The sequence below is a fragment of the Bacillus sonorensis NBRC 101234 = KCTC 13918 genome, assembly GCF_001592005.1.
Classification (GTDB): domain Bacteria; phylum Bacillota; class Bacilli; order Bacillales; family Bacillaceae; genus Bacillus; species Bacillus sonorensis.
This window is the reverse complement of sequence record NZ_BCVZ01000001.1, coordinates 230,686-288,356: the sequence shown is the minus strand read 5'-3', so window position 1 is coordinate 288,356 and position 57,671 is coordinate 230,686. Positions and strand designations below refer to the sequence as shown.

The 57,671-nt window shown below is 45.9% G+C and carries 59 protein-coding genes (2 of these 59 only partly in view); 40 read left to right on the top strand and 19 right to left on the bottom strand.

From position 1 onward, the window contains the following. Positions 1-388, bottom strand: the 5' portion of a protein-coding gene (locus BTR1S_RS01405) for a CidB/LrgB family autolysis modulator (RefSeq protein ID WP_006639531.1). It extends 296 nt beyond the left edge of the window; only the first 388 of its 684 coding nucleotides appear in the window; its start codon is at positions 386-388; its stop codon lies beyond the left edge, outside the window. Then, positions 370-756, bottom strand: a complete 387-nt coding sequence (locus tag BTR1S_RS01400) for a CidA/LrgA family holin-like protein (RefSeq protein WP_006639530.1) — start codon at positions 754-756, stop codon at positions 370-372. The genes BTR1S_RS01405 and BTR1S_RS01400 overlap by 19 nt, the downstream gene beginning before the upstream one ends. 479 nt (positions 757-1,235) lie before the next feature. Here BTR1S_RS01400 and BTR1S_RS01390 point away from each other — a divergent pair, with 479 nt between their 5' ends. From BTR1S_RS01390 to thiE, 5 genes are all read left to right on the top strand, one after another. Further along, positions 1,236-1,664 carry a DUF5082 family protein gene (locus tag BTR1S_RS01390; RefSeq protein WP_006639529.1) on the top strand — a complete coding sequence of 143 codons (429 nt, stop codon included), beginning with the start codon at positions 1,236-1,238 and terminating at the stop codon, positions 1,662-1,664. After that, complete coding sequence (locus tag BTR1S_RS01385; protein WP_006639528.1) at positions 1,661-1,930, top strand: YwqI/YxiC family protein; 270 nt, start codon at positions 1,661-1,663, stop codon at positions 1,928-1,930. Before BTR1S_RS01390 ends, BTR1S_RS01385 begins: the two co-directional genes overlap by 4 nt. 137 nt (positions 1,931-2,067) lie before the next feature. Further along, a complete protein-coding gene (gene cidR, locus BTR1S_RS01380) occupies positions 2,068-2,985 on the top strand; it encodes a cidABC operon transcriptional activator CidR (protein ID WP_029419679.1) in 918 nt (305 codons plus the stop codon). Beyond that, positions 2,985-3,797, top strand: coding sequence for a hydroxyethylthiazole kinase (thiM, locus tag BTR1S_RS01375; RefSeq protein WP_029419678.1), 813 nt, complete (start codon positions 2,985-2,987; stop codon positions 3,795-3,797). Before cidR ends, thiM begins: the two co-directional genes overlap by 1 nt. A 1-nt stretch (position 3,798) precedes the next feature. Beyond that, on the top strand, positions 3,799-4,473 hold the full coding sequence (gene thiE, locus BTR1S_RS01370) for a thiamine phosphate synthase (RefSeq protein ID WP_029419677.1): 675 nt from the start codon (positions 3,799-3,801) through the stop codon (positions 4,471-4,473). Positions 4,474-4,515: 42 nt separating this feature from the next. On the opposite strand, the gene BTR1S_RS01365 is transcribed toward thiE, so the two are convergent. Beyond that, on the bottom strand, positions 4,516-5,679 hold the full coding sequence (locus BTR1S_RS01365; RefSeq protein ID WP_029419676.1) for an ROK family transcriptional regulator: 1,164 nt from the start codon (positions 5,677-5,679) through the stop codon (positions 4,516-4,518). Between the two features lie 180 nt (positions 5,680-5,859). On the opposite strand from BTR1S_RS01365, the gene xylA reads away from it, so the two are divergent. Continuing rightward, positions 5,860-7,206: a xylose isomerase gene (xylA, locus tag BTR1S_RS01360; protein WP_029419675.1), complete on the top strand. Its 1,347-nt coding sequence runs from the start codon at positions 5,860-5,862 to the stop codon at positions 7,204-7,206. Beyond that, complete coding sequence (xylB, locus tag BTR1S_RS01355) at positions 7,206-8,705, top strand: xylulokinase (protein ID WP_029419674.1); 1,500 nt, start codon at positions 7,206-7,208, stop codon at positions 8,703-8,705. The genes xylA and xylB overlap by 1 nt, the downstream gene beginning before the upstream one ends. Before the next feature lie 55 nt (positions 8,706-8,760). Here the strand turns inward: xylB and BTR1S_RS01350 are convergent, their stop codons facing one another. The 4 genes from BTR1S_RS01350 to BTR1S_RS01335 all read right to left on the bottom strand — a co-directional run bounded on the left by BTR1S_RS01350 (position 8,761) and on the right by BTR1S_RS01335 (position 12,045). Further along, positions 8,761-10,299 carry a solute symporter family protein gene (locus tag BTR1S_RS01350; protein WP_006639521.1) on the bottom strand — a complete coding sequence of 513 codons (1,539 nt, stop codon included), beginning with the start codon at positions 10,297-10,299 and terminating at the stop codon, positions 8,761-8,763. After that, positions 10,296-10,610: a DUF485 domain-containing protein gene (locus tag BTR1S_RS01345; RefSeq protein ID WP_006639520.1), complete on the bottom strand. Its 315-nt coding sequence runs from the start codon at positions 10,608-10,610 to the stop codon at positions 10,296-10,298. Before BTR1S_RS01345 ends, BTR1S_RS01350 begins: the two co-directional genes overlap by 4 nt. An 81-nt stretch (positions 10,611-10,691) precedes the next feature. Then, positions 10,692-11,318 carry a flavodoxin family protein gene (locus tag BTR1S_RS01340; RefSeq protein WP_029419673.1) on the bottom strand — a complete coding sequence of 209 codons (627 nt, stop codon included), beginning with the start codon at positions 11,316-11,318 and terminating at the stop codon, positions 10,692-10,694. Positions 11,319-11,895: 577 nt separating this feature from the next. Continuing rightward, positions 11,896-12,045 carry an anti-repressor SinI family protein gene (locus BTR1S_RS01335; protein ID WP_006639518.1) on the bottom strand — a complete coding sequence of 50 codons (150 nt, stop codon included), beginning with the start codon at positions 12,043-12,045 and terminating at the stop codon, positions 11,896-11,898. Positions 12,046-12,871: 826 nt separating this feature from the next. Between BTR1S_RS01335 and galE the strand changes: the two genes are divergently transcribed. The 6 genes from galE (at position 12,872) to BTR1S_RS01305 (ending at position 19,122) form a co-directional block, all read left to right on the top strand. Then, positions 12,872-13,870 (top strand): UDP-glucose 4-epimerase GalE, encoded by a 999-nt coding sequence (galE, locus tag BTR1S_RS01330; protein WP_006639517.1) that lies wholly within the window; start codon positions 12,872-12,874, stop codon positions 13,868-13,870. Positions 13,871-14,326: 456 nt separating this feature from the next. Continuing rightward, complete coding sequence (qoxA, locus tag BTR1S_RS01325) at positions 14,327-15,304, top strand: cytochrome aa3 quinol oxidase subunit II (RefSeq protein ID WP_087962542.1); 978 nt, start codon at positions 14,327-14,329, stop codon at positions 15,302-15,304. Positions 15,305-15,321: 17 nt separating this feature from the next. Beyond that, on the top strand, positions 15,322-17,271 hold the full coding sequence (gene qoxB / locus BTR1S_RS01320) for a cytochrome aa3 quinol oxidase subunit I (RefSeq protein WP_029419672.1): 1,950 nt from the start codon (positions 15,322-15,324) through the stop codon (positions 17,269-17,271). Positions 17,272-17,285: 14 nt separating this feature from the next. Then, complete coding sequence (gene qoxC, locus BTR1S_RS01315) at positions 17,286-17,900, top strand: cytochrome aa3 quinol oxidase subunit III (RefSeq protein WP_006639514.1); 615 nt, start codon at positions 17,286-17,288, stop codon at positions 17,898-17,900. Then, positions 17,900-18,265, top strand: coding sequence for a cytochrome aa3 quinol oxidase subunit IV (gene qoxD, locus BTR1S_RS01310; RefSeq protein WP_006639513.1), 366 nt, complete (start codon positions 17,900-17,902; stop codon positions 18,263-18,265). Before qoxC ends, qoxD begins: the two co-directional genes overlap by 1 nt. A 407-nt stretch (positions 18,266-18,672) precedes the next feature. Beyond that, complete coding sequence (locus BTR1S_RS01305; protein ID WP_006639512.1) at positions 18,673-19,122, top strand: GNAT family N-acetyltransferase; 450 nt, start codon at positions 18,673-18,675, stop codon at positions 19,120-19,122. Positions 19,123-19,222: 100 nt separating this feature from the next. Here BTR1S_RS01305 and BTR1S_RS01300 read toward each other — a convergent pair whose 3' ends face one another. Both BTR1S_RS01300 and BTR1S_RS01295 read right to left on the bottom strand, forming a co-directional pair. Further along, a complete protein-coding gene (locus BTR1S_RS01300) occupies positions 19,223-19,483 on the bottom strand; it encodes a spore morphogenesis/germination protein YwcE (protein WP_029419671.1) in 261 nt (86 codons plus the stop codon). A 298-nt stretch (positions 19,484-19,781) separates the two neighbouring features. Then, on the bottom strand, positions 19,782-21,137 hold the full coding sequence (locus BTR1S_RS01295) for a YjiH family protein (RefSeq protein WP_081723768.1): 1,356 nt from the start codon (positions 21,135-21,137) through the stop codon (positions 19,782-19,784). Between the two features lie 299 nt (positions 21,138-21,436). On the opposite strand from BTR1S_RS01295, the gene rodA (BTR1S_RS01290) reads away from it, so the two are divergent. Continuing rightward, positions 21,437-22,621, top strand: coding sequence for a cell shape-determining peptidoglycan glycosyltransferase RodA (rodA, locus tag BTR1S_RS01290; RefSeq protein ID WP_006639509.1), 1,185 nt, complete (start codon positions 21,437-21,439; stop codon positions 22,619-22,621). A gap of 142 nt (positions 22,622-22,763) precedes the next feature. Continuing rightward, entirely contained in the window at positions 22,764-23,933 is a 1,170-nt protein-coding gene (gene rodA / locus BTR1S_RS01280; protein WP_006639508.1) for a cell shape-determining peptidoglycan glycosyltransferase RodA, read from the top strand. 31 nt (positions 23,934-23,964) lie between these two features. Here the strand turns inward: rodA (BTR1S_RS01280) and BTR1S_RS01275 are convergent, their stop codons facing one another. Beyond that, positions 23,965-25,146, bottom strand: a complete 1,182-nt coding sequence (locus tag BTR1S_RS01275; RefSeq protein WP_169802083.1) for a M20 family metallopeptidase — start codon at positions 25,144-25,146, stop codon at positions 23,965-23,967. 140 nt (positions 25,147-25,286) lie between these two features. Between BTR1S_RS01275 and nfsA the strand changes: the two genes are divergently transcribed. Continuing rightward, positions 25,287-26,036 carry an oxygen-insensitive NADPH nitroreductase gene (gene nfsA / locus BTR1S_RS01270; protein ID WP_029419667.1) on the top strand — a complete coding sequence of 250 codons (750 nt, stop codon included), beginning with the start codon at positions 25,287-25,289 and terminating at the stop codon, positions 26,034-26,036. A 75-nt stretch (positions 26,037-26,111) separates the two neighbouring features. Here the strand turns inward: nfsA and BTR1S_RS22680 are convergent, their stop codons facing one another. Continuing rightward, positions 26,112-26,255 carry a hypothetical protein gene (locus tag BTR1S_RS22680; RefSeq protein ID WP_006639505.1) on the bottom strand — a complete coding sequence of 48 codons (144 nt, stop codon included), beginning with the start codon at positions 26,253-26,255 and terminating at the stop codon, positions 26,112-26,114. Positions 26,256-26,334: 79 nt separating this feature from the next. On the opposite strand from BTR1S_RS22680, the gene BTR1S_RS01265 reads away from it, so the two are divergent. Further along, positions 26,335-27,336: an LLM class flavin-dependent oxidoreductase gene (locus tag BTR1S_RS01265; protein ID WP_029419666.1), complete on the top strand. Its 1,002-nt coding sequence runs from the start codon at positions 26,335-26,337 to the stop codon at positions 27,334-27,336. A 2-nt stretch (positions 27,337-27,338) separates the two neighbouring features. Here BTR1S_RS01265 and BTR1S_RS01260 read toward each other — a convergent pair whose 3' ends face one another. Next, positions 27,339-27,587 carry a hypothetical protein gene (locus BTR1S_RS01260; RefSeq protein WP_029419665.1) on the bottom strand — a complete coding sequence of 83 codons (249 nt, stop codon included), beginning with the start codon at positions 27,585-27,587 and terminating at the stop codon, positions 27,339-27,341. Between the two features lie 133 nt (positions 27,588-27,720). Continuing rightward, positions 27,721-30,141, bottom strand: a complete 2,421-nt coding sequence (locus BTR1S_RS01255; protein ID WP_029419664.1) for a S8 family peptidase — start codon at positions 30,139-30,141, stop codon at positions 27,721-27,723. Between the two features lie 466 nt (positions 30,142-30,607). Here BTR1S_RS01255 and BTR1S_RS01250 point away from each other — a divergent pair, with 466 nt between their 5' ends. From BTR1S_RS01250 to BTR1S_RS01230, 5 genes are all read left to right on the top strand, one after another. Then, entirely contained in the window at positions 30,608-30,892 is a 285-nt protein-coding gene (locus BTR1S_RS01250; RefSeq protein WP_006639501.1) for a hypothetical protein, read from the top strand. A gap of 42 nt (positions 30,893-30,934) precedes the next feature. Further along, the gene (locus tag BTR1S_RS01245; RefSeq protein WP_006639500.1) at positions 30,935-31,765 is read left to right on the top strand and encodes a PRD domain-containing protein; all 831 of its coding nucleotides are present in this window, start codon (positions 30,935-30,937) and stop codon (positions 31,763-31,765) included. Between the two features lie 252 nt (positions 31,766-32,017). Then, positions 32,018-33,400: a sucrose-specific PTS transporter subunit IIBC gene (locus BTR1S_RS01240; protein ID WP_029419663.1), complete on the top strand. Its 1,383-nt coding sequence runs from the start codon at positions 32,018-32,020 to the stop codon at positions 33,398-33,400. A 15-nt stretch (positions 33,401-33,415) separates the two neighbouring features. Continuing rightward, a complete protein-coding gene (locus BTR1S_RS01235; protein WP_006639498.1) occupies positions 33,416-34,855 on the top strand; it encodes a sucrose-6-phosphate hydrolase in 1,440 nt (479 codons plus the stop codon). 82 nt (positions 34,856-34,937) lie between these two features. After that, positions 34,938-35,207, top strand: coding sequence for a hypothetical protein (locus tag BTR1S_RS01230; protein WP_006639497.1), 270 nt, complete (start codon positions 34,938-34,940; stop codon positions 35,205-35,207). Between the two features lie 31 nt (positions 35,208-35,238). Here BTR1S_RS01230 and BTR1S_RS01225 read toward each other — a convergent pair whose 3' ends face one another. Continuing rightward, positions 35,239-36,051: a bifunctional hydroxymethylpyrimidine kinase/phosphomethylpyrimidine kinase gene (locus BTR1S_RS01225; RefSeq protein ID WP_006639496.1), complete on the bottom strand. Its 813-nt coding sequence runs from the start codon at positions 36,049-36,051 to the stop codon at positions 35,239-35,241. Between the two features lie 238 nt (positions 36,052-36,289). Between BTR1S_RS01225 and BTR1S_RS01220 the strand changes: the two genes are divergently transcribed. The 10 genes from BTR1S_RS01220 to BTR1S_RS01175 all read left to right on the top strand — a co-directional run bounded on the left by BTR1S_RS01220 (position 36,290) and on the right by BTR1S_RS01175 (position 45,457). Further along, the gene (locus BTR1S_RS01220; RefSeq protein WP_029419662.1) at positions 36,290-37,105 is read left to right on the top strand and encodes a glycosyltransferase family 2 protein; all 816 of its coding nucleotides are present in this window, start codon (positions 36,290-36,292) and stop codon (positions 37,103-37,105) included. Between the two features lie 19 nt (positions 37,106-37,124). Then, a complete protein-coding gene (locus tag BTR1S_RS01215; RefSeq protein ID WP_006639494.1) occupies positions 37,125-37,820 on the top strand; it encodes a uracil-DNA glycosylase in 696 nt (231 codons plus the stop codon). A gap of 311 nt (positions 37,821-38,131) precedes the next feature. Continuing rightward, positions 38,132-38,434, top strand: coding sequence for a YwdI family protein (locus tag BTR1S_RS01210; RefSeq protein ID WP_006639493.1), 303 nt, complete (start codon positions 38,132-38,134; stop codon positions 38,432-38,434). A 34-nt stretch (positions 38,435-38,468) separates the two neighbouring features. Continuing rightward, positions 38,469-39,770 carry a purine/pyrimidine permease gene (locus tag BTR1S_RS01205; protein ID WP_029419661.1) on the top strand — a complete coding sequence of 434 codons (1,302 nt, stop codon included), beginning with the start codon at positions 38,469-38,471 and terminating at the stop codon, positions 39,768-39,770. A gap of 65 nt (positions 39,771-39,835) precedes the next feature. After that, entirely contained in the window at positions 39,836-40,207 is a 372-nt protein-coding gene (locus BTR1S_RS01200; protein WP_029419660.1) for a DUF423 domain-containing protein, read from the top strand. Between the two features lie 163 nt (positions 40,208-40,370). Further along, a complete protein-coding gene (locus BTR1S_RS01195) occupies positions 40,371-41,024 on the top strand; it encodes a response regulator (protein WP_029419659.1) in 654 nt (217 codons plus the stop codon). Next, on the top strand, positions 41,024-42,130 hold the full coding sequence (locus BTR1S_RS01190; protein ID WP_029419658.1) for a sensor histidine kinase: 1,107 nt from the start codon (positions 41,024-41,026) through the stop codon (positions 42,128-42,130). Before BTR1S_RS01195 ends, BTR1S_RS01190 begins: the two co-directional genes overlap by 1 nt. Positions 42,131-42,242: 112 nt before the next feature. Next, a complete protein-coding gene (locus BTR1S_RS01185; protein WP_006639488.1) occupies positions 42,243-43,178 on the top strand; it encodes an ABC transporter ATP-binding protein in 936 nt (311 codons plus the stop codon). A 16-nt stretch (positions 43,179-43,194) separates the two neighbouring features. Next, a complete protein-coding gene (locus BTR1S_RS01180; RefSeq protein WP_006639487.1) occupies positions 43,195-44,310 on the top strand; it encodes an ABC transporter permease in 1,116 nt (371 codons plus the stop codon). Position 44,311: 1 nt separating this feature from the next. Then, a complete protein-coding gene (locus BTR1S_RS01175) occupies positions 44,312-45,457 on the top strand; it encodes an ABC transporter permease (protein ID WP_029419657.1) in 1,146 nt (381 codons plus the stop codon). A 47-nt stretch (positions 45,458-45,504) separates the two neighbouring features. Here BTR1S_RS01175 and gerQ read toward each other — a convergent pair whose 3' ends face one another. Together gerQ and BTR1S_RS01165 are read right to left on the bottom strand one after the other, a co-directional pair. Next, the gene (gerQ, locus tag BTR1S_RS01170) at positions 45,505-46,047 is read right to left on the bottom strand and encodes a spore coat protein GerQ (RefSeq protein ID WP_006639485.1); all 543 of its coding nucleotides are present in this window, start codon (positions 46,045-46,047) and stop codon (positions 45,505-45,507) included. A 265-nt stretch (positions 46,048-46,312) separates the two neighbouring features. After that, a complete protein-coding gene (locus BTR1S_RS01165) occupies positions 46,313-47,659 on the bottom strand; it encodes a TrkH family potassium uptake protein (RefSeq protein WP_029419656.1) in 1,347 nt (448 codons plus the stop codon). A 411-nt stretch (positions 47,660-48,070) separates the two neighbouring features. Between BTR1S_RS01165 and bslA the strand changes: the two genes are divergently transcribed. Then, the gene (gene bslA / locus BTR1S_RS01160) at positions 48,071-48,610 is read left to right on the top strand and encodes a biofilm surface layer hydrophobin BslA (RefSeq protein WP_006639483.1); all 540 of its coding nucleotides are present in this window, start codon (positions 48,071-48,073) and stop codon (positions 48,608-48,610) included. Positions 48,611-48,659: 49 nt separating this feature from the next. Here the strand turns inward: bslA and hemQ are convergent, their stop codons facing one another. Then, positions 48,660-49,424 (bottom strand): hydrogen peroxide-dependent heme synthase, encoded by a 765-nt coding sequence (gene hemQ / locus BTR1S_RS01155; protein ID WP_006639482.1) that lies wholly within the window; start codon positions 49,422-49,424, stop codon positions 48,660-48,662. Between the two features lie 308 nt (positions 49,425-49,732). On the opposite strand from hemQ, the gene pta reads away from it, so the two are divergent. Next, on the top strand, positions 49,733-50,704 hold the full coding sequence (gene pta, locus BTR1S_RS01150; RefSeq protein WP_006639481.1) for a phosphate acetyltransferase: 972 nt from the start codon (positions 49,733-49,735) through the stop codon (positions 50,702-50,704). 37 nt (positions 50,705-50,741) lie between these two features. On the opposite strand, the gene BTR1S_RS01145 is transcribed toward pta, so the two are convergent. Then, positions 50,742-51,692, bottom strand: a complete 951-nt coding sequence (locus tag BTR1S_RS01145; protein ID WP_029419655.1) for an amidohydrolase family protein — start codon at positions 51,690-51,692, stop codon at positions 50,742-50,744. A 19-nt stretch (positions 51,693-51,711) separates the two neighbouring features. Further along, a complete protein-coding gene (locus tag BTR1S_RS01140; RefSeq protein WP_029419654.1) occupies positions 51,712-52,491 on the bottom strand; it encodes an IclR family transcriptional regulator in 780 nt (259 codons plus the stop codon). A 210-nt stretch (positions 52,492-52,701) separates the two neighbouring features. Between BTR1S_RS01140 and BTR1S_RS01135 the strand changes: the two genes are divergently transcribed. The 6 genes in view from BTR1S_RS01135 to pobA are tightly spaced (at most 33 nt apart) and all read left to right on the top strand, a layout consistent with a single transcriptional unit that may run on beyond the window. After that, on the top strand, positions 52,702-54,177 hold the full coding sequence (locus tag BTR1S_RS01135) for an aldehyde dehydrogenase (protein ID WP_029419653.1): 1,476 nt from the start codon (positions 52,702-52,704) through the stop codon (positions 54,175-54,177). A gap of 16 nt (positions 54,178-54,193) precedes the next feature. Next, positions 54,194-54,979 (top strand): 2-keto-4-pentenoate hydratase, encoded by a 786-nt coding sequence (locus BTR1S_RS01130; RefSeq protein ID WP_006639477.1) that lies wholly within the window; start codon positions 54,194-54,196, stop codon positions 54,977-54,979. A gap of 13 nt (positions 54,980-54,992) precedes the next feature. Beyond that, positions 54,993-55,184 carry a 4-oxalocrotonate tautomerase gene (locus tag BTR1S_RS01125; RefSeq protein WP_006639476.1) on the top strand — a complete coding sequence of 64 codons (192 nt, stop codon included), beginning with the start codon at positions 54,993-54,995 and terminating at the stop codon, positions 55,182-55,184. A 23-nt stretch (positions 55,185-55,207) separates the two neighbouring features. Continuing rightward, positions 55,208-56,059 (top strand): DODA-type extradiol aromatic ring-opening family dioxygenase, encoded by an 852-nt coding sequence (locus BTR1S_RS01120; RefSeq protein ID WP_006639475.1) that lies wholly within the window; start codon positions 55,208-55,210, stop codon positions 56,057-56,059. A 33-nt stretch (positions 56,060-56,092) separates the two neighbouring features. Beyond that, on the top strand, positions 56,093-57,457 hold the full coding sequence (locus BTR1S_RS01115) for an MFS transporter (protein WP_006639474.1): 1,365 nt from the start codon (positions 56,093-56,095) through the stop codon (positions 57,455-57,457). Positions 57,458-57,484: 27 nt separating this feature from the next. After that, a protein-coding gene (gene pobA / locus BTR1S_RS01110) for a 4-hydroxybenzoate 3-monooxygenase (RefSeq protein ID WP_029419652.1) crosses the window boundary here: on the top strand, positions 57,485-57,671 show its beginning. It continues 1,019 nt past the right edge of the window; the window shows 187 of its 1,206 coding nt (coding positions 1-187); it begins with the start codon at positions 57,485-57,487; its stop codon lies beyond the right edge, outside the window.

Genomic DNA, 57,671 nt, shown 5'->3' with positions numbered 1-57,671 from the left:
GCGTTGTGACTGAACGTGGAATGAGGCTCTCAATCAGATCTGCATTAAGCTTAAACAGCTTTGCGATAAACGCCGTTGACAGAATGGCGATGCAGCTGCCGACCGCCACATTGATGATAATTTCAACGGCGTATTTTTTTAAAATCGGGAAGTATTTATAGAGCGGAATCGCAAACGCCACGGTCGCCGGCTGAAGCATGTCAGTTAACAGGCGCCCTCCGGCATTGTAGGCTTCAAAAGGCACGTTGATCAAGAGCAGCAGCCCGACCAAGATCAGCGGTGTGATCAACAGAGGCGAAACATACACCTTTGGATGGCGGGTGTATACCGCTTTGGCCCCCATATAAATCAAGACGGTTGCGATCAGACTTATGCATCCGATGAACATGTGTTTTTCCTTTCCTTTCTTTTGGCGATGATTTGCGTCAGCATGCCTGTCGATACCATGACGACAAACGTGCTGATCAGAACGACGAGTAAAATGCTTGGTCCAAAATTTTTGAGAATCTCTCCATAGTTCATAATCCCGACCGCAGAAGGGACAAAGAACAACAGGAGCTCTGCAAGAAGCCATAATGCGCCGAGCTCAATCCATTCGAGTTTAATGACCTTGAAATACAGTAAAGCAAAAATCACGATTATCCCAAGAATGCTTCCCGGTATTTTTATATGAAGAACCTCAACAATCAGATTCATCAAACGCGCAAATAAAAATAAAAGAGCGACCTGACTGATTCCTTTAATGAATGTTTTCATGTCATTATCCCCCTTTCTAAACAAAAGTGTACATGAGTTTTAGATATAGGTAAAATACATATACAGAATAATGTCTATTCATTTTGTCTATACAAAAATCGCTGAAATCAGGGCGAAAGAAACAGTTAATTGACTAAAAATGTAAAATGGAGGACGGAATAGATTGCCTGTTTTCTGTGACAATTACACCTTTCCACCCCCATGTCTTTGGCCTTGCCCTGATGGGAAGCGGAATTGGATTGATTCAAAAAGAAAGGTCAGATGTCCTTGAAAAACCGATTCCTTTGGCTCCTTTCCTGTGTACAATTCCCCAAAAACAGTATTTAAAGCCTATTCAACATCCATGCTTTTCGACTTAAACTATAAATATTGGAAATGTGCGCAAGTCTAGTAAAAGATGTGAATCTATGAAAAACAAAACTGAAGTATGATTGCATGAAGAAAAATCCGAACCATAATGCAGTTCAGAGGTGACATAAATGGACTACTCAGGCACGCTGGAGAAAATACACGGGGTTCTCTCCCACAAGGCGGCGGAGCTGGAAGAACAAATTGCGAGACTGGAGCGGGCGAAACGCGATGTTGAAAGAGAACAAAGCTTGGGCATCGAAGAAATCAGACAGATTTTGCGTCCTGGTCTTGGAGAAGCGTGGACCGGAAGCCGGGCAGCCGACTTTGATGAAGCACGTGATGAAGCGCACACCGCAATGTATAGAATATTTAACGATGATTATGAGAGGTATATTCATAAAATCGATTTGAAAATATTTGCTTTAGACGCTGAAAAAGGAGCAGTCGAAGCTGCAAGCTGGTCTGCGGACCGGGCGGACTTTCTCCTGGAAAAGGGGGAAGAGGCAATCGACGCTCTGCATAGTACAATCAACGGGTTAAAAGGGTGGTTGAAATGAGCAAAACGATCAAATTGAACCATAAAGTCGTCATGAAACAGCTGGATCAAGTGAAAAGCGCGCTTGACTCGCTTTCCCTAAATGGCCCGTCAGCTGGATCGCTTGGACAAAACAAGCTTGATTTTACAAAAAAGTGGCTTGAACGGGAGGAAACCATCCGCGATATGGTCAATCAGTACAAAGAGGCTGTGTATAAAAACATCGAGGACACGCGTTCAAATGTGAATTCCTTGAAGGAGCAAGACGAGGCGATCGCCCGAAAATAAGCGCTGTCGGCAGCAAGCCGCCAGCGCTTTTTATATTGGCCGGCAAAGCGATTGGGGTGTGAGAAAATATGAAAATTGGTTTAAAATATGATGTAAAGCGAAAATCTTGCACCAAGCTCTGAAAGGATGTCAAACAAATGGACATACGTCATTTAACCTACTTTTTAGAGGTAGCCCGTTTGAAAAGCTTTACAAAGGCCGCCCAATCCCTATATATATCACAGCCGACGATTTCAAAAATGATCAAGAACCTTGAAGAAGAGCTGGGAATCGAGCTGTTTTACCGGCGCGGAAGGCAGATTGAACTGACTGATGCCGGCCAAAGCATGTATGTGCAGGCCCAGGAAATCACCAAATCGTTTCAAAATTTGACTTCAGAGCTGAATGACTTGATGGACGTGAAAAAAGGGCATGTCCGGATCGGCCTGCCGCCGATGATCGGTTCAGGCTTTTTTCCGAAGGTCATCGGTGACTTTAGGGACAAATATCCGAATGTCACGTTTCAGCTTGTTGAACACGGATCTGTAAAGGTGCAGGAGGGTGTAGAGGACGGATCGCTTGATATCGGAGTCGTCGTTCTGCCTGCAAAAGAAGAGATTTTTCATTCCTTTACGATTGTAAAAGAGAATTTAATGCTGCTTGTTCATCCGTCACACCGTTTTGCCGATGAAGAGGAGATTGAGCTTCAGCAGCTGAGTGAAGAGCCGTTTATTTTTTTTCGTGAAGACTTTGTCCTTCATGAGCGGATCATTACGGCATGCTTAAAGGCCGGATTTCGGCCGAACGTGATTTATGAAACATCCCAGTGGGATTTTATCAGTGAAATGGTATCGGCGAATCTCGGCATCGGTCTTCTCCCCGAAAGAATCTGCCGGGACCTTGATCCCGAACGAGTCAAGATCATCCCCGTCGTCAGGCCGGCCATCCCTTGGCATGTCGCCGTCATTTGGAGAAAGGACCGTTATCTTTCATTTGCGGCAAGGGCTTGGATCGACCACACGAAATCGTATATATGGAGTCCTCATTCAGAAGAAGGAAGGAATGAAGAAGCATGATGAACCGCCAAGATGCTGCGGCATTAATCGAAAACGTCAGAAAAGAAAACCCGCTCGTTCACAACATGACGAATAATGTTGTCACGAACTTCACTGCAAACGGCTTATTGTCACTCGGCGCTTCCCCGGTCATGGCCTATGCGAGGGAAGAGGCGGCCGACATGGCAAAAATCGCCGGCGCCCTCGTATTGAACATTGGGACGCTGAGCCTTGAGGATGTTGAGTCGATGATCATTGCCGGCAAATCCGCGAATGAACACGGCGTCCCCGTCATTCTTGACCCTGTCGGCGCAGGGGCGACGCCGTTCCGGACGGCATCCGCTCAGCGCATCATGAGAAAAGTGAAAATTTCCGCTGTCAGAGGCAATGCAGCCGAAATCGCCAACACGCTTGGAGACGAAAGCTGGGTGATCAAAGGGGTTGATGCCGGGGAAGAAAAGGGAGACCGGATGGCTCTGGCAAAAAAAGCGGCCGGCGTCTGGGATACAACCGTCATCATCACCGGTGCTGAAGACGTCATTACTGACGGAAGGAAGCTTTATACCGTTGAAAACGGCCATAAGCTGTTGACCAAGGTGACGGGGACAGGCTGTCTTTTAACCTCTGTGATCGGCGCGTTTTGCGCCGTTGAGAAACACTATTGTAAAGCCGCTGTATCAGCAGCCGTTTTTTACGGATGCGCGGCGGAAATAGCCGCTGAAAAAACAGCGCATCAAGGCCCCGGAAGCTTCCAGATAGAATTTTTAAATCAGTTGGCCGCTGTAAAAGCCGAGGACATCCAAGCACGCGGTCGCATAAGAGAGGTGGAGTAGCATGGCTAGGATTTCGAGACAAACACTAAAAGACCTGCTGTCCGTATACTTTATCATGGGTTCAAACAATACGGCCGGCGACCCTTTGGCTGTCATTGAAGCGGCTTTAAAGGGCGGTGCGTCTCTTTTTCAATTCCGCGAAAAAGGAGATGATGCACTAAAGGCGGAGGATAAAATCATCTTCGCGAAAAAAGTACAGGCCCTGTGCCGGGAAGCCCAAGTGCCTTTTATCGTCAATGATGATGTTGAGCTGGCCCTTGAGCTTGATGCCGACGGTGTTCATATCGGCCAGGATGACGAAAAAGCGGAGAACGTCCGCGCCAGTATCGGAGACAGGATTCTTGGCGTGTCCGCTCATACGCTTGAAGAAGTGATGAAAGCGGAAAAGGATGGTGCCGATTATATTGGAGCAGGGCCGATTTATCCGACGGAAACGAAGCTGGATGCAAAAGCCGTCCAAGGTGTTGCTCTGTTGAAAGAGATACGGAGGAGAGGCATCAAGATTCCAGCTGTCGGAATCGGCGGAATCACGCTGGAAAACTGCGCTCCTGTCATAGAAGCTGGAGCGGACGGCGTCAGCATTATCAGCGCCATCAGTACGTCTCCAGACCCAGAACAGGCTGCCGGAGCTTTTCTTGCAAAGGTTCACGCCGTCAAAAAAAGCGCAAATTCCTAACGTGGGATTTGTGCTTTTTGTTTAATAAGATGATCGGGACCGTCAAAATTGCTCGTTCATAAATCTCTCCAAAAAACGCTCAATGACAATATAGGAAGCTCCCAATGATGAGGCGGTTCGTCCGAGAGAGGAAACGGTTAAACGGCAATCGGTCAGCGCTTCTTTTTTGCTTCTTGAGGAAATGGTTTTTTTAATAACATCGACGATCAGCGGATAGGATTCAATCATCGTATTTCGCAAAATAATCGTTTCCGGATTCAATGTTTTGATAATGTTGACAAGGCCCACGCCGATGTAAAAGCCAAATGTTTCGAACGTTTCCAGCATCTTTTGATCTCGGCTGTCGGCCAGCGCCTTGACGGTCTGATGCAAAGGCGCACTTCCATGCGAGAGGTATGAAGAAAAGACGGCTCTTTCTGACGCATACAGCTCCCAGCAGCCTTTGTTTCCGCATCTGCATAGAGGGCCGTTGATATCAATTGACATGTGCCCGGCTTCTCCTGAAAAACCATGCACTCCTCTGAAAAGTTTGCCGTTCATCAAAATACCTAAACCGATACCTGTATTGATGCTGACAAAAATGGCGTGTTTCAGATCTCCGGCATCACCGTACTCCCTTTCTCCGATAGCCCCGGCATTTGCTTCATTTTCAATGAAAATCGGGACATTGTATCTTTCCTCAAGAAGACGTTTCAATTGGAGCGTGTGAATCGGTTTATTCGGGGTGAAAACCACATTCTGGTCATTATCGACCAGGCCGGGCACACATACCCCAATTCCAGTCAAGCCATAATGGGAATCAGGCATCTTTTTGACGGCATGATCGATCAGTTCAAACAGGGTACGCTCTGTCGCCTCAATATCCTTCTCATCAAGCTCCCGCTCGTAATGTTCAATGATCTCGCCTTCCAGATCGGTTAAAACGATGATGATGTAGTTCGTTCCAATGTCGGCGCCGATCGCATAGCCGGCTTTTCGGTTGAATTTCAGCATGACAGGCCGTCTGCCGCCGCTCGATTCACCGCGGCCCGTTTCATAAATCATTTCCTTTTGAAGCAGGGAAGACACTTGGGAAGAAACGGTTGATTTATTGAGCCCCGTAATTTCTGAAAGCTTCGCCCTTGAGATGGGTGCATTGTCAATGATCTGCTCAAGAATCAGGATTTTATTCATTTTTTTTACAAGGGCTTGATCCGCGGTATTCAATACGATCACTCGCTTTAGCAAAGGTTAGAATATGTGAGTCTATTATAATATAGCAAATTTTAAAAACTCAAATTTTTCTACATTTGCAATTGAAAGCGTTTCACACATCCTGTAAAATAAATGAAAAGGAGTTAGTTTAATGGATAAACAAACTTATTATTTTTCTAAGGAGGACTGAAAATGTTTTTTAAAAATGTGGGAACAGTCAAGTATGAAGGCGCAGACTCGGATCATCCATTTGCTTTTAAATACTATAACCCTGATGAGCGGATCGGCGGCAAAACGATGAAGGAGCATCTCCGTTTTGCCGTTTCGTATTGGCATACTTTTGATGGAGACGGAAGCGATCCGTTCGGCGCGGGAACAATGAACCGCTCATGGAACAGGATGACGCATCCTTTGGATCAAGCAAAAGCCCGCGCTGAAGCGGCATTTGAATTTTTTGAGAAACTCGGCGTTCCATACTTCTGTTTTCATGATGTCGATGTGGTTCAGGAAGGGGACACCTTGAGGGAAACGTTTCTTTATTTGGATAAAATGGTGTCTTTCCTAAAAGAAATGATGGAGTCAAGCGGAGTTAAATTGCTGTGGAATACAGCGAACATGTTTACGCATTCCCGTTTTGTCCACGGCGCTGCTACATCGTGCAATGCGGATGTATATGCCTATGCGGCGGCAAAGGTGAAAAAGGGTTTGGAAATCGCCAAAGAGCTCGGTGCCGAAAATTACGTGTTCTGGGGCGGCCGGGAAGGTTATGATACATTGCTGAATACAAACATGAAACTGGAGCTCGGCAATTTGGCGGCTTTCTACGGAATGGCCGTTGATTATGCTGATGAGATCGGGTTTGACGGCCAATTCCTGATTGAACCGAAGCCAAAAGAGCCGACAAAGCACCAGTACGATTTTGATGCGGCGACATCGATTGCTTTTTTGGATACGTACGGTTTAAAAGAACACTTTAAATTAAATCTGGAAGCAAACCACGCCACGCTTGCCGGACATACGTTTGAGCATGAGCTGAGGGTGGCCGCTCTTCATGATATGCTCGGATCGATTGATGCGAATCAGGGGGATCTGCTTTTGGGCTGGGATACGGATGAGTTTCCGACAGATCTGTATGGCGCCGTTCTCGCTATGTATGAGATTGTCAAAGCAGGAGGCTTCAAAACAGGCGGCATCAACTTTGATGCGAAAGTAAGGCGCGCCTCATTTGCGGACGAAGATTTATTTCACGGCCATATTGCGGGAATGGATACATATGCGGCCGGATTTAAAGTCGCCTATCGGCTTTTGGAGGATCAAGCGATTGAACGCGTCATAGAAGAGCGCTACAAAAGCTTTACGACCGGAATCGGCCTGGACATTGCCGAAGGAAAAACCGATTTGAAAAAACTTGCCGCCTATGCCCTCGAAAACGACAGCATCGAAAATCTGTCCGGCCGGCAGGAAACCCTTAAAGCGACCGTGAATCGGTATTTATTGAATGTGTTGCGGGAGTCGCCGGCAAGAAAGGGGATACAGTAGTGGAATATGTCATCGGTGCCGACCTCGGCACTAGCGCAGTCAAAGCAATTCTCGTCAATCAGTTTGGCGAGATATGCGGGGAAGCCTCAAGGCCGTTCTCAATCATCGAGCCCCATTCCGGTTATTCTGAACAGGATCCCCGCGAATGGGCGGAAAAAACGAAGGAAGCCGTAAAAGAACTGGTCGAAAACCATCGCGGAGAAGCGGGAGAAATCAAAGGCATCAGCTTTTCCGGACAAATGCATGGATTGGTGCTTTTAGACGGCCAAGGGGCTGTACTGCGGAATGCGATATTGTGGAATGACACAAGGACGACAGATCAATGCAGGCTGATTAACGAAACAATCGGAGAAGCGCGTCTCCTGGAGCTTGTCAAAAATCCCGCGCTTGAGGGGTTTACCCTTCCAAAGCTCCTGTGGGTGAAGGAGCATGAAAAAGAGCTGTTCGACAAGGCCGCCGTATTTTTGCTGCCAAAGGATTATGTCAGATACTGCATGACAGGACGCCTTCACAGCGAGTACTCAGATGCAGCGGGCACTCTGCTGCTTGATGTAAAACATAAAACATGGAGCAGCGACATGTGCCGCCGGTTTGGCATCCCCGAGTCAATGTGTCCTGAATTAGTGGAATCGGGCAGTTTTGTCGGCCGCATCACTCCCGAATTTGCCGGGGAGACCGGGCTCTTACCCGAAGTTAAAGTGTTTGCCGGAGGAGCGGACAATGCTTGCGGAGCGGTCGGCGCCGGCATTTTGCATGATGACACCGCCCTGTGCAGCATCGGCACATCAGGTGTTGTATTGACGTACGAAAAGGATCCGGATCAAGAATTCCGGGGAAATATCCATTTTTTTAACCATGCTGCAGCTGATGCTTATTATTCGATGGGTGTGACGCTTTCAGCGGGCCGCAGTTTTAGCTGGTTTAAGGATGTATTTGCCAAGCATGAAGCATTTGATGCATTAATCTGCGAAGCGGAAAATTCCCGGCCCGGCGCAAGAGGCTTGCTGTTTACGCCCTATCTTTCCGGAGAAAGAACCCCTCATGCTGACCCGGATATTCGCGCCAGCTTCATCGGGATGGACAGCGGACACAGGAGGGCTGATTTTATCAGGGCGGTGATTGAAGGGATCACATTTTCCCTCTATGAAAGCATTGAACAATTCCGGGCCGGGGGAAAAAAGATCAGCCGCGTCATTTCAATCGGCGGAGGAGCAAAAAGTGAACAATGGCTGCAAATCCAGGCCGACATGTTTAACGCGGAGATCATCAGGCTCAAGAGCGGGCAGGGCCCGGCTTTCGGAGCCGCGATGCTGGCTGCGGTCGGATGCGGGTGGTTTCCGGCACTGGAGGCGTGCGCAGAGCAGTTCGTGCACGTAAAAGAGTCATTTCTCCCCCGCCCGGAATTCAGCGAACGGTATCAGGACATTTTTCCGATTTACAAAGATATCTACCGCTATACAAAGCCGTTGATTGAACGGTTGGCATTTTTGCGTGAATAGCCGGATGCCTTTTCTGTAGAAATCCGGCCTTGCTGTAATGACCCGGAGTTTTGGACTATGATTTGTCCATATGGATCCCCGTATGCGCCTTTACCTGAATTTCCGCAAAAGCTTCGTGGTCAGGAGCTTTTGGGAATAAGACCGTTCCGAGATAAGCTCCTAAAAAGCCGAGCGGAATGGAGATGATTCCCGGATTAGATAACGGAATCAGCGGTTCTCCGATAAAAATGGCGTTTCCTGCGGGATCCCAGACACTCGGGCTCATCGAAACGAGAATCAGGGCGCTCAAAAGGCCGGTCAAGCTGCCTGCCAGCGCTCCGGCTGCATTAAAACGCTTCCAAAAAACAGTGAAAATAATCAGCGGCAGATTGGCGCTTGCCGCAACGGCGAAGGCCAGTGACACAAGAAACGCGACATTCAGCGATTGGGCAAAGACGGCGAGCAGAATCGAAAGAACGGAAACACCGATCGAAGCCCATCTTGCTGCGAGCATTTGCTCCTTCTCTGTTGCGTTTCCCTTTCTGATGATTTGACTGTAAATATCGTGTGCAAAAGCGGAAGCCGCCGAAAGGACAAGGCCCGTGACAACTGCTAAAATCGTAGCAAACGCGATGGCCGAAATAAAAGCGAACAAGAAGTCCCCGCCGAGTGCCTGTGCCAAGAGCGGCGCAGCCATGTTCCCCGCCTTATCCGCAGCCAAAATGTCTTCAAAACCGACAAACGCGGCGGCGCCAAAACCGAGAAAGACCGTCATGATATAAAAAACACCGATAATCCATGTGGCCGAAACAACCGATTTTCTTGCCGTCTTTGCATCCTTCACAGTATAAAACCGGATCAGAATGTGGGGAAGCCCGGCAGTTCCGAGGACAAGCGCAAGGTTCAGAGAAAGAGTTTCAAGAGGAACTTTATATTTATTGCCAGGGTTCAAAAAGTCCGCACCAAGGGGAGTAGCCGCTTTCATTTGTTCGAACATGTTCGTGAGGCTGAATCCGAACTTGGAAAACACCATGATTGAAATGACAAGCGTTCCCGCCATTAAAAGGACCGCTTTAATGATCTGCACCCAGCTCGTTGCGATCATTCCCCCGAAAACGACGTAGATGGTCATCAAAACGCCGACAATGCAAACCGCAAGCGTATAGTCAATGCCGAGCAGTAGCTTGATCAGGGCTCCGGCGCCGACGAGCTGTGCGATCATGTAAAATGTTGAAATGGCAATTGTGTTTAAGGCCGCGACTCCGCGGATTTTCTTTTGTTTAAAGCGTGAGGCGATCATATCCGCCATTGTAAACTTCCCGAGATTCCTGAGCGGCTCGGCGACAATATAGAGCACCACCAAATATGCCACCAGAAAACCGATGCTGTAAAAAAAGCCGTCAAAACCGTTTAAAGCGATCATGCCTGCAATGCCGAGAAATGATGCGGCTGACATATAATCTCCCGCAATGGCCAGTCCGTTTTGAATGCCGGTGAGCCCCCCTCCGGCCGTATAAAACTCATTGGCCGTTTTAGTCTGCCTTGCTGCAAAATACGTGATGACAAGCGTGAGGGCCACAATGACAAGAAACAGAATAAAGGCAGTCGCGCTCATGATTCAGCCCCTCCTATTTCATGTTTGAAATCATTTGCCATTCTATCGAACTGTTCGGCTTTTCTTGTATAAAGAATGCATAGCGTCCACGTCATGATGAATTGTGCAATCGCGAATACCCACGCCCATGTAACAGAGCCGGCGGCGGGCTGATTTAAAAAGGTAAAATACGATGTCAAAATCGGCAGAAGAAAGTAAAAGAGCAGAAAGAAAACCGTCATCGGCACGATGAAAGCGCGCTTTCTCTTTAAAAGCTCTTGAAATGCCGGAGATGCTGCAGCCTTGCTGTAATCTATTTTTTCTTCTTTCATTTGGTTTGTCCCTCCTTGTATTTGTCTCAAAAGATACAACAAGGTATGTAACAGGCTCCGGTTTTATTCTTGAAATTTCATTTATATAAGATGAAAGCCCTGACGATCTCTAAAAAATGTTTTCTCCATAGCGCGTATCGATTGTTCACGTTTTCTTTTGTCATGATTTCCCCTTCCTTTTTGCTTCAGCCCGTTCGCGGAAAAAACCGCCGCCGAATCGTTTGCAATGCTTCCGGGACGATTGCCTTTGCCAATAAGATATCCGCCGAATGTCATCTCCATAAAATCAAAGATATATTGAAACTGCTGAATGAGCGGCAATCCCTTCAGATGCGGTTCATCATCACCGACAGCGATGACGTATGCTGTTTTCCCCGACATCTGTCGTTTAAAATCATCTCTGCCTTTTTCAAGCAGTGTCTGCGACCAACGGTCAATAAAATGTTTCATCAGTCCTGACATGCCGTACCAATAGATAGGGGTGGCGAAAATCACGATGTCTTTATTCAAGATCCGGGTTAACAAGTCCCGATAATCATCGTCAGGATAAGACGGTAAGCTGTCACTGTGCCGGCAATCCAGTACAGGAGTGACATGATAGTCGCGCAGAAAGATCTTGTCCGCATCAAGGCCCTCTATGATTTGGTTTACAAGCATGTCTGTAGTTCCGTTTTGACGGGAACTTCCGCAGATAGCTGCAATCTCCATATTGACAATGCCTCCTGTATGTTTGATTTCTACTTCAGTTTATAATGAGAAATCTAAATCAGTAAAATTGATAATTTAGATTTTTGCCATCGAAAAAAACGATTTTAGAGGAGCTTTTAATTCCTACTATGGGAAAACAAATGGATTGTCAGTTTCCATCTGAACCTGAGATGGGAAGAACTTTCATATCCAGAGGCTTGCCTGAGACGGCGTGCTGAGCAGGGCTTCTGTAAAGGGAAACGAAAAATGCGGCGGGGAGGCTTTGATGACGCCTGCCTTTCGGGGGAATTGAACGATCAAACGAGAGCGGCCGCAGTTCAAGGGGTAAATGATCCGGCAGCACGCTGTCTGATTGGTGCAACATAAAAGCTTGCAGGGGCAGGGACTTCGATCGCAAAAAAGGCGCATTCTGATTGGGAAAGGGTGAGGCTGAGTTTGAGTCTGCACAGGCATGCACCTGAAATACGTCATTATCAATTTATCAAATACTCTTTAAAACAGCCGGTTGGATCATCTTGAAAAATCAAGATTCAACAGAACCGCCTGTTTTATAAATGATTAATGTCTTTCTAAATGTCTACTGCTTCAGCTGTCGGTCAGTATCTTTCTTTTTGGACTGAGTGCGAAGAAATTTTTTGACATCTTCAATATGCAACCCCAGATTTTTCGCCTCCTTCATCAAAGTCACCCAATCTTTGTCCAGTTTGCGTTTCGTTTGAGTATTCATAGACTCCTCCAATATGATAAGACGTTGTTCATCTCAAGGAAAAAATCCGTTTTTTTCCTTGAGATGTATTAAAGTTATAAAACAACAGCTGTATGAAAACAATGACAAATTTCATAAAAAATTCACATTTCCAGAAAAAATCAACCTACCTATTCCCTAAATAACTGACTAAAAAACCCAAAAAATCTTAGATTCTTACTTATTATAATAAACAATCAATTACTGACTGGATAGTATTCAAATAAAAATGATTAGTTTTCCCTATTAAAATTTTCTCAATTGGAGCCGAATATGCTTTGAATATTCAAAAAATAAATGCCGGAATAAGGGCTGAAAATATCAAGGATGAGACTGCAAAGCCAGGTGTAATAAAGGATTGAGAATAAAGAAAGCGAAGCGGAACGGGTGGGTGCTTTTTACTTATCTGAACAACGGCTAAAAGGCGGGTAATCCAAAAATACTACAAAATCTTTGCCAAAGTGGAAAAAAAGAACATTCTTTTCAAATGCAGAGAAAAAGTATAGAATTTAAGCGAAAACAACTCGTTTTTTTCAAGGGAATCCAAATGTTCACGATAAAAAACCGAACCATAAATCAGAAAGAACTTGACCCAGAACGATTGAAAAGGACTGCAGCAATCTGCAGCTTTTGAAATTATTTTGACAATCCAAGCTGAAAAAGCTGGAAAATGGTAAAATAAAATCGCCTAAATGAATGATTATGATCCCTGGCAATCGCAACGTTCGATTATGTGAAAAAATCAGGAGAAAAGACATTGAATGGAAAGCTTGATGCCTGCGGCGTCAGTGAAAGGGGAGGAAATGGATTGGCAGTTTTAGTATGCGGAGGTGCAGGCTATATTGGCAGCCACGCGGTGGCAGAGCTGTTGAGCCGTGGTGAAGAGGTCGTCATTATTGATAATCTGCAAACAGGCCATGAGGAGGCTGCTCTTTCTGGAGCATCTTTTTATAAAGGAGATTTGCGCGATGAAACATTTCTGAGAAAAGTGTTTCAGGAAAACTCAATTGAAGCGGTGATGCATTTTGCCGCTGATTCATTGGTGGGGGAGAGTGTAACAGACCCTCTGAAATATTATGATAACAATGTATATGGCGCAGTATGCTTATTGAAGGTGATGAGAGAATATCACGTTCAAAAGATCGTGTTTTCTTCGACTGCAGCCGTTTACGGAGAACCTGACCGGGTTCCGATTATTGAAACAGATGCGGCACATCCGACGAATCCTTATGGAGAAACAAAACTGGCGATTGAAAAAATGCTGAAATGGGCGGAAAAAGCTCACGGCATCCGCCATATCGTACTTCGTTATTTCAATGTTGCCGGAGCCCATGTCAAAGGTCTGATTGGGGAGGACCATCAGCCGGAAACCCATCTGATTCCGATCATTCTTCAAGTCGCTCTCGGGAAACGGGATAAGATCATGATATTTGGAGACGATTATCCGACTCCGGATGGGACATGCATTAGAGATTATATACATGTGATGGACCTGGTGAATGCGCATATCCTTGCAGTTGACAGACTGCGGAACGGCGGAGAAAGCGCCGTTTACAATCTTGGAAACGGGACGGGCTTTTCTGTCAAAGAAGTCGTTGAAAAAGCGCGTCAAGTAACAGGTCATTCCATTCCGGCAGACATAGCGGAACGGCGTGCAGGCGATCCGGCCCAACTGATCGCCTCGTCAGAAAAAGCAATGAAGGAGCTTGGCTGGCAGCCGAAGCACGCTGATTTGGAAACCATCATAGAGAGCGCATGGAATTGGTTCAAAGATCATCCAGACGGCTATAACAACAATAAGAAGTGAAATGGTCCGCCGGCACCAAAAAAAGCTTTCCATACACGGAAAGCTTTTTTTAATTGAATGTTTAAAGCCGTTTTCAAAACGGGAAAGTGAAAAAAGAGGCTGAACAAGTAAGTTAACCTTGAAAAAAATTAACAATGTTAAATTAATTATTGACCAAAGTTTTTTATTGTGGTAAACCTAATTTTGACAGAATTTTTGTCCGGAATCGTCTGTTGTTCGCACTTCCTTTGCGTGTAAAAAGCACTAATAAATTACCAATTGCCTCCTTCGATCATCATAATGTTATGAACTAAATTTGACGATTTTATGACATTTGGGTGAAAAAAAGGTGAACTTTCGAAAAAAATAAGGCTAATTGGTGAAGATTTTGATAGCATAGCAAGGTAGAAGAAAAGTTTTTCAGAATCTGTATTTTAGATATTCTGACCAAATTTATACATCAATGAAGGAAGGATGGTGATCCTCTTGTTCAGAGCATTCAAACCGCTGATGGCGCTTGCGCTGCTTTCGACTGTTTTTTTAATGGGCGGCTGCAGTCAAATTGCGGTATTAGATCCTAAAGGACCTGTTGCTTCACAGCAAAGAGATCTTATTCTATTATCCATTGGATTCATGCTGTTTATCGTTGCAGTGGTTTTTGTCCTGTTTACAGTCATGATCGTAAAATACCGCGACCGAAAAGACAGAAAGTCTCCATACAGTCCTGAAGCGGAAGGTAATACGTTTTTGGAAATCGTCTGGACAGTGGTTCCGATTTTAATTGTTATTGCGCTGTCTGTGCCGACAGTCCGAACCATTTACTCTCTGGAAGAGGCTCCTAAAGCATCAAAGGATAAAGAACCTTTGGTTGTCTATGCCACATCTGTCGATTGGAAATGGGTATTCAGCTATCCTGAGCAGGATATCGAAACTGTCAACTACTTAAACATACCGACAGACCGGCCGATTAAGTTTAAAATCACATCTGCCGATTCAATGGCATCGCTATGGATTCCGCAGCTTGGCGGACAGAAGTATGCGATGGCAGGAATGGATATGGAACAGTATCTGCAGGCAGATAAGGTTGGAACATATCAAGGACGCAATGCGAACTTCACAGGTGAAGGATTTGCAGATCAAAAATTCAATGTCAACGCCATGACTGAAAGCGACTTTAATAAGTGGGTGTCCACAACTCAAAAAGATGCGCCGAAGCTGACGAAGAGCAAGTACGACGAACTGATGCTTCCTCGGAATGTGGACAAAATGACGTTCTCTTCGACACACCTGAAATATGTCAACCATGGCAATGATGCGGAATATGCACTAAAAGCGCGCGAAAGATTAGGCTATGAGCCGAAGTCTCCGCATTCCAAATCAGATCCGTTTGCAAATGTGAAAACGGAAAACAATGAAAAACAATCTGACGATTCTAAAGACCAGGATTCTCACTAAGAAAGGAGGAAGCTTGCATGAATTTGAAATGGGACGAATTCATAGTCACAGGTGATCCATTGATTCTTGGAGCACAAATTTCCATTTTGCTTACCACAATTGCAATTGTCTTTGTTTTGACATACTTCAAAAAATGGAAATGGCTGTGGAAAGAGTGGATTACCACTGTCGACCATAAACGATTGGGTATTATGTATCTTATCGCTGCGGTCATTATGTTTTTCCGCGGTGGGGTCGATGGATTAATGATGCGTGCCCAGCTCGCGCTTCCTAATAACCATTTTTTAGATTCTAACCACTATAATGAGGTTTTCACCACTCACGGTACGATCATGATCATCTTCATGGCAATGCCGTTTTTAATCGGATTAATTAACGTTGTGGTTCCCCTCCAAATCGGGGCCCGCGATGTTGCTTTTCCATACCTGAACAACTTGAGCTTCTGGACCTTTATGGTCGGAGCCATGCTGTTCAATATCTCCTTCGTTATCGGAGGATCACCAAATGCGGGATGGACCGCATACATGCCGCTTGCCGGCAATGAAATGAGCCCGGGGCCGGGTCAGAACTATTATCTGCTCGGACTGCAAATCGCCGGGATTGGTACGCTTTTGACCGGGATTAACTTTATGGTCACGATCTTAAAAATGCGTACAAAAGGCATGACGATTTGGCGTATGCCGATGTTTACATGGACAACGCTGATTACTTCGGTCATTATCATTTTCGCTTTCCCTGTTCTTACAGTGGCTTTGGCGCTGATGACGTTTGACCGCTTGTTCGGAACTGCGTTTTTCACTTTGCAAAACGGCGGTATGCCGATGCTTTGGGCGAACCTGTTCTGGATTTGGGGGCATCCTGAAGTTTATATCGTTATCTTGCCTGCTTTCGGTATTTTTTCAGAAATCATTGCCACATTTGCGAGAAAACAGCTTTTCGGTTATAAAGCAATGGTTTATTCCATCGTGGCGATTTCCATGCTGAGCTTTCTCGTGTGGCTGCACCACTTCTTCACGATGGGGAACAGCGCGTCGGTCAACTCGTTCTTCTCAATTACGACGATGGCGATTTCCGTGCCGACCGGGGTTAAAATATTTAACTGGCTGCTGACGCTGCATCGAGGCAGAATCAAAATCACGACGCCGATGCTGTGGTCGCTTGCATTTATTCCTAACTTTGTTATCGGCGGGGTTACAGGCGTTATGCTTGCGATGGCTGCGGCGGATTATCAATATCACAACACATACTTCCTCGTATCGCACTTCCACTATGTGCTGATCGCGGGTACTGTGTTTGCTTGCTTTGCCGGATTTATCTTCTGGTATCCGAAAATGTTCGGCCACAAGCTGAACGAACGCATCGGAAAATGGTTCTTCTGGCTGTTTATGACCGGATTCAACATCTGTTTCTTCCCGATGTATTTCTTGGGATTACAAGGAATGCCGCGCCGTATCTACACATACGGAGCAGAAGACGGCTGGACCGCATTGAACATGATTGCGACAATTGGCGCATTGCTGATGGCTGCCGGATTCATCGTTCTTTGCTATAACATTTTCTACAGCTTCCGCCATTCAAAACGGGAGGAAAGCGGAGATGCCTGGGGAGAAGGCCGTACACTTGAATGGGCTACATCTTCTTCAATTCCGCCGCATTACAACTTTGCGGTTCTTCCGGAAGTCAATTCACCTGACGCTTTCTGGAAGATGAAAGAAGACAAGGTTGATATTCATCCCGAAAGCAAATTTAAGAAGATTCATATGCCGAGCAACTCAGGCCGTCCGTTTATCATGTCCCTATTCTTCGGATTTGCGGGCTTCGGACTCGTCTTTGAATGGTATTGGATGGGAGTCGTCGGCCTTATCGGCGTATTCCTCTGTATGATTCTTCGTTCATTTGAATATGATGATGGCTACTACGTAAGTGTTGAGGAAATAAAAGAGACTGAACGAAAGAATGCCAAGTAAAGGAGGCGCGATTGATGGAACATGCAGAACACGGCAATTCTAATGCTCCTATGGAATACCGGTCTGAGACAGGAAGATTAAACATCCTCGGCTTTTGGATCTTTCTGGGAGCGGAAATTGCGTTATTCTCTACGCTGTTTTCGACCTATGCTGTTCTTCACAACAGAACAGCCGGAGGCGTATTGCCTGCAGAGCTGTTTGACGCCAAGCTCGTTTTAATCATGACGTTCCTGCTGTTAACGAGCAGTTTCACATGCGGCATCGCCGTACATGAAATGCGGCGGGGAAGCTTAAAAGGTGTGATGATCTGGATGATCATTACACTCCTGCTTGGTGCAGGCTTTGTAGGCTATGAGATTATGGAGTTCACACATTATGTACATGAAGGTGCCACTTTATCAACAAGTGCTTTCTGGTCGGCGTTCTTTGTCCTGCTTGGAACACACGGAACGCACGTGTCGATCGGTATCTTCTGGATCATCGGTATTTTATTGCAGACGAAAAAGCGCGGGTTGACACCGCAAACTTCTGCTAAATTGTTTATTTCAAGCTTATATTGGCACTTTTTAGACGTGGTATGGATCTTTATCTTTACCGGAGTCTATTTGATAGGGTTGGTGAATGTATAATGGCGGCAAAACAATCAGCTGAACACAGCCACTTTCCTTGGAAGCATATTGTCGGGTTTGTGTTGTCCATTGTGCTGACCTTATTGGCCCTATGGGTGATCTATACCGATTTAAGCATGACTGCCAAGCTGTGGATTATTTTCGGATTTGCTATTATTCAGGCTGGATTGCAGCTCTTGATGTTTATGCATATGACCGAAAGCGACAGCGGCAGTATCCAAGTCGGAAATACATTGTTCGCGGCATTTATCGCAATTGCAATTGTTATCGGTTCTATTTGGATCTTCGCCGCTCATAGCCATCACGGAGACAACCCTGAAGGCGGATCTCCAGGTGCAAAACATTCTGAGCACAGCGGACATTAATTGAATAAAGCGAAAGCCCCCTTGTTTATAGAAGAGGCTTTGCTGTTGGCAAAAGAGTGTGGGTTGTTTAGACCCGCACTCTTTTTTTGTGTCTATCAAATCGGGGTACGAAAGAGAGCCTGACATTGTCCGTGTTTTAGGCTGAAGTCGAATGGGCCCGACGTCCATCTGCGTTTTCAGGTTTTAGCGATTCATGATTCGCCTTTGGCCGCTTTCAATTCATTGCATATTCACGAATTTGTATGACCCTGCATTTTGATGGTTTAATAGGAGATGTGAAGAATGATGCTGATTTTTGCCTTCCTTATGCATGCAACAGATCAATTACACGACATATCAGCGTAAAGCCTTTTTGAACAAATTTGAGCACGGAAAATTACATTGGCGGAGGAACAAGGAGGAAAGTCATGAATAACATTGATGAGATTCGTTCTTTTCAAAAAGAGGATCTTGAATGGCTGCAAACCTGGTTTAAAGACGCTGAAGTGAAAAGACGTCTTGAAGGCATGCTGCCGCTGGATGACTGGTACAAATTCGCCCAAGAAAATGAAAAGTACTGGGTATGGGTGGCGCTAAAAGGAAGAAAACCAGTTGGGGCAGTGATGGTCGAGGTGGAGGAGGACTGCACCGGGAACATTGCTCTTTTGGTCGATCCATTTTTGCGAGGAAAGGGATACGGCAAAGCGATGATGAAAAGGGCGATGCGCTTGCCTGAGATGGGTCAAGTTAAGAAATGGTTTGCCGGAATTGAAGAGGATCACCACATTTGCTTAAGATGCTTTCAATCGATGGGATATATTTTTGAAAACGAACATCCGGATGAGGATGGATTCTACTCTCTGATTTATTTTACCTAAATGAACTTTTGTCCATCCTGAAGGAATTTCCGTATAAAACTGAATCCAAGCCGACAAAAAGGGGCGGTTTTAAGACCGGCCCCATTAGGTTGTCGTTTCATTAGCGGTTCATTCTTTTTTTGATCAATGGAAGTCCGTAAATCAAAAATGCAGCGATATGGGCAATGATGACATTGATGATGAAGAGTGCGATCATGAGAGAGTGTCCTGTAGGAGTAAGACTGCTTGTCATGTAGAAGAAGAAAAATACCCACATTAAAATGATTGGCGGGATCGAAGACAGTGCAACCTTTTTGTTGTCCAGCCATAAAAATAACGGAGTGGCGCTTGCAATCAGCAAGTAAGCGAAAAACATATCCATACGTTTTCAGCCCCTTTCAATAATGATAGCGCTGTCATGAAAAGTTGGTTGGACGTTTAAATTGTGTCTAATTAGAGGATATTTTGTGAACATTTTGTTACATTCATTATACCACGTCTTGAAAAAAATGATACATACTGGAAAGCAATTTCCACCCCGACTATTGAATCAATTTTTTTGATGTTGTCGGTAGGCATAATGGGCGAACAGAATGGGCAGAATAAGAGATGAACAGGCCGGCCGTGTCCGTACGACATAAAAAAATCCCTTGGCATCAGGTGCCAAGGGATTTATTGCTTTAAAAAATAAAGTGGGCGCAGAGCACGATGACAGGCAGTGTGATCAATGTCCGAACGATAAAAATCAAGACCAAGTCGACGAATGTCACCGGTATTTTCGATCCGAGCAAGAGGCCGCCGACTTCAGACATGTAGATTAATTGAGTAACAGACAAACAGGCGATGATAAAACGGGTCATCTCGCTCTCAATGCCGCTTCCAAGAACAGAGGGAAGAAACATGTCGGCAAAGCCGACAACGAGCGTCTGAGAGGCCTCAGCCGCTTCAGGAACCTGCAGCAGCTCAAGGAGCGGGATGAACGGGATGCCGAGCCATTTGAAAACCGGCGTATACTCAGCCACGATCAATGCGGCTGTCCCGAGCGCCATCACGACGGGAGCGACACCCATCCACATGTCGAGAACATTTTTGGAGCCTTCTTTGAGAAAATCTTTTACGCTCGTATTCTGTCTTGCTTTTTCAACAGCCTGTTTCATTCCCCATCCAAAAGGAGTATAGCCTTCAGGAATTGTTTCTTGGTCTGTATCGGCTTTATCTGTAATGTAGGTATCAGGCTTCCTTGATAAAGGAGGAATCCGCGGACATACGACCGCCGCGACCACACCGGCCAGCAGGATCGTTAAGTAAAACGGAACAAACATATCGGCAAGATCGACTTGTGAAATAATCACGAGACAAAAGGTAATGGAGACGACGGAAAAAGTCGTCCCGATAATCGCGGCCTCACGCTTCGTATAAAAGCCGTCTTCATACTGTTTGCTCGTCAGCAGAACGCCGATCGTACCGTCTCCAAGCCATGAAGCCATACAGTCGATCGAAGACCGTCCGGGAAGCTTAAAGATCGGCCTCATCAGTTTTTTCATCAATGCTCCGAATAATTCGAGCAGCCCGAAATTCAGCAGAAAAGGCAGAAACAGTCCGGCAAACAAGAAAACCGAAAAAAGAACCGGCAATAAATTAAACAATAACGTTCCGCCCGTAGATTCTGCGTACACCGCCTCAGGTCCGATCTTGAAATACGTCAGGACGGCAAATACCATGCCGAAAAACCGGACGACATACCAGAATACAGACACATTCAGCAGATTGTAGAAAAACTCGCTTTTTTTGATGATGGTTGGATGAAACGTTTTGGTGATAAAGGTTAAGATAAATGTTGCGGAAACAATCAACATCATGATGAACGGCAGATGTTCATGAAGCAGTTTTTCCAGACCATTTGAAAAAACCGCAATCGGAATCGTTAAATCCTTCCCGACTTTAATCGGAATCATAAACAGGGCAATTCCGATAAGTGAAGGAACCAGAAATTTTATAATATCAAGCTTTTTATGCTTTTGAAGTGCTTTTTCCAACATGCAAAACTCCTTATGCTTTGGTGGTACTGCATATTTCACCCAACTTTCACAGCATGCCAGCTGTCAAAAGTTTAATTTTATGCAACATTACTCATTTTAATACAAATAGAATAAAAATCAATGACTTTATCAACTTCGACAATACTTGGAAATATCCTTTAAAATAAAAAAAGGAATGTTTTGTGTGCGATTCACCCGAAACATTTTGTGCATTTGTACGTCATATCATTTGTGAGGAAGACAATATGTCTTTCTAATACCATTTCATCGTGTCAGAAATAAGGGCGGGATTTTGAATGAATCAAAAAAAGAATATGACAAATCCCTTTTACCAAGGTGATTTGATTTTTGCTTTTATTGTATTTTTTATCACCAGCATAGTAGCGGTTTACGCCGCACAGCAGTTTAACCAATATAATGAGCCTTTTGCAATGAAACAGTTCCTGTATTATTTGCTGGGGGCCTTTATCATCATCGTGTTTCTCTACTTTGACCTGGAACAGCTTGAAAAGCTCAGCTTTTATTTTTACCTGCTCGGCATCATCATGCTGATCGTGTTGAAATTCAGCCCCTCCTATATCGGGGGCTATCGCTTTGCGCCGGTGATCAATGGCGCCAAAAGCTGGTTCATGCTTCCGGGATTTACCCTGCAGCCTTCAGAGTTTATGAAAATTGGCTTGATCATGTATCTGGCTTCATTTATGTCAAAATACGGCCCAAAAGGAAAGCGGACGATAAAAGAGGATATGATGTTCCTGTTAAAGATCTTCGGGATTGCCGTTGTTCCTTTCGGATTGATTTTGGAGCAGGATACGGGTACCGCGGGAATCGTTATGTTTGTCATCCTTGTGATGGTGTTTCTGTCGGGGGTGAACTGGAAGTTAATCACGCTTATATTTGGTTCAGGCGTCGCCTTAGTTACATTAATCTTATATGTCATGATTCATTTCCCAAGCGTAGCGGAATCCATCGGGATTGAGAAATATCAAATTAACCGCGTCATGACCTGGGTCAATCCGAGTGAGCAGAACGCCGATGATAAAATGCAGGTTGACAAGGCGCAAATGGCGATCGGTTCCGGAAAGGTATTTGGGAATGGTGTAGACAATCTTCAAGTCTACGTTCCTGAAGCGCAGACAGACTTTATTTTCGCCGTCATCGGAGAAAGCTTCGGTTTTGTCGGCTGTACGTTTGTCGTGATTATGTTTTTCTTCTTAATTTACCGGCTTGTCGTATTGATTGACCGAATACATCCGTTTAGCAAGTTCGCATCATTTTTCTGCGCCGGCTATACTGCGTTGATTGTCATTCATACATTTCAAAACATCGGGATGAACATCGGCATCATGCCGGTGACAGGCGTGCCCCTGCTTTTGGTCAGCTACGGGGGAAGCTCTATCATCGCCACTTTAACCGGCTTTGCGATTGTCTATAATGCGAGTTGCCAATTAACAAAATATCAAAGATATATGTTTAAATAACAGTCTGATGTTTTCAGGCTGTTATTTGATTGAAATAGGGGAGCGATTGTTTCGAGTAACACCCCGCTTTTCATGTATTCTTCGACATGATTCATGTATAATGAAAGATGGCTGTTTTTGATATGAAGTAAGGCGGGGTATAATGAATCAGAAAAAAAATAATACAAGTCCCTTTTACCAGGGTGATTTAATTTTTATATTAAGCACATTTTTAATCATTAGTGTAGTGGCTGTCTATGCTGCGCAGCCGTCGTTTTCTTTATTGGGCTATCCCGGAAAACAATTGATTTTTTATATGCTTGGCATTTCAATTATTGTCGGCTTTCTTTATTTTGATTTAGAGCAGCTTGAAAAGCTTAGTATATACGTATTCATAATGGGAATCGCATTGCTGATCATTTTAAAATTCAGCCCGGCATCGATCGCGCCGGTGAAGAACGGGGCAAAGAGCTGGTTTCAATTTGGAACAATTACTTTGCAGCCGTCGGAATTCATGAAAATCGGCTTGATCATGATGCTGGCTTCTGTGATTTCCAAAGCGACTCCTAAGGGTGCGCGGTCCTTGCGCGAGGATGTTTATCTATTGCTGAAAATCGCAGGGATCTCTGCTGTGCCAGTGGGATTAATTTTAATGCAGGATGCCGGGACGGCGGGGATCTGCATGTTTTTTGTTGCCGTCATGGTGTTTTTGTCAGGTGTGAACTGGAAGTTGATTTCCATCATTGCCGGTTCAGGTATATCGCTTGTCCTGCTTGTATTGTTTTTGGTTATTAATTTTCCGGATTTTTCCGAAAATGTACTTCATATTAAACAATACCAGATCAATCGGGTCATGACGTGGGTCGATTCAAACCAGCAGTCGGCCAATGATACATATCAGACAGAACAGGCTGTGACGGCGATCGGATCAGGAGAAATTTTCGGAACCGGCATCAACCATTTAAAAGTGTATGTCCCTGAGGGCGAAACAGACTTTATTTTCTCCGTGATCGGGGAGAGCTTTGGTTTTATCGGCTGCACATTTGTGGTTATCATGTTCTTTCTCTTAATTTACCGGCTTGTCGTATTAATCGACAGGATTCATCCCTACAACAGGTTTGCTTCGTATTTCTGCGTGGGGTATACGGCTTTAATCGTCATTCACGCCTTCCAGAACATCGGAATGAACATCGGATTGATGCCTGTTACAGGTGTTCCTTTGCTGTTTATCAGCTATGGGGGGAGCTCTGTCCTGTCGGCGCTGATCGGGTATGCGATCGTCTACAATGCGAGCTGCCAGTTGACGAAATATCAAGGCTACATGTTTAAATAAATGAAAAAAAGACAGCCTGTCCGGGCTGTCTTTACTTTTCGCCTAAAAACTCAAGAGCCGACGACACGAGGATCTTCGCTGCATTCAGCATGGCTCTTTCATCAATATCAAACTTCGGATGATGGTGCGGATAGACCGCTTCCGTCGTTTGATTTCCCGCCCCTGTAAAAAAGAATGATCCCGGGACGCGTTCAAGATAATAGGAAAAATCTTCGCCGATCATATTGGGTGCAAGCTCGATAACGGCCTCTTCGCCAACAATCTCCTTCGCGCATTCCCGAACAATGCCTGTTTCCTTTTCATGGTTGATGACGGGCGGGTAGCCCTTTTCATAGTCGAACTTGAAGGACGCTCCATTGCTGTCGCAAACGCCTTTAATGACGCGCTCCATCTCGGTGATGACCGTCTCCTGAACCTGTTTCGAAAAGGTGCGCACCGTTCCTTCAATCACGGCCTCTTCAGCAATGACGTTAAAAGCCTGGCCGGAATGGAATGTTCCGATTGAAATGACTGCCGCCTCAGTCGGATCTATTCTGCGGCTGACGATCTGCTGAAGGTGACTGACGACGGAAGCTCCCGTCAGCAAGGCGTCTGCAGTCAGGTGAGGCGCGCCTCCGTGTCCGCCGCGGCCGGTAATCGTGATGGTAAATTTGTCCGCCGCCGCCATTATGGCCCCCGGCTTTATCCCGACTTGGCCAAGCGGCATAGGAGCCCAAATGTGGGTGCCGAAGATGGCGTCCACTCCGTCCAGGCAGCCGTCTTCAATCATCGGCTTTGCCCCGCCTGGTGTGACCTCTTCACCAAACTGGTGGATCAGGACGATGTTTCCTTTTAGATGCTGCCGGTGTCTGCTTAGCGCTTTTGCGGCGATCAAGAGGGCGGAAGTATGTGCATCATGGCCGCAGGCGTGCATGACACCGGGGACTGTTGACCGGTATGGCACATCTTTTTGATCCTGTATGGGGAGCGCATCAAAGTCGGCCCTGAGGGCGGCCGTTCTTCCCGGCCGTTCCCCTCTGATCACACCGACGACCCCTTGTCCGCCGACATTTGTTCTTACTTCGATTCCGAGGTTTTTCAAATAGTTTGCAATGGTCAGCGGTGTCTCCACCTCTTGATGGGACAGCTCTGGGTATTGGTGAAAATGTCTTCTGAGCTCGACCATTTCCGGATATAAATCATCAAGTTCTTTCATTAAGGAATCCACCGTCATCTTCCTTTCCGATTCAAAAATATTAAGATGATTCTATCATTTTAACATAAGAAAAAGAACTCTTTTTCAGGCGGATAAGCCGTTTTGCTTTAGAGAGAAGCAGATATTGGATATGATAAAGATGAAGAGGAGGTAGGAAGATGAATCAAACGATTGAAACGATATTAAATCACCGTTCGATCAGGTCTTTCACAGATCAGCTCCTGACAGATGAAGAGATTCGTTTGCTCGTGGAAAGCGCTCAATGCGCATCGACGTCAAGCTATATTCAGGCTTATTCAATTATCGGCGTGACTGATCAGGGCAAAAAACGCGAACTTGCGGCTTTGGCCGGCAACCAGCCGTATGTCGAGAAAAACGGCCATCTGTTTGTTTTTTGTGCAGATCTTTATCGCCATGATAAAGTGTCCCGCGACAGAGGAGAAGATGTTAAGGCTGCTCTGGAAGGAACGGAAACATTTATGGTCAGCGTCATTGACGCGGCGCTCGCAGCTCAGAATATGGCGGTTGCTGCTGAATCGATGGGGCTCGGCATCTGCTATATCGGCGGAATTCGAAACGATCTGGATAAAGTCGCTGAGATACTGAAAACGCCTGAATACGTGCTTCCGCTGTTCGGCTTTGTCGTCGGCCATCCGGCCAATCCGTCTGCGAAAAAGCCAAGGCTGCCGCTTGAACATATTTATCATGAAAATACCTACAACCTGGATGAGCAGGACTTTCATAAGCATTTGTCCGAATATGACGAAACCATTTCAAGCTATTATCAAAACAGGACAGGCGGCAAGCGGACAGACAAGTGGACTGAGCAAATCACCCAACATCTAAAAGAACCGAAACGAACATATATGAATCAATTTGTGAAAGAAAAAGGATTTAATAAAAGATAAAGGGGCGGCCAAAACCTCCCCTTTCAAAGCAAAAGGCTGCCGATCGTGTCGGCGGCCTTGTCGTATGCCTTGTCTCTACTTGATGATGAAATGCTTGATCAGAAGATAAACAATAAACCAAATCGGAAGGCTAAAAAGGATTCCGAATAGACAGCCTTTTGCAAAGTTTTCTTCTTCATGTGGGGCGTCAGGTTTTTGTGTTGGCTCTTTCTCATTCATCAATCCTTATGCTCCTTTAATATTCACTTGATACTATTATTTCTTTTTCAGCTAAAAAAGTAAACTGGAGTGAAAGAATATGATCTCTTTAAGTATATTGGACCAATCGCCTGTTGCTGAAGGAAGCACGCCTGAAACTGCTTTACAACAGACGGTTGAGCTTGCCAAAATGGCCGAGAAGCTCGGATATAAAAGATTTTGGGTTTCTGAGCACCATTTTTCAAGAAACCTTGCAGGCTCAAGCCCGGAAGTCCTCATGAGCTATCTTGCGGCCAAGACAGAGAAAATCCGCATAGGCTCGGGAGGGGTTATGCTCCCGCATTACAGTGCTTATAAAGTGGCGGAAAACTTTCGTGTTTTGGAAGGCCTTGCGCCAGGCAGGATCGATGCCGGACTCGGACGGGCGCCGGGGGGCATGCCGATTGCTTCGATGGCCCTGCAGGACGGCGGCAGACGCGGAGCTGACAGGTATCCTGAGCAAATCGGGGATCTGGTTACATATTTATACGATCAAGCCGATGAGCACCATCGCTTTCCAAATCTTACCGCATCTCCGAAGGTCGGTTCGGCGCCGGATGTATGGCTGCTTGGTTCATCAGGGGAAAGTGCGAAGCTTGCCGCACAGGTCGGCGCCTCCTACACTTTTGCCCAGTTTATAAACGGTGAAGGGGGAGAAGATGCGGTCCGGCTTTATAAAGAAAGGTTCAAGCCTTCCATACTGGGAGATCAACCGAGATCGACCGTCGCCGTATTTGTCCTTTGCGCGGAGACGGAAGAAGCGGCGGAGCGGCTTGCCAAAAGTCTTGATTATTCTTTACTGGCGAATGAGCAGGGAATGGTGACAGAAGGTTTTCCATCTTTGGACACGGCCCTGTCATATCAGTATTCGCCTTATGAGAAGAAGAGAATCGAAGACAACCGGAAACGCATGGTGATCGGTACTCGCGGGCAGGTGAAAAAACAGCTGCTGAAACTGGCTGAGGCATACGGAACCGAAGAAATCATGGCGGTGACGATCACGCACGACTTTCAAGATAAACTGACGTCATACAGGCTTTTGGCTGAAGCGTTTCAAAACTAACATTATCGCTTCTGCTGAAAGATGTTCAACAGATAGCGGGCCGGGAGGAGAATGAACAGGCCGCATATATATACAGCTGTAAACAGCCAGCTCAGCGGGATGAGGAGGACGGTATCGACCGTTTGCTCCGCCGCTTTCTGAAAAGGATGCGGCTGCTGTTTTTGCACGTTGATGATGACATAAAAAAACGTGAAACAGATAAAGCAGACAGTCATGAAGGACAAACCGAATAATATGAGAAATGGAAGCATATATACAAAGCCCTCCGGTAGCTTTTTTCACGTTTTGAAGAGAAGAGGTTTCTCCCGTGAACGCGAGGGATTTCCATTATCCGTATTTTAACATAAAAAAGCCTTGTTGAGTGGCTCTCAACAAGGCTTGTCATTATTCGACGATAAACGGTTCTTCCGTCAGAACGTAGCTTGATTTCCCCTTTGCAGAGGCATAAGCGAGCATGTAATACTCGCCCGGCTTAAGAGCGGAAGAACCATTGATTTTGCCGTTCCATTGATAGGATTGGTAGCCTTTTCCCTGGTTTTTATAGACAGCGGCCTGTCCGATAAATTCGAGGTTTTTGTCATAAACGAGAAATGCCAGCTCTTCGGCTCCTCCTGGAAGATAGGCTTCAACCGAATATGTTCCCTGCGCTGCTCCCGGTTCGACGGTTACCGATGTAACACGAGGATAGTCAGGTTCTTTGACGATTAACAGAGTCGGGATTTCGGCAACTTTTTTGCCTCCTTCGCGGACATAGACGGTTCCTTCATAAGTCCCCGCTTTCGTTTTTGCCGAATTGACGGTTACACTGGCAGCCGCCTTTCCTGTTTTCTTTGCAGGGATGACGACCTGTTCCGTTCCTTTTACCGATATGCCCTGCCCTTTAAAAGAATATTCAAGCTGATAGGCTTTTCGATAGGATGAAAGGTTATCGATAGTAATGGTTTGTTTTTTCGTCTGTTTTCCTTTATCCTTCATGAATGTTCCGTAGGAATGGCTGCCAGGTGCAACGATTGATGTAGCCTGCAAAGCATCCATGATCCGAATGCTGCCCGCCCCTTGCGTATTGTGGGGGTAGAGCTTTCCGTTTTCATCCGTTAATTTTTCCGCTGTGTTCATGAGGACGGCTTTTATTTGCTCCGGCGTCCAGTCCGGTTTTGCCTGTTTTACAATCGCCGCCGTTCCGGCCACATGAGGCGAAGCCATGCTGGTTCCCTGCATTGAGGCGTAGCCGTAAGGGTTATTCGGATCGTGCGTTGGAACCGTACTGACGATATTAACACCCGGTGCCGCGACATCCGGCTTAATCATCCAGGTGTCCATCACAGGTCCGCGCGATGAAAATGATGCGATCGTTTCGCCAAGCTCCTTTTCCAGGGTGAACGAAAAGACGGCCGAACGTTTCCCCGCTTTTATTTCCTGAACGAGACTCTCCCCTTCTTCTTTTGAGAGCTTGATCGTCGGAACGGCCAGGCCGACTACATTGGCATCAATTTCACCGGGCACATTATTGTAGACTACAACTCCGACAGCCCCGGCTTTTTTAGCGTTTTCGGCTTTATCCACAAACGCAATAGCGCCCCTTTGGATCACAGCCACTTTGCCTTTTACATCCTTTCCGGCGAAATCGTCGGCTTGTCCAAGTCCTGCGTCAACAAGCTCAACTTCTTGGTTGCTCAATGCCTGAAGGTCTTTTTCTTCATCATATCCCATCACTTTCGCTGTCCCATAGGAGGCGAATGTTACTGCGTATTCATGATACGGAAGCTGTGAGGCGCCTACAGAAATCGCCTCCCTCGAGGTTCCGGGAGATCCGACCGTCCAGTTTTCCGGTCCGCTGTTGCCATTTGATGTAACGGCGGTTACGCCTTCAGACATCGCCCAGTCAAGCGCGATGCTCGTCGCGTAATCAGGGCTGTTGAGCGAATTGCCTAAGGAAAGGTTCATGACTTTCGCTCCGTCTGCCACGGCCTTTTCGATACCTGCGATGACATTTTCAGTTGTTCCGGAACCTCCTGGTCCCAGGACGCGGTATGCAAGGAGAGTAGCTTCAGGCGCCACACCCTTGATTTGGCCGTTTGCTGCGATCGTGCCTGCAACATGTGTGCCATGGTCAGTTGATTCTCCGCGGGGATCTCCGTTCGGCGTTTCCTGTGGATCGTAGTCATTATCCACAAAGTCATACCCTTTGTAAGGCCCGAAATTTTTCTTCAGATCAGGGTGTGTATAATCAACACCGGTGTCAATGACGGCTACTTTGATGCCTTTTCCGGTGTATCCTGATTTCCAAGCCTGATCCGCACCGATGTATGGGGCGCTTTTATCCATTTGTGGATAAATGGCGTCCGCAGCAAGTGCAGCGCTTTTTTTCTTTATATTGTCCGGTTTGTATGTCGCGTTTGGATAGACAGCTTTAACCGCTTTGACCGAAAGAAGCTTTGGAATTTCACTTGCAGGCAGCTTCATGGAAAATCCGGAAAAAACCCGGTCGTATTCCCGCTTGATTTTGGCCTTCTTCACCTTTTTGAAGGCCTCGTCTTTCACTTTGCTGCGCACCGTTTTTAAAGAGGCTTTAGTTTGCTTCTCCCCCTCAGCTTTTGCTTCAGCAATCGATTTCTCTTTTAATTCAACGATGACTGTTGTCAGTTTATCGGATGTCACGTCAATATCTCCAAAGATTTCGGCTTTCTCAAGTTCCGGAGAAGCTTTTTTGGACATTGTTTTTGCCTGAACTCCGGTGAGGAATGTAGATAAAGTGAAAAATAGAATGAAAGCAAAAATGGAATAGCGGATAAGACCTTTTTTCAATACGATATCCCCCTTTTAAATGTGATACTAAGAGTTAGAAACTTTTTAAATATTCTCTTATTTTCGAAAAAATCCTTCTATATATAGAAATAATTTTCATATATTCAATGAAATGGTTTGTGGTTATTCAGGTTTATACACAATTTATTGTGAATATGTTAATAAATCTGTGTATAGATATAGTAGGGAATATGTGTTCTTGTACTAAATGTTGAATAATTATGTGGATATGTGGATATGTATTGTGGGTATGATGTGTTTATCTTTAGGATAATCTGTGAATAAGTTCAAAAAGCCTGTGGATTCTCTTTTTGATCCGATTCCTTCAGTTTTCAACAAAACTTCTAAAAACTAGAATCTTTTTTCACTCACATTGTGACAAACATTTTCATTTTGCTGGGATAAGATAGTGTCAGAAGTTTAATAGAGTTGCTAGTTTTACAAAATTGAAACTGGAGGGATACGTGTGAAGGGTATTATTGCTTTTTTTAAAATGTGGACAGCCTTGCTGCTGAATTGGGTGATTCCCGCCAACGGCAGCCAGGAGATTTTCAGAAGGATCGCAAGTACATACCAGCAGGCGGAGGCGTTTTCCGGTGCCTTTTCGCAGCATGCAGAAAGGAAACAGGCCGATATTTTTGAGTGGAGGCGGGTAATGCTTGATGATATGGCGAAAGAAAGGGCCCCCGCAGCTTGCAAAAAAACGTCAAAACGGGTGAGAGCCGGACCTGAACTTTACATGAGAACATAAACAAGGTAAAATCCCACTCATAATGAGAAGTGGGTGACAGCCGTGAAAATCTATAAAGTGTTGAACAATAATGCAGCAATTATAAAGGAGGATGGTCAAGAAAAGATTGTCATGGGGCCTGGTATCGCTTTTCAAAAAGGCAAAAATGATCCCATCTTGAAACAAAAGGTGGAAAAGATTTTTACCATTCATGAAGAAAACGAAAAGTTTAAACAAATCCTCGAAACACTTCCGGAAGAACATATTGAAGCTGCCGAAGAGATTATCAGCTATGCGGAAGGGCAGCTGTCCGCACCGCTGAGCGACCATATCCACATCGCCCTTGTGGATCATTTATCATTTGCAATTGAGCGAATCCGCAAAGGATTTGTGATTCAAAATAAATTATTAAATGAAATCAAAGCGCTTTATAAAAAAGAATATGAGATCGGCCTCTGGGCAATCGGCTTGATAAAAGAGAAACTGGGTGTCGATTTGCCTGATGATGAAGCGGGGTATATTGCGCTGCATATCCATACCGCAAAAATGGATGCGGAAAACATGCAGAAAACGCTTAAATACACCACGATCATCAAGGAATTGATTGAAAAGATCGAGTGCTGCTTCAATCGGACGATTGATGAAAACAGCATTTCATATCAACGGCTTGTTACGCATTTAAGGTATGCGGTCAATCGGCTGGAATCCAATGAGGCATTTCATGTCATGGACGATGACATGCTTTATTTCATCCGGCAAAAGTATCCTGAAAGCTACCGTTGTGCTGAAGGGTTGGCGGATTACGTAAAAACTGAATATGATCTTCATCTCCCGGAATCGGAGATTGGCTATATTACGCTGCATGTCCAGCGTTTACATGATTCCCGTCTGTGATACCGCCTGATGTTCGCGCGATCAGGCTTTTTTTAGGCCAAATTTCACATAAATCGTAAAAAATGAGTTGACGAAAGCGTTATCACATAATAAAATGAAAGCGTATTAAAAAAACAAAATACCGGGGATTGTGACTGGTAAAGCAGGCAAGACCTAAAATTTGCTCAAATGAATGGGGAAGATGCGTCCTCTATTCGTTGGTGAATTTTAGGTCTTTTCTGCTTTTTTTTAAACAAAAAAGGAGGAGTCATCATGAATCACAAAGAAATTGCCGAACGTCTCATTGATCTGCTTGGCGGGGAAGACAATATTATAAGCGCAGCCCATTGTGCAACTAGACTGCGCCTGGTCATCAAAGATGAATCAAAAATTGATCAGGAAAAGGTGGAAGCGCTTGACGGCGTAAAAGGCGCCTTTTCCAGCTCAGGCCAATACCAGATTATTTTTGGAACAGGGCTTGTCAATAAAGTATATGAACAATTTGCCAAAATGCTTCAGCTCGATCAAAAAGAAACGGTTCAGCATAATGAAGCAGCCAAACAGAAAATGAATCCGCTGGCGCGTTTCGCGAAAACGCTGTCAAACATTTTTGTGCCGATCATCCCGGCTATTGTTGCAAGCGGTTTATTGATGGGGCTCTTGGGAATGATGAAAGCCTTCCAATGGGTAAGCCCTGACTCTGCGCTGTTTAAGCTGCTTGATATGTTTTCAAGTGCGGCATTTATTATTCTTCCGATTCTGATCGGTGTCAGTGCGGCGAAGGAATTTGGCGGAAACCCGTATCTTGGGGCTGTCATCGGGGGAATCTTGATTCACCCAAGCCTGCTGAATCCTTGGGGTCTCGCTGAAGCGAAACCTGAAGTGTTGAATTTCCTCGGCATGCCTATTGAGATGCTGGGGTATCAAGGAACAGTTATTCCAATTTTGCTGGCTGTCTATGTGATGAGTAAAATTGAGAAGTGGACAAGAAAGATTGTTCCGAATGCAATCGATCTTTTAGTCACGCCATTCTTAACCATTATTTCAACGGGATTCATCGCGTTTATTGTGATTGGACCATTAGGAAGAGGGCTTGGTACAGGCATAACGAATGTTCTAACCTTTGTATACGACCATGCCGGTCCTGTTGCCGGACTGATTTTCGGCGGGGCATACTCCCTTATCGTATTAACAGGGGTTCATCACAGCTTCCATGCGATTGAGGCCGGCCTCATCGCAGATATTGGACGCAACTATCTGCTTCCGATCTGGTCTATGGCCAATGTCGCCCAAGGCGGTGCAGGTCTCGCCGTATTTTTCCTGGCAAAACGGGCTAAAACAAAAGAAATCGCTTTGCCTGCTGCGTTCTCGGCGTTTCTCGGCATTACAGAACCGGTCATCTTCGGAGTCAACCTTCGCTACCGTAAGCCGTTCATCGGTGCAATGGCGGGAGGCGCACTCGGCGGAGCGTATGTCGTCTTTACAAATGTTGCCGCAAACGCTTACGGTTTAACGGGGATTCCGATGATTGCGATCGCAGCGCCATTTGGAACAGCAAACCTCATCAACTATTTAATCGGAATGGGCATTGCCGTTTTCACAGCCTTTATTACAGCGTTTGTATTAGGAATCAAAGAGGATGAAAAGAAGAACTAAGGAGGGGCAACATTCATGAATCTTCAGGATCAGGAACTACGCCGGCAAGCTATGGAAAGGGTTGAAACATATCAGCCCCTTGTCAATCAGGATCCATACCGCTTGCATTATCACATCATGCCGCCTGTCGGACTGCTGAATGATCCAAACGGTTTCATTCATTGGAAGGGCACTTATCACCTTTTTTATCAGTGGATGCCTTTTAAAACAGGCCACGGGGCCAAGTTTTGGGGCCATTATTCTTCCGCAGACCTTGTTCACTGGCGCCATGAAGAGATCGCCCTCACGCCAAGCGATTGGTATGATCAAAACGGATGCTATTCGGGCAGCGCAATTGATGAGAACGGCTTGTTGCATGTTTTCTATACAGGGAATGTCAGGGATGAGGAAGGAAATCGCGAGACATACCAATGCCTTGCCGTTTCCAAAGATGGCATTACATTTGAAAAGCAGGGAGTCGTCGCAAGGCTCCCTGAAGGATACACAGCCCATTTTCGCGATCCAAAAGTATGGAAAAAAAACGGACGCTGGTATATGGTGCTCGGTGCGCAGACAGAGCGGCTTGAAGGAAGGGCGGTGCTGTTCTCTTCTGAAAATTTGACGGAATGGTCATTTCTCGGCGATATTACCGGTTCTCATACAGCCCAGCTTGATGAATTCGGCTATATGTGGGAATGTCCGGATATGATCACTCTGGGAGGAAAAGATGTCCTGATTGTCTGCCCCCAAGGCCTGGAAGCTGAAGGCTTCCGCTTTCAAAATGTTTATCAGTCCGGATATTTTGTCGGTAAGTTAGATGAACGAAAACCGGAATTTCGACATGGAGAATTTGAAGAGCTGGACCGCGGCTTTGATTTCTATGCGCCGCAGACGACACAGGATGAATCAGGCCGGCGGATTTTAATCGCCTGGATGGGCGTCCCTGATCAAGGCGAACAAAGCCATCCGACGATTCCGTATGAATGGGTCCATTGTATGACATTGCCCAGGGAATTAACTTTGGAGAATAACAGGCTTATTCAAAAACCGGTTCAAGAACTGAGAACGCTGCGGCAGAATGGAAATAGCGTTCAAATATCCCTTAAACAGGATGCTGAAATGCTTGATATTGTAAGTCCGGAAAAAGCCGAGATTTTGCTCGTTCCGCAGTATATTGAAGAAGGGTTTGAGATATCTTTTCGAGGAGCGGCCCGCCTTATTTACAGAAAAGCGGAAGGCGTTTTGACTTTGGAAAGACAGAGCTATGTTGATGAGAGGACGGAAGCGAGACATTGCCGCATTGCCGGGCTTAAGGATCTAAACATCTTTTTGGACGCCTCTTCCGTTGAAATTTTCGTAAACGGGGGAGAAGAAGTGTTTACAGCTCGATATTTTCCTTCCCCGGGAAATAATCATGTCTGGATTTCTGGAAGAAAAGAAATCATAATGAATGTGTCATCTTGGACGATTGCATAAAGGAGCGTTTTTTATTCCCCGTAAATTCCCTTTATGATATGCTTTTTTTAGATACTGTACAAGTTGCAAAGGGGTTGTTCTATTGGATCGAAGTGAGCAGAAATTGACAGCAAAGCAGCTGAAAAAAATAGCAGATCATATCGAGGATACGAGGGAAGAATACAATGATTTGCTCCTTCAGATGAAGAAGCTGATCAGTGACATTGATGAGCAAACAATGTCCAAGGAAAAAGTAAAAGAGATCCTTTCAGGCACTTATGAGCAAATGAAAGAATATGCTCTTTTTGTAGAATCAATTGAAGCGTTTTTAAAATCATCGGCGAGAAATGTCCATGCAAAACAGGACGGATGATGTGTAAAGAACCCCATTAAAAGGGGTTCTTTTATTTTCCGCTGAGCCGGAGGGCGGAGTGTTTTGTCGGTCCGATATATTCATTTAGACGGAATGATTCGCGAATGGCTTCCGTGATGAATTCTTTAGCAGAATAAATGGCTTCTTTTACGCTTGACCCTTTTGCAAGTTCGGCCGTTATCGCAGCTGAGTAGGTGCAGCCTGCGCCATGGGTGTAAGGGGTGTCGATTTTTTCCCCTTCGATTACTTCTGCTTCCCGTCCGTCGAATAAAACGTCGACCGCTTTTTCATGATCCAGCTTGCCTCCACCGGTAATGAGGACGTGTTTTGCGCCAAGGTCATGAATCGCTTTTGCTGCTTCTTTCATTTGTTCAATGGTTTTTATTTCTCCCAGGCCGCTGAGTTGTCCGGCTTCAAAAAGGTTTGGCGTAATGACCGTTGCAAGAGGCGCCAAGAGCTCCCGCAAAGCCTTCGCATGCTCAGGGTACAATACTTCGTTTGCTCCCTTGCAAACCATAACCGGATCAATGACGACATTTTTCATATTGTGTTCTTTAATCGTCTTTGCCGCAAGTTCGATAATGTCAACCGTAGGAAGCATTCCCGTCTTCATCGCATCGACGCCGATTCCGTCCGCGATGGTAGCCAGCTGTGCCCGGATGATATCCGTATCCACCGGGAACACCTGATGATCCCAGCTGTTTTCCGGGTCCATGGCGACGATAACGGTCAAGGCCGTCATTCCGTAAACATTTTTTTCCTGAAATGTTTTTAAATCCGCTTGTATTCCGGCGCCTCCGCTTGAATCAGAGCCGGCGATTGTCAGCGCTTTGTGCATTGTCATGTTTGTCAAGCCTCCATCGAAGAGATTCCATCCTTAGATTGGTATAGTTTTTATTATAGACAGCTTTTCATCAGAGTACAATGAAATGACTGAAATGAAAAATGCCTGCTTTCGGTCTGGTAAAGCGGTCCTTCCGCCAGCATAAAAAACCAGGGCGCCTTTTGATTCATGTGAAATCGTTCGCTTTATGATTTAATAGAAATAAAATGAAATATGAAGGAGCGCTCAATAAACCAACATGAAGATTTCAATCGTAATTGTGACACACAATCGGCTCCCCGCTTTGTGTGAACTGCTTGAATCTATTGCAAGACAATCCATTAAGCCATATGAAGTCATTATCGTAAACGACGCCGGCGAGAAAGTCGATTTTGTACAGCACCTGTACTCAGACCTTCCGATCAAGGCGCTTCATCTGGAGGAAAATGTAAAACATGTGAAAGCGAGAAATATAGGGGTGAAAGAAGCGGCCGGAGATGTTATTATGCTGTGTGATGATGATGATTTTTTCACTCCGTGCCATATGGAACGAATGGCAAAGGCGCTTGAAACAGCAGATTTTGTGTATTCAGATGCTGAAATTGTTTCCTTTGAAAGAAAAGGGGATGTTAGAATCCCGACAAGCCGCCATCTTTTCGCTTATACGTTTGAATTGGAGGAAATGAGGAAATTTTCTACATATGTCCCTTCAGGAAGCATGTATAAACGATCTCTTCACAGCGAAATCGGCTATTTTGATCCAGCCGTGCACAATTATTGGGATTGGGACTTTTTTCTGCGTGCAGCAGAAAGGTTTCATGTCAAAAGGGTACCCGCGGCGGGCGTCATCTATGCTTTTTCAGCGCAAGGGGACAATCAGTCGGGCGATCTGGGCGGAAAGAGGCAGCATTATTTGGACGTACTGAGTGAAAAGCATCAGCTTGGCAAGCTGCCGACGAAAAACTTTTTCGTGCTTCTGACAGAACCGGCTATGAGAAAAAGAGAGGCCGAGAGTCAAATCGTATGGGACGGAGAGCCTGTCATTTCAAGGCTTGTCAGCGTAAGTTCAGTATAACTGCAGGGAGGTTGAACCGTTGAAGCAGATTTTGAATGACAGCTGGTGGGAGCAGCTGCATCAAGAGTTTGAAAAGCCGTATTATCAAGAGCTTAGGGAAATGCTGAAAAAAGAGTATTCAGAGCAAACGGTCTATCCTGAACCGAACGACATTTATAACGCTTTGCATTACACTTCATATGAAAAGGTGAAGGTCGTCATTCTTGGCCAGGATCCGTACCACGGACCGGGACAGGCGCACGGCTTGAGCTTTTCCGTAAAGCCCGGCGTGAATCCGCCGCCTTCTTTAAAAAATATATTCATAGAGCTTCAGCAAGACATCGGTTGTGAAATACCGAACCACGGATCGCTCGTAAGCTGGGCCAAGCAGGGCGTCCTGCTGTTAAACACGGTTTTGACTGTTAGGCGGGGCCAGGCGAATTCCCATAAAGGAAAAGGATGGGAAAGACTGACTGACAGCGTGATCGACGTTTTGAATAAAAGAGAAAAACCGGTTGTCTTTATTCTCTGGGGCCGCCATGCCCAAATGAAGAAGGAGAGAATTGATACGACAAGGCACTTTATCATTCAGTCGCCTCACCCGAGCCCATTCTCAGCAAGAAACGGGTTTTTTGGAAGCAGGCCGTTTTCAAGGGCAAATCAATATTTGGAGAAAATAAACGAAGAGCCGATCGACTGGGCTATTCCGAGCCTAGAAAAACTGGAGAACCGCTGAAGACAGGCGGTTCTTTGCTTATGCCGATCCATCCGTCCCGGTTGATCCGCTTGAAAATGAAACCGTTTTCGTCCCGGCGCTTTTTTTCATTATGTGTGAACGCTATTTTACTGTCAACGTCTGACTTAATATGAAAAACGCTTTTTAAGTTGATTGGAAGATAAATGATTTTGTTTTAGGGGACGGAACCAGGGAAGAGTTCAGCCGGAAAAAAGATGTTGACGCTGAAAAATGAAAAGTGCGTTCTGCATAAGCGATTGTAATTTGATAAAATGAAGTGGAAATCGAAAACGGTTTGGAGGTTCCAATTCATGAACATACATATATCAAGTCTGCTTCAGAAGATAGAGGATGAATTGAAAAAAGCAAAGAGCTGCCAGCAGGAGAACGAGCTGAAAATGCATGTAGCCGTCATCCGTTCTCTTTGTGATGTCATCGTCGAGCCGCAGCGGCCGGCTGTTCAGCCTTCCCCCTATGTCCAGCCCGCGAAGCCGTCAGGCGATCAGCTGATGCTGGAAAAAATGATGGGTACGGCCGGCGCCGAAAAATATCAAAAACAGGAGAAGCTGGATAAGAAGGAAGACGGCAACGGAGACTCAATTTTTGATTTCTAGGACGTTCGTTTTTTAAAAAGAGAGGTTGATAAACTTGAAACTGCTTTTCGGGGCTTTACAGTGGACGGCGTTCATCATCGCGTCTTCCATCGTGGTGCCAATAGCAATCGGACAGTCATTCGAACTGAATCAAGCCGAGACAGCCGGACTGATTCAAAGCACGTTTTTCGTGCTGGGAACGACTGCCTTTATCCAATGCCTGACCGGGCACCGCTTACCGATTAATGAGAGTCCGGCCGGACTCTGGTGGGGAGTCTATACGATTTATGCGGGACTTACGGGCACCGTCTTCGCCGCTTATGCCGAGACGCTTCAAGCGCTTCAGGGGGCAATGCTGTTAAGCGCGGTTTTCTTTTTTATATTTAGCTTGTTTAAGATTATAGATAAGCTGGCTGTATTGTTTACTCCTGTCGTCACCGGAATTTATCTGCTGCTGTTGGTCATGCAGCTGAGCGAACCGATTGTGAAAGGGGTCATGGGAATCGGCTATCGCAAAAACGAGATTGACGTTCCCGTTTTTTTGCTTGCTGTAGCCATTATGCTGGCGACGTTTTTTATGAGCAGGTCAAATGTGATGTTTCTTAAGCAGTATTCGATATTAATTGCGCTTTTCGGCGGCTGGGTGTTGTTTGCCGTTTTCGGCGCTGCAAAGCCGGCAGAACATGCCGATGAGTTCTTTCTTTGGCCTGAAATTTTCCCTTTCGGAATGCCGGTGTTTGACAGCGGTCTAGTCGTCACATCTTTGTTTATCACGGTTTTGCTGATCGTTAATATGCTGGCCAGCATCCGTGTTGTGGAAGGGGCGGTTAAGCAGTTTGAAAAGCTTGAAGAAAAAAAACGGTCCCGTCCGGCGGGTTTCATCGCCGCGGCCGGCCATTTGCTGAGCGGCCTCTTTGGCGCTGTAGGGACGGTGCCGATTTCGGGAGCGGCAGGTTTTATTCAAACGACGCGAATGTCATCTAGAAAGCCGTTTTTGCTCGGGAGTTTTATTGTGGTTTTCATCAGTTTTTTTCCATTTATTATGAATGTATTTGCAAGCCTCCCGTCACCTGTCGGATTTGCGGTCAACTTTGTCGTGTTTTCAACGATGGTCGGGCTGGCATTTTCCGAATTTGATTCCTATGGCAAAAGTGACATCGGCCGTGTCCGTTTTGTCGCCGGGATCGCGCTTTTGGCCGGGGTCGGCGTTATGTTTGTCCCTGAGAGTGCGTTAGAAGGGATGCACCCTGTTTTTGTTTCGATTTTAAGCAACGGGCTTGTCCTTGGGACGGTTGTGGCCATCGCTGTGGAGCAGATTCAGTTGAGAAAAAAGAAATTTGACAATATCGTGTCATAATGTTGTCAAAGTTGAAATCCTGGGCATGTACGCTATGATGAGAAGAGAAAGGCGGGCGATTGATCATGAAATTATTTTTAATTTTAGGTTCTATAAATGCAATGCTTGCAGTTGCCTTGGGAGCGTTTGGAGCTCATGGGCTTGAAGGCAAAATTCCTGAGAAATATCTGCAAATCTGGCAAACGGGTGTGCAATATCATATGTACCACGCACTCGGACTGATCGCGATCGCCCTTATTGCCGGCAGGCTGACGGGCACCGGAAGCATAACGGCTGCGGGCTGGCTGATGTTTGCGGGGATCATCTTGTTTTCTGGAAGTTTATATGTCCTCAGCCTTACGCAAATCAGCGTCCTCGGCGCCGTCACTCCGCTGGGGGGAGTGGCCTTCATCGCGGCATGGATTATGGTCGTTGTGTCGGCGGTCAAATATTTATAGTTCACTTTTTTAGAAGCCGATCCTTTTAAAGGATTGGCTTTTATTATTTTAACGAAAACTGATTCATGATAAATTTAATGTTATGAACAGATGCGGAGGCCTTGCTGAAGCATATAGAAGGGGTGTGCACGTTGCGGAGCATGAGGGCTCCGCTCGGAAAACGATGAAAATCAAAGTGATCATTGCGGATGATAATTCATTTATAAGGGAAGGCATGAAGATCATCCTGAGTACGTACGATGAAATAGAAGTGCTGGCTACGGTGGAGGATGGCCGGCAAGCGGCTGATTATTGCGGAGCTCATGATGTGGATATTGCACTCTTGGATATCCGGATGCCAAATATGAACGGTGTCGAGGCTGCAAAGCTGATTTCCGGGGGGACAAGGACACAGCCATTAATTTTAACGACATTTGATGATGATGAATATATTTTGGCTGCCATCCGGAACGGAGCGAAAGGCTACCTCCTGAAAAATACCGAACCGGAACGAATCAGGGGTGCGATCAAAAGCGTCTTTTATGGGAATATTGTCATGCAGGACGTCGTTCTTGATAAAATCAAGTCAAATTTAATAGAGAACAAAGAGCCTGAACCGAAAATCGATGAAAGCCTGTTTACGGAGAGGGAGCTTGGCATCATGGCTTTAATCGCCAGGGGGCTTTCCAATAAAGAAATTGCAAAAGAGCTTTATATATCAGAAGGAACGATTGCAAATTATATTTCTTCCATTTTGGCGAAGACGGGGCTGGACCACCGCACGCAAATCGCGATCTACTATTTAACCGGAAAATCAAAGCTAACTGAGGAATCATGATGGAATTTTGGATGATCATTGTCAAACTTACCTTGCTGGGATATATCGTGTTGAACTGCATACTAGAGCCTGTCGCAAATCTCCCATGGATCGTTTTTTATTTAATCCTGTATTTTTGCATCAACATGATGATCAGTATCTTTCAAAAAGGATCAGTGAAAAAGGCGGCCGCTGTTTTGTCGATCCTCATGTCAATTGTTTCCTACCAGCATGTCCAGCCTTTATTTATTCTGCTATTGCCGCTTGGCGTTTATGAGTTGCTGTCTGATAGCCTGCGCAATCAATGGGTCATGTTGGCCATATCGCTTATTCCCGCCCTTTTTATCAGTGTATCGCTGCTGCCTGTATACGGTCTGACGGTTTTTTTGAATTTCCTGATATTCACCATTTTGAAACAGCATTCGGACCGGATTCATGCCCTTGAGAATCATATTGACCAAACGAGAAAAGATATGCACAAATTAACGAAGACTTTGCATGTCAATAAGGAGTTTATCAGACAGTCTGAATATACGTTTAAATTAGAGGAGCGGAACCGGCTGTCACAGGAAATCCACGATAAAATCGGCCATTCTATGACAGGGGCGCTCATTCAGCTTGAAGCGGCCAAGCGTCTGCTTGACACTGACAAAAACAAAGCGTCTGAACTGTTGCAAAACGCGATCAATATTTCTAAAGACGGAATAGAAAAAATCAGACTGACGTTAAAGAATATGAAACCTCCGGCGGAACAGATGGGCATCCATAGGCTGAAATTATTCATAGATGAATGTTCAGCCCTGCACCGTATTCCGATCTTATTTCTGTATAAAGACGATTTGGACGTGATTACTCATATTCAATGGAAAATTATCTTCGAAAATATTACAGAGGCGCTGACCAATACGATGAAATATGCCGGGGCGACGCGCGTATCCATTGAAATCCACGTGTTGAATACGCTTATTAAAACCGAGGTGAAAGATAACGGAAAAGGGCAAGAGAAGATTAAAAAAGGCATGGGGATCATCGGAATGGAGGAACGGGCGGCTTCTGTCAACGGAAAAGTGATCGTTGACGGTTCAAATGGCTTCTCCGTTACCACGCTATTGCCGAAATATGAATGATATCATTGATAGAATATGAAATTTCTCATGTGAAAAAGATGAATTGCTGCACTGCCGCGTATTCATCTTTTTTTTTATAATGAATGTCGTAAAGTCAAAATGAGGTGAAAAGATGAATGCACTAGAAATCAAAAACCTTACGAAAAAATTCGGGGATTTTGCCGCTGTTGATAATATGTCACTTTCCATAGCGGAAGGAGAAATATTCGGATTCCTTGGCGCAAACGGCGCGGGGAAAAGCACGACAATCAATATGATTTCGGGATTGCTGAGGAGCAATGAGGGGGAGATTCTCATTCTCGGGAAAAATATCTCCAAGCACCGAAAACATGCCAAAATGAATATTGGCATTGTGCCTCAGGATTTGTCCATTTATGAAGAATTAACGGCGCATGAAAATGTGAAATTTTTTGCCGGGCTCTATGGACTGCGAGGATCTGATCTGAACAAACGGGTTGAAGAGGCTTTGGAATTTGTCGGGCTGAGCGATAAACATAAGAGCTTTCCGAAAAATTTTTCGGGGGGAATGAAAAGAAGGCTGAATATCGCCTGCGCCATCGCCCACAGGCCAATGCTGATCATCATGGATGAGCCGACGGTCGGGATCGATCCTCATTCCCGCAATTATATTTTGCAGTCCGTTAAAAAGCTGAATGAAATGGGGTCGACGATTATTTACACAAGCCATTATATGGAGGAAGTCGAAGAGATTTGTTCACGGATTGCGATCGTTGACCATGGGAAGATCATTGCCGAAGGTACAAAAGAAGAGTTGAAGGCGATCATCACCGACACGAAAGACATTTCGATTGCGGTCAAATCCGCCGGGAATGCCGACCTCGGCAAACTGAAGGACATCAAGGGCGTAGAGACGGTTTCACTTCAGGACAATACGATTAAAATTAACTCGGATGCTGGCGTCAGCAATTTGAACGAAATCATTGAGCACCTCATCACAAGCGGTGTCCAAATTCGCTCATTGGAAGAAAAAGCGCCCAATCTGGAAACCGTGTTTCTGACGCTAACCGGAAGAAATCTGCGCGACTAGAAAGGAAGTCAGAGGCTTGAATATATTAAACATTGCAAGAAAAGAAATCTTATCGTCTTTTCGTGATAAAAGAACAATGTTATTTATGCTGGCGTTTCCGATTGTGCTGATTGTGATTTTGGGAACCGCACTGACAAACGCCTTCAACAATCAAGTATCGGTCGATGATATCCATATTTTGTATAAAGACCAATCAGACGGAGAACTTTCACAAGGTTTTAAAGTCTTTGCAAAGGAAGCAAGGAAATCGGGCGTTTATTTCAAAAAAGCGCTAAATGATATGGATGGAAAGCAAGAAGTCAAAAAAGGCCGCTATGATGGGTACGTCGAAATCGACAACAGCGGAATCAAGCTGTATAAAAGCGATCAAACAAGCATTGAAGGCAGTATTATTCAAGGAATGCTGTCTGCGTTTACAAATAAGTACAATGCCGTGTCGGAAATTTACAAGGTCAATCCGAAGCAAGCCGGGGTCGCGTTTGCAAGCCATGGCGATTATATGAAAGAGACATCGATCAATTCGGCAAATAAGCCGAGCTCCATCGATTATTATTCAATTATGATGACAACGTTGATCGCCCTTTATGGAGCGCTAAATGCAAGTTATTTAATACGCGGGGAAAGAACCCGCAAAACGGCCGACCGGCTGCTGGCCGCTCCCATTCATAAAGGGGAGATTTTCGCCGGAAAGCTGATCGGAGGCATTGCGACAAATGCCCTTTGTATTTTCACTGTCGTTGCCATCAGCAAATTTTTATTTAAAGCCAATTGGGGCGAACACATTGGCATTGTACTGGCTGTTCTGTTCACTGTTGTGCTGCTGGCCGTAGCTTTTGGAATCGGCATCAGCTATTTGGCAAAAACGGGAGAATCGGCAGTAATGATCATTAATGTGCTGATACCTCTTGTCGCATTTTTTGGCGGCGCTTATTTTCCGATAGATGTTGCGGAAGGACTTCCCGGCCTTATCACGAATTTTTCTCCGATTAAGTGGTCAAGTGAAGCGATGATGAAAATTATTTATACAAACGATCTAGCGGCAGCGCTGCCGGCGATCGCTCTGAATATCGGAATATCTTTATTTTTGCTTCTGATCGCTGTTGTCGGACTGCGGAGAAGGGAGGGGCTGTAAGATGAAAGACATGCTCTGGCTGATCAAAAACACGTTAAACGTAACATTTAAAAACAAAAAAAATATCTTTCTGTTTCTTTGTCTTCCGCTGCTGGGGATCTTCGTCGCGTTAATGACGCAAGGAATCGGCGACCAAAAAGATCTGCATGTCGGGATTGTCAATCATGACAGCGGGCGGATAACGGCTGATACGGCGGCCTTTTTGAAGGGATTGGATCATGTCAAGGTAACAACAGTCGGCGGGTCTGAAGCAAAAGAAAGGGTTGCGTCAGGAAAGCTGGATTGCGTCATCACATTTGAAAAAGGCTTTGCCAAAAGCGTGAAGGACGGAAAACCGGGCCATATCAAAATCTCTTCTGTTAAGGGTGCTGAAGTAACGGAATTTGTGAAATCGTATTTATATCATTACATTGACAATATAGCGGCGGTCGGTAAAGCGTCTCAGGGAGACCCGCAAACTTTTGACAAAATCTACAGCAGTTACCAGCATTCCAGCCTGAAATTAAAAACCGATACGCTTGAAGATCAATCAAAACAAGTAAATATGACGTATTCAACGATCGGGTTTCTTCTGATGGCGATGCTCTTTTCAGCGGGGAATTTATCAGAAATCCTTGTGAAAGAAAAGGAAAACCGCACCTATTTCAGGCTGCTGACAACGCCGATAACGGCAAAGCAGTATGTATTCTCAAATATAGCGGTCAGCATGCTTGTCATGATGTTTCAAATCTTTTTTACTTTATTCATGATGAAAAATGTTTTTCATATCGATCCGGGAATTCCGCTCTGGGAAATGGCGGCCATTTTGCTGATATTTGCGCTGAGCGCGGTCGGTCTTGCATTGATTACGGTCGTTTTTTCAAACAGTTCCAAAGCTTCAGGAGCTATGCAAAATTTAATCTTCATGCCGACGATCATGCTTTCCGGATGCTTCTGGCCTGTTGAGATCATGCCGCCTTTCGCTCAAAGAATCGCAGATTTTCTTCCTCAGCGCTGGGTTTTGGAAACATTGACGAAGCTGCAGGAAGGCCGGCAATTTCAAAGCTTATATTTAAATATCATGATATTGTTCGCTTTTGCTGCTGCATTTTTCTTAATCGTGATCTTTAAATTCAGCCGCAATAATGATACGCGGAATTTCGTCTGATGAACGGGAACAAAAAAAGGGTTCGGTTTCACAGTGAACCGAACCTTTTATCTGGATGTGTATGTTGCCATTGAATACGGATAGTCGTAAACGATCGGTTCATCAAATGTCACATAATCAAGATAAACCATCAGAAGCAAATAGCGGGTGCCTGTTTTTCTGTCGCTTAAAATCAAATGATCGCGGCCGGCGGCTTCAATTTCTCCCCGGAAGACTTTCGCATTCCATTCCGGATTGTTTTCAAACGTCATATATACGGTCGCGACCTTACCCCGGTTGAGCCGCAATATATTTTCAATATAAGACTGCTCAAGCGGGAGCATCCCCGGAACGCTTGGAGCCGCGGTTTGCCCCGAAGGCATGGGTGGAACCTGGACCCCCGCGGGCTGCGGCTGACTCAGCTGGATAGCGGGCGGCTGAAAGGTTTGCTGGCCGCCCATTTGTGTATATGGCGGCTGTCCTTGCTGATACATCTGCCCCATCTGTCCCATCTGCCCCAATTGCGGATAAGGGTTGGCGCCCATTTGCTGCCGGAAATCCTGCATTTCAATCTCTTGAAGCGGCTGAAATTGATTTTTTTTTGGTTTCATTTCGTTCCTCCTTCTTTCATGAAGTCAAAAATCATCCCTTCACCAAGCTCATGTCTGGAATTGAACACGGTTTTAGGACTGATTTTAGATGAAAGTTCAACATTACTCACCCCTTTAACAGTATGAGAGTGGATTGGGGAATATGACCAACAAAAGCAGGTTGCTGACAAACTGGCTGCAATCACCGTCACCGCTCGCACGTCTTAGGATGTCAAGCGATACAAAAAAGACCGCTCCCGGATAGAGCGGTCTTTTTATCGGTTATTTACCCTGTAATCACTTCATCTTCAGGATGACGGATCGGCGCTTTTTTCGGCTTGGCCAATGTAAATGCCATTGTTAACGGGCCGACCCGGCCAATGAACATCATCATCATAATCACGGATTTTCCAAGGGTTGACAGATCTGGCGTCAATCCCATTGACAAGCCGACTGTCCCGAAGGCGGACACTACTTCAAAGACGATGTCCAAAAACGGAGCAGGCTCTGTTATCGTCAAAATAAACACGGTTAACAGCACAAATAAAAAACTGATGACGATAATCGCCAAGGCTCTCAAAATCGTTTTCATTTTGATCGTCCGGTTAAACACCACTGTTTCGCTTTTTCCTCTTAGAAAAGTGATGGTTGCCAAAATCATGACAATGAAGGTTGTCAGCTTGATTCCGCTTCCTGTTGATGCACTGCCCGCCCCAATGAACATCAGAACGATGATCAAGAGAAGGGAGGGAGGCGTCATCTGGGCGATATCGATTGTATTAAATCCGGCCGTTCTCGGAGTGACACCCTGAAAATATGCGCCCCATAATTTTTCAGTCAATGGCAGGTTTCCCAAGGTTCCGGGGTTTGTATACTCTAATATAAAAATCATCAGCGCTGCTACGGTGTTGATGATCAATGTTCCGACGATCATGAGTTTGGAATGAAGCGACAGTTTCCGGAAGTTCCTTTTTGTCCATAAGTCTAAAAGGACGGTAAAGCCGATACCCCCGGTGATAAAAAGCCCCGTAATGACAAGGTTGACAATCGGATCCCCAACATATCTGGACAAGTTGTCCGGCCACAAGGAAAAACCGGCATTATTAAAGGCGGAGATCGTGTTAAACAAACTGTGAAACAAACCTTTCTGTATACCGTATTCCGGGACCCACCTGATCGAAAGAATGAGAAAAGCGACGAATTCAATCACGATGGTGAAAATAAATAAATGCTTAACAAGCCGGACGAGCCCGCCTAAAGAAGTCTGGTTGAACGCTTCTTGGACGAGAATACGCTGCTGCAGGCCGATTTTTTTTCCGATCATCATGACAATGAGCACTGCGAAGGTCATCAATCCTAATCCTCCGACCTGAATCAGCAGCATGATGACGGTTTGTCCGAAAACCGTATAATCCTCTCCCGTGTTTACGACGGTTAAACCTGTTACGGTGGTGGCCGATGTCGCCGTAAATAAGGCGTCAACCCAGGAAATATAGGTTGTCGATGCAATCGGCAGCTTGAGCAAACACGCACCGACCGCAATAATGATGAAAAAGCTGAGTGCCAGTGTTTGCGGAGGACTGATATTGATAATCTTTCCTTTTACTAGATTAGAAGAAGTCATTTTAGGCATTGTTTTAATCCTTTCTTCGTCTTTCCATTCGACATCTGATTGATGGATTCTTTTTAAAGCCTACTTAAATAATGTCAATAATGTACTTCGCAATATCAGGTTTGTCAACATCCAAAACAGATCATCGGACGGATTGCATCTTTGCAAATGACAATGGTTCATTGGACCTTTTATGTATAAATGTTACAAAAAATCAAGAGGATCATCACCTGGTCATATTCTATTATTTTGAATTATTTTTAAAAAAATCCCATGCAAGACATTTACTAGAAGGTGGAAAAATGATAGTTTTTAAGGGAAAAGGATGAAGTTGTCAAAGATTTTGGGGGGAGGCGTTAGGTTTCTGCAGCTGATCTTGTCGTGCCGGCCAATGTTTAAAGTCTAAAATGAAAACCAGGGGGATTTGCGATGTTGAAAAATATGTTTCGTTCTACATTAACAATGATGATGGCAGGGTTTGTGATCATGGCATCGATGTTTCTGCCTTCTTTTCACGCTGATGCCAAAACCGTAAAAACGGAGTCGGTGAACCGTCCGGCTGCAAAGGCCTCATTGCATTCAGTGATTACGGGGGCGAGCAAGCAGGAATGGTCATTCTCCGACATTGAGCTCACATACAGACCAAACTCGATTTTGGCGCTGGGAACGGTCGAATTTACATTGCCTTCCGGATTTTCCGCCACAACGAAAGACACGGTAAACGGAAGAGCGCTGACAACAGGGCAGATTTTAAACAATGGAAAAACGGTGAGACTTCCGCTTACGATCGATTTATTGGGCATTGCGGAATTCAAGCTGGTTTTAGCAAATAAAACCCTCCCTGCCGCCGGAAAATACACATTCAGAGCGGAAAACCGGGTGCTGGGGCTTGGATCGACTTTTTATGCCGAATCTTCCATTGAGGTTCAAAAAAGATCGACTCCGCCTACACAGCCGTGCAACTGCAATTAAGCATTTAAAAAAGCTCCAAAGACAAGCGTCTTTGGAGCTTTTGCCATTTTTAAACGTGCAAAAATGCGGGCAGCTGTTCATTTGATAGGCGGTTGCCGACGAAGAATGAGCCGAATTCCCCGTAGCGCGCACTGACTTCATCAAAGCGCATTTCATAGACAAGCTTTTTAAATTGCAGCACATCATCTGAGAAGAGTGTGACACCCCATTCATAATCGTCAAATCCGACTGAACCCGTAATAATTTGTTTGACTTTCCCGGCATATCCGCGGCCGATCATGCCATGGCTGCGCATCAGTTTTTTGCGCTCTTCCATTGACAGCATATACCAGTTGTCATTGCCGGATCTTCTCTTATCCATCGGGTAGAAGCAGACATATTTCGCTTTTGGGAGCTCAGGGTACAGGCGCGCCCGGATTTGCGGATTTTCGTAAGGATCTCCGTCACCGCTTCCCATATAGTTGCTGAGCTCGACGACAGATACATAAGAATAAGCGGGAATCGTGTATTCCGCCAGCTTGGATTTATTGAATTCAAGCTCGATTTGATTCAATTCCTCCATCGTTGGACGCAAAATCATCAGCATGAAATCGGCTTTTTGGCCGACGATGCTGTACAATGTATGGCTTCCGTTTCCTTCTTTTTCCGTTACGCCCCATTTTTCAAGGAGCCCGGTAAATTCGCTGATAATGATCTGGCGTTCATCGCTTGAAAGCAGCTTCCAGGCAGACCAGTCCATCGTCCGGAAATCATGAAGGGCATACCAGCCGTCAAGCGTTTGCGCGGCTTCATTTGTCTTTTGCTGTTCGCTCATTTCTTTCACTCCCAATTTGTATGTAATTGACTCCATCATATCATAGTTTGTCCACATTCATCTGTTTAGAAGTCTTGAACAAGCCAAAAAGCAACCTCTGTCATCTGGGTTTTGCCGTATAAGCTGGGAAGCCTGTTGTATAATAAAGCTGACAAGAACTAAACCATAGGAAGCCGGCGCTTAAATTAATTAAAAAAAAGCGTTTTTTCTATGAAAGCGTTATAATGAATGCTGAAGGATTGAATTTATATCTCAATAGAGTATGCTAAATAGGGAAGTTTTTTGTACTACTTCAAGGAGGGTATATTGTGGCAGATTTATTTACAACAGTGCAGGAAAAAGTAGCGGGAAAAGGAGTTAAAATCGTATTTCCGGAAGGCTTGGATGAGCGCATTCTGACAGCGGTCAGCCAATTGGCAGGAAATAACGTACTGAAGCCGATTCTCGTCGGGAACAAAGAAGAAATTGCGGCAAAAGCAAATGAATTGAACGTGACTCTTGACGGTGTTGACATATATGATCCCCATACATATGAAGGAATGGAAGACCTTGTTCAGGCTTTCGTTGAACGCCGTAAAGGAAAAGCGACTGAAGAGCAGGCCCGCCAAATCCTGTTGGATGAAAACTATTTTGGCACAATGCTTGTTTACAAAGGGCTTGCGGACGGCCTTGTCAGCGGTGCGGCTCATTCAACCGCAGACACGGTTCGCCCGGCGCTGCAAATTATTAAGACAAAAGAAGGCGTAAAAAAAACATCAGGCGTCTTCATTATGGCCCGCGGCGATGAACAGTACGTGTTCGCTGACTGTGCAATCAACATTGCGCCCGACAGCCAGGACCTGGCGGAAATCGCAGTCGAAAGCGCCAATACGGCAAAAATGTTCGACATCGAGCCGCGAGTGGCGATGCTCAGCTTCTCAACAAAAGGATCTGCAAAATCAGATGAAACCGAAAAAGTGGCAAATGCCGTTGCAATCGCTAAAGAAAAAGCGCCTGAGCTTACGCTTGACGGCGAATTCCAATTTGATGCCGCATTTGTTCCATCTGTCGCTGAGAAAAAAGCGCCTGGCTCCGTGATTAAAGGCGATGCAAACGTATTTGTTTTCCCAAGCCTTGAAGCGGGGAACATCGGCTATAAAATCGCGCAGCGCCTCGGCAACTTTGAGGCGGTCGGACCGATTTTACAAGGTCTGAACATGCCTGTGAACGATCTGTCCAGAGGCTGCAATGCTGAGGATGTATATAATCTTGCTCTCATTACAGCGGCACAAGCGCTGTAATGAAACAGAGGTGAGCCTGTCATCAGGTTCACCTTTTTTATGCTTCGATTTTCATCCCAAGCAGAGCTTCTGCTCCTTCGCGGCCGATATTGGCGGGCGGCCATTGACACAGGTCGAAAGGATAATCGGAGCCTGGCACGACGCGGTCTTTTCCGGCGAGCTTTTGCAGATATGCCGCGCTTTCTCCGTGCCACAAAACGGTATCATACCAAAACCTGCGCAGATAATCGCTTGGCGGGGCAGTGATCGATGAGGATACATTTGGCCATTTTTGATAGCCTTTATCCAGCCTGCCAATTTGATATGGAAGAAATCCGCCCCCATGCGCCAAAAGAATTTTCACATTTGGAAAACGGTCAATTAGACCGCTTAATAATAAGTCTGCCGCACAGACGGTCGTTTCCCATGGCACACCGATCAAGTTGGGCATCATTTTTCTGCGGAGCCGCGGATCTTCAGAAAGGAGCGGGTGGATAAAAATAACCGCTTCTTGTCTGTCGGCTTCTTCCCAAAACGGCGTAAACGCCTCATCTGAGAGCAGCATGTCCGAGGCCCCGGGGCCGATAACCGCTCCTTTCAGCCCAAGGGCCATCGCTTCGCGTAATCGGCCGCATGCCTTCACAGGGCTGTTCAACGGGATTGTGCCAAGTCCGGAAAGCCGTCTGCTTTCTTTTTTGATCCAGTTTGAAAGGGCTCTGTTATAAACGCCCGCCATTTCATCTGTTATCTCTTCGGCCAGATCGTAAAGAAACAGCTGGGGAACGGGCGACACAAGCGAATGCGTGATTCCCGCATTTGTTTGTGCATGCAAAAACAAATCTTCTTTAAAAAACGTCTCCTTTAATTCAAATCCCCATTTGCCGTTTACCGTCAGAAACGGGGCTTTTTCCGGCGATTTCCTTTCCCATACCGCATGAACCGCGTTTTTATTTTCCTTCAGCCAGAGCAGAACTTCTGAAGGAAGAAAATGTGTATGAAAATCGAACATCGTTCAAATCCCTCCAATTTTATGTACGCTTCCAATAGCCGATCCTTTCTGAAATGTCATGAGCCGCCTTTTTGACTTTATAAATAATCCCGGATTCTGAGGCTTTCATTCGGTTCGTGGGGCCCACGACGCTGACGGCATACACGACCTGTCCCAAATAATTTCTGATGGGAGCCGAGATGGATGTGACGCCTTCGATGAATTCGCCATTGCTGACGTCATATCCGTTTTCATGCACGCTTTTAAGCGTTTCGCGCAATTTTTTTGCATCTGTAACGGTTTTTTTCGTATAGCTTTTCAGGCCTTTTTCCAAATAACGGTCTACCCATCCATTCCGATCGTATGCAAGCAGCACTTTCCCTGAACTTGTGCAATGCATCGGATTTTGGCGGCCGATATGGGAAAGGATTTCAACAGGGCTGGGACATTCGGTCCGATTGATATAAACGACGCTGAAACCGTCACGGATGGCGATATGAGCGGTTTCTCCGGTTTCATCAGTCAGCCTTTCAAGAATAGGCTGGGATTCCCGGTTGATTTCAAGAGTGGAGTTGACAATTGTATTTAACTGCAAGACGGATAGGCCCAGCTTGTATCGTTTCGATTCAGGATCCTTCATAACGAATCCTTCGCTTTCCAGTGTGGACAGGAGCCGGCAGACCGTGCTTTTTCCAAGTCCCAGTGATGAAGCCAGTTCGGTTACTTTCCTTTCCGGTGTATCCAAGGTAAAAGCTTGCAGCAGGCGAAGAGCATTTTTTACAGACCCGAGCAGATAGTGTTGTTTTGTCTCGACAGCCATTGTTTCCTCACTCTTTTCTTTGGTTTTGTTACCTTTTATTCCATAATATAACATGGGCAGAAAAGTAAATGAAATAAAAAAACAAAAAATATCAAATTTTCCGAAAAAACATTCCGTTTGTTCCGTATAGAGGAACAATGCTGTTTTCTAGAGAGTGAAAATCATTTACCGTTATGGAAAGGATTAGAAAAAGGAGGATGTTGATTTCATATGAATGTTCAAACCCCACCTGCGCATTTCGTCAAGCCGTTTGACTGTCGGCACTATATTAACGGCAGATATTTTTCGTCGGAAAACGGCAAAACATTCGACAATATCAACCCGGCCACCCAGGAAGTCATTGGAAAGGTTTGTGAGGGGGGGAAAAAAGAGGTTGATCTGGCTGTCGCCGCGGCAAGGCGTGCGTTACATGGACGCTGGAAAAGCATGACAAGCGATGAGAGGATTCGAATCATCAGAAAAATCGGCGACATTATTTTAGAGCGCAAAGATGAATTGGCGAAGCTTGAAACATTGGATACGGGAAAACCGCTCTCATTATCAAGCACATTGGACATTCCGCGTGCTGCATTTAACTTTCATTTTTTTGCAGATTTTATGAGAGGAGTCGGAACGGAGGCCTATCAAACAGATGAAGCCGCCATCAATTATGCGATCCGCCGCCCGGTTGGCGTTGTCGGCTTAATCAATCCGTGGAACTTGCCGCTATTGTTGCTGACATGGAAATTAGCTCCTTGCCTGGCGGCGGGAAACACCGCTGTCATCAAGCCGGCCGAGCTGACGCCGATGACAGCCACGCTTTTGGGGGAAATCTGCCATGATGCGGGCTTGCCTGACGGTGTCGTCAATATTGTGCACGGCTTCGGTCCGGATTCAGCCGGTGCGGCGCTTTCCGAACATCCCGATGTCGATGCGATTTCCTTTACCGGTGAAACGACGACCGGAAAAATCATTATGGAAGCCGCTTCTAAAACGTTAAAGAAGCTCTCTTTTGAATTGGGCGGAAAAAACCCAAACATCATTTTTGCTGATGCCGACATGGATGAAGCCGTTCAAACCACATTGAAATCGAGCTTTGTCAATCAAGGGGAAGTATGTATGAGCGGTTCGCGCATTTATGTCGAACGGGAAGCGTATGATGAATTTTTGGCTACTTTCGTCGAGAAAACAAAGGAGCTTCAGGTCGGAGATCCTTTTGATCCGAATACGAATATCGGGGCCTTGATTTCAGCCGAACATACCGAACGGGTGGTGAATTACATAGCGCTTGCAAAGGAAGAAGGCGGCGAAATTGTAACCGGCGGAAGGCGCCCGGAAGGACGGGAAAGCGGCTGTTTTCTTGAACCGACGATCATTACGGGGATTTCCCGGAGCTCCAGGGTTGTGAAAGAAGAGATCTTCGGTCCCGTAGTGACGGTGATTCCGTTCGATGATGAAGAAGAAGTCATCGCACAGGCGAATGATACCCATTACGGTTTGAGCGCAACTGTTTGGACGAACGACCTCCGCCGCGCACACCGGGTCGCCGGACAAATCGAAGCCGGTATGGTCTGGGTCAATACCTGGTTTCTCAGGGATCTGCGGACACCGTTCGGAGGCATGAAACAAAGCGGACTTGGTCGTGAAGGAGGAATTCACAGCCTCGAGTTTTTCAGTGAATTATCGAATATCTGCATCAAGCTGTAAAAGGAGGAAAACGTGAATGAATGCCGCAGCATTAAAAGAAACGGCCCGGATATTATACATGGCGGAGGCGGAAAAGCGGGAGATCGTCAGAATTACAAGGGATTATCCTGAACTGACGGTCGAGGACGCCTATAAGATTCAAGAAGAGCTGGTGAAGCTGAAATTAAAGCGGGGCAATGGAATCATCGGACCGAAAATGGGGCTGACAAGCCGGGCGAAAATGCAGCAAATGAATGTTGAAGAACCCATATACGGATATATCTTTAAGGACATGATCGTACCGGACGGCGGAAAAATTAATATCCATCAGCTGATTCACCCGAAAGTCGAAGCGGAGATCGCCTTTGTGCTTGGAGAGGACATTGAGGGTCCGGGCGTCACCGGTGAGCAGGTTTTGGCGGTGACCGAATATTTGATTCCGGTGCTTGAAGTGATCGACAGCCGCTACGAAAATTTTTCTTTCACACTTCCTGACGTTATCGCCGACAATGCTTCGTCTTCAAGAGTCGTGTTCGGTGAAAAGGTCAAAAAGCCGGAGCATCTCCAACTTGATGCAGTCACGGTTTCTTTAGCGATTAACGGCGAAATCAGAGAACAGGGGACAGGCGCGGCGGTTGTGGGCCATCCCGCCAATTCGGCAGCCATGCTCGCCAACATGCTTGCCAGGAAAAAGCAAAAGCTGAAGGCGGGCAGCGTCATTTTGACCGGCGGTGTAACGGGAGCTGTCATGCTGACAGCCGGAGACAGCGTTTCAGCGCAGGTGGAAGGGATTGGAGACGCATCTTTTACAGTCTGTTCATAATGGAGGAGATATTTTGCCGATCGTTCACATTCAACTATTAGAAGGCAGGCCGGCGGAAAAGGTGGAGGAAGTCATTCAAAACGTGACAGATACGGTAAGCGCCACCTTGGATGCCCCGAAGGAAAATGTTCGCGTTCTCGTCACAGAGATCCCGAAAACCCACTGGGGGATAGGCGGAACGCCGGCATCAAAAGCAAAACCGTAAAAAGGGTTATGGGAGGAATCAACATGTCGATCGAAATGGCGGCGCTTGTTCCGCACACACCGCGGATGTGTTTTGAAGAAAAAACGCCTGATTTTCAAAAAGAGCTTGTCAAAGGGATGAAGCGGCTTTCAGGGATCATTGACAGAATCCAGCCTGATGCGGTTGTCCTGATCTCATGCCACTGGACATCGAGTTTTGACCATCTGGTTGATGCAACACCCGAGCATAAAGGGGTTTTAACAGCACTGGAATGCCCGAACCTGATTTCTGATGTCCCTTATTCCTATCCCGGAGATTCCGAACTCGCGGCAGAGCTCGCAGAAGCCGGCGTCAAATCCGGGCTTTCCGTCATTCCTGTCGATGATCCGGCTTATTGCTGGGATTACGGAACGGTTGTCCCGCTTCGCTATCTCGTTCCGAAAGGGGATATCCCTGTCATTGATTTATCGGTGACACTGGCCGCGAATTTGGAAGAGACGTATCGCTGGGGGCAGATTGCCGGCAGCGTATTGAAAGAAAGCGGAAAGAAAACCGTATTTATCAGCAGCGGCGCCCTCAGCCACCACTTGGTGCGGGGGCCTGAATGCATGCCGACTTTGGCGGAACAGGCTCTTGATTCGCAATTTTTAACGTTTTTAACGGACAATGACCTGTTGTCAGCAAAGCTTATGCTGCCTCAATATGCGAAAAACGCCGGACTCGAAGCAGGCGGCCGTCATATTGCCATGCTGCTGGGCGTGCTTGAAGATGGCTGTAAAAGCACGTTTTACGGATATGGCCAATCATCAGGCAGCTCCAATGTCGTCATGGCGTTTGAACCTATGGGTGCCGCTGCGGGTTCCGGCCGGTCCGTGACACAAGGCGTTGAGCTCTGAGCGTTCATATCATGATGTCGAGGTGGAGGAAAAATGAGAAATCGCACGGTTCACCCCGGAGAGGTCATGGCGGCCAGCAAATTTAACAAAGTGCATCTGACCGTTTTTCTCTGGTGTTTTTTCGCCATCGCCTTTGATGGGTATGATATTGCGATGTACGGTGTCAGCCTGCCGTGGCTGATGGAGGAATGGAGTCTGACGGCCATCCAGGCCGGGGCGATCGGAAGCTATACATTGGTCGGCATGATGCTTGGCGCACTGCTTTTTTCACCGATCGCCGACAAATTCGGCCGCAAAAAGGTGCTCGGTCTCTGCATCTTTCTGTTCAGTCTGTTTACAGCGGCGTCCGGATTGATCGATTCTCCGCTGCTGTTTACGATCATGCGCTTTATCGCGGCTCTCGGGATGGGCGGTCTGATGCCGAACGCTATTTCCCTGATGACCGAGTATTCTCCGAAAAAAAACAGGGCGGTCATCGTCGCCGCCATGTATTGCGGCTATTCCGTAGGCGGGGTTTTGGCATCCCTTGTCGGCATCTTTGTCGTGCCGGGCACAAGCTGGAGAGTGCTGTATCTGCTTGGCGTGATTCCGCTGCTTGCGCTGCCTTTCTTTTTCAGGCAGTTTCCCGAATCTCTTTCGTTTTATATTTTGCAAAAACAAACGAAGAAATTGGCGAAGATTCTTAACAGCGTACATCCTCATGGCCGATACAGCGAAAGCGATGATTATCAATTTTTCAGCATGAAAGAGACAACAAAAGGGTTTCCTGTCAAAAAACTGTTTAAACAAAAGCGCGCTCCAAGCACATTCGCCTTCTGGCTCTCCGTGTTCAGCTGCCTGCTGATGGTCTACGGACTGAACACATGGCTTCCGAAAATGATGCAGGAGTCAGGGTACGGTCTTTCGTCAAGTCTGTCTTTCAATCTCGTCCTGTGTCTCGGACAAGCGGCAGGGGCTTTAATCGGCGGCTATTTGGCGGATAAGGCCGGACACAAAAAAGTGCTTGCCGGCATGTATCTGCTCGGCGCCTGCTGTTTTGCAGCCTTTGGCTTTACGACGCATCATGCGCTGCTGTACTTGCTGATCGGTTTGGGCGGAGCATGTACAGTAGGGACGCAAAACATTGCGAACCCTTATATTTCGGAATATTATCCGAAAGAAATCAGGGCAACCGGAATCGGCTGGGCATTGGGAATCGGGAGAATCGGAGCGATTATTGCGCCTTCTCTGTTTGCGTTTATTCTTTCGACAGGCATTGATCCGGCGCGGGCATTTATGACATTTGCGATTCCAAGCCTGATCGGGGCGCTCGGCATCATGCTGATTCAGGAAAATCACGCAAGCTTTGATTTGATGTCAAAGCCAAAAAGCGGCGGAATCAAATTACAAGCAAAATAAAAATGAACAAAGCGGGAGGAAAACAAGTTGCGGACACAAATAGGAATCATCGGAGCGGGACCTGCCGGATTAATGCTGGCGCATTTGCTCAACCGCCGGGGAATTGAATCGGTGATCATCGAATCGCGTTCCCGGGAGGAGATTGAGCGGACGATCCGGGCCGGCGTTTTAGAGCAGATGACCGTCGATTTGCTGAATGAAACCGGCGCCGGGG

Excerpts from the sequence above, each read along its gene's own strand:
- BTR1S_RS01135 (WP_029419653.1), top strand. The coding sequence starts at position 52,702 with ATGAATGTTCAAACCCCACCTGCGCATTTCGTCAAGCCGTTTGACTGT.
- qoxD (WP_006639513.1), top strand. The coding sequence starts at position 17,900 with ATGGCGGCAAAACAATCAGCTGAACACAGCCACTTTCCTTGGAAGCAT.
- BTR1S_RS01265 (WP_029419666.1), top strand. The coding sequence starts at position 26,335 with ATGATCTCTTTAAGTATATTGGACCAATCGCCTGTTGCTGAAGGAAGC.
- BTR1S_RS01120 (WP_006639475.1), top strand. The coding sequence starts at position 55,208 with ATGTCGATCGAAATGGCGGCGCTTGTTCCGCACACACCGCGGATGTGT.
- BTR1S_RS01140 (WP_029419654.1), bottom strand. The coding sequence starts at position 52,491 with ATGGCTGTCGAGACAAAACAACACTATCTGCTCGGGTCTGTAAAAAAT.
- cidR (WP_029419679.1), top strand. The coding sequence starts at position 2,068 with ATGGACATACGTCATTTAACCTACTTTTTAGAGGTAGCCCGTTTGAAA.
- BTR1S_RS01130 (WP_006639477.1), top strand. The coding sequence starts at position 54,194 with ATGAATGCCGCAGCATTAAAAGAAACGGCCCGGATATTATACATGGCG.
- BTR1S_RS01220 (WP_029419662.1), top strand. The coding sequence starts at position 36,290 with ATGAAGATTTCAATCGTAATTGTGACACACAATCGGCTCCCCGCTTTG.
- BTR1S_RS01115 (WP_006639474.1), top strand. The coding sequence starts at position 56,093 with ATGAGAAATCGCACGGTTCACCCCGGAGAGGTCATGGCGGCCAGCAAA.
- nfsA (WP_029419667.1), top strand. The coding sequence starts at position 25,287 with ATGAATCAAACGATTGAAACGATATTAAATCACCGTTCGATCAGGTCT.
- hemQ (WP_006639482.1), bottom strand. The coding sequence starts at position 49,424 with ATGAGCGAACAGCAAAAGACAAATGAAGCCGCGCAAACGCTTGACGGC.
- BTR1S_RS01305 (WP_006639512.1), top strand. The coding sequence starts at position 18,673 with ATGAATAACATTGATGAGATTCGTTCTTTTCAAAAAGAGGATCTTGAA.
- BTR1S_RS01145 (WP_029419655.1), bottom strand. The coding sequence starts at position 51,692 with ATGTTCGATTTTCATACACATTTTCTTCCTTCAGAAGTTCTGCTCTGG.
- rodA (WP_006639508.1), top strand. The coding sequence starts at position 22,764 with ATGAATCAGAAAAAAAATAATACAAGTCCCTTTTACCAGGGTGATTTA.
- BTR1S_RS01340 (WP_029419673.1), bottom strand. The coding sequence starts at position 11,318 with ATGGAGATTGCAGCTATCTGCGGAAGTTCCCGTCAAAACGGAACTACA.
- BTR1S_RS01345 (WP_006639520.1), bottom strand. The coding sequence starts at position 10,610 with ATGAAAGAAGAAAAAATAGATTACAGCAAGGCTGCAGCATCTCCGGCA.
- BTR1S_RS01225 (WP_006639496.1), bottom strand. The coding sequence starts at position 36,051 with ATGACAATGCACAAAGCGCTGACAATCGCCGGCTCTGATTCAAGCGGA.
- BTR1S_RS01210 (WP_006639493.1), top strand. The coding sequence starts at position 38,132 with ATGAACATACATATATCAAGTCTGCTTCAGAAGATAGAGGATGAATTG.
- BTR1S_RS01300 (WP_029419671.1), bottom strand. The coding sequence starts at position 19,483 with ATGGATATGTTTTTCGCTTACTTGCTGATTGCAAGCGCCACTCCGTTA.
- BTR1S_RS01200 (WP_029419660.1), top strand. The coding sequence starts at position 39,836 with ATGAAATTATTTTTAATTTTAGGTTCTATAAATGCAATGCTTGCAGTT.
- BTR1S_RS01190 (WP_029419658.1), top strand. The coding sequence starts at position 41,024 with ATGGAATTTTGGATGATCATTGTCAAACTTACCTTGCTGGGATATATC.
- BTR1S_RS01260 (WP_029419665.1), bottom strand. The coding sequence starts at position 27,587 with ATGCTTCCATTTCTCATATTATTCGGTTTGTCCTTCATGACTGTCTGC.
- xylA (WP_029419675.1), top strand. The coding sequence starts at position 5,860 with ATGTTTTTTAAAAATGTGGGAACAGTCAAGTATGAAGGCGCAGACTCG.
- BTR1S_RS01195 (WP_029419659.1), top strand. The coding sequence starts at position 40,371 with ATGAAAATCAAAGTGATCATTGCGGATGATAATTCATTTATAAGGGAA.
- BTR1S_RS01385 (WP_006639528.1), top strand. The coding sequence starts at position 1,661 with ATGAGCAAAACGATCAAATTGAACCATAAAGTCGTCATGAAACAGCTG.
- qoxC (WP_006639514.1), top strand. The coding sequence starts at position 17,286 with ATGGAACATGCAGAACACGGCAATTCTAATGCTCCTATGGAATACCGG.
- BTR1S_RS01165 (WP_029419656.1), bottom strand. The coding sequence starts at position 47,659 with ATGCCTAAAATGACTTCTTCTAATCTAGTAAAAGGAAAGATTATCAAT.
- BTR1S_RS01240 (WP_029419663.1), top strand. The coding sequence starts at position 32,018 with ATGAATCACAAAGAAATTGCCGAACGTCTCATTGATCTGCTTGGCGGG.
- BTR1S_RS01275 (WP_169802083.1), bottom strand. The coding sequence starts at position 25,146 with ATGACGGTGGATTCCTTAATGAAAGAACTTGATGATTTATATCCGGAA.
- BTR1S_RS01175 (WP_029419657.1), top strand. The coding sequence starts at position 44,312 with ATGAAAGACATGCTCTGGCTGATCAAAAACACGTTAAACGTAACATTT.
- BTR1S_RS01235 (WP_006639498.1), top strand. The coding sequence starts at position 33,416 with ATGAATCTTCAGGATCAGGAACTACGCCGGCAAGCTATGGAAAGGGTT.
- qoxB (WP_029419672.1), top strand. The coding sequence starts at position 15,322 with ATGAATTTGAAATGGGACGAATTCATAGTCACAGGTGATCCATTGATT.
- BTR1S_RS01350 (WP_006639521.1), bottom strand. The coding sequence starts at position 10,299 with ATGAGCGCGACTGCCTTTATTCTGTTTCTTGTCATTGTGGCCCTCACG.
- thiE (WP_029419677.1), top strand. The coding sequence starts at position 3,799 with ATGGCTAGGATTTCGAGACAAACACTAAAAGACCTGCTGTCCGTATAC.
- rodA (WP_006639509.1), top strand. The coding sequence starts at position 21,437 with ATGAATCAAAAAAAGAATATGACAAATCCCTTTTACCAAGGTGATTTG.
- BTR1S_RS01400 (WP_006639530.1), bottom strand. The coding sequence starts at position 756 with ATGAAAACATTCATTAAAGGAATCAGTCAGGTCGCTCTTTTATTTTTA.
- BTR1S_RS01390 (WP_006639529.1), top strand. The coding sequence starts at position 1,236 with ATGGACTACTCAGGCACGCTGGAGAAAATACACGGGGTTCTCTCCCAC.
- thiM (WP_029419678.1), top strand. The coding sequence starts at position 2,985 with ATGAACCGCCAAGATGCTGCGGCATTAATCGAAAACGTCAGAAAAGAA.
- BTR1S_RS01185 (WP_006639488.1), top strand. The coding sequence starts at position 42,243 with ATGAATGCACTAGAAATCAAAAACCTTACGAAAAAATTCGGGGATTTT.
- BTR1S_RS01335 (WP_006639518.1), bottom strand. The coding sequence starts at position 12,045 with ATGAATACTCAAACGAAACGCAAACTGGACAAAGATTGGGTGACTTTG.
- BTR1S_RS22680 (WP_006639505.1), bottom strand. The coding sequence starts at position 26,255 with ATGAATGAGAAAGAGCCAACACAAAAACCTGACGCCCCACATGAAGAA.
- gerQ (WP_006639485.1), bottom strand. The coding sequence starts at position 46,047 with ATGAAACCAAAAAAAAATCAATTTCAGCCGCTTCAAGAGATTGAAATG.